Source organism: Pseudomonas segetis (assembly GCF_900188155.1).
In the GTDB taxonomy this organism is placed as follows: domain Bacteria; phylum Pseudomonadota; class Gammaproteobacteria; order Pseudomonadales; family Pseudomonadaceae; genus Aquipseudomonas; species Aquipseudomonas segetis.
Map to the genome: position 1 here is coordinate 1 of NZ_FZOG01000004.1, position 57,332 is coordinate 57,332.

General features: G+C 56.3%; 54 protein-coding genes (1 of these 54 running past the window's edge). 21 read left to right on the plus strand and 33 right to left on the minus strand.

Annotated features, from left to right (window positions below; translation table 11 throughout):
- On the plus strand, window positions 1-244 hold a 244-nt coding region (locus CHB79_RS22120; RefSeq protein ID WP_217898869.1), incomplete at its 5' end, for a hypothetical protein.
- An 84-nt stretch (window positions 245-328) separates the two neighbouring features.
- Here CHB79_RS22120 and msrQ read toward each other — a convergent pair.
- The 4 genes from msrQ to ilvC all read right to left on the minus strand — a co-directional run bounded on the left by msrQ (window position 329) and on the right by ilvC (window position 4,015).
- Window positions 329-952 (minus strand): protein-methionine-sulfoxide reductase heme-binding subunit MsrQ, encoded by a 624-nt coding sequence (msrQ, locus tag CHB79_RS13930; RefSeq protein WP_089360381.1) that lies wholly within the window; start codon window positions 950-952, stop codon window positions 329-331.
- Window positions 952-1,965 (minus strand): protein-methionine-sulfoxide reductase catalytic subunit MsrP, encoded by a 1,014-nt coding sequence (gene msrP / locus CHB79_RS13935; protein WP_089360382.1) that lies wholly within the window; start codon window positions 1,963-1,965, stop codon window positions 952-954. Before msrP ends, msrQ begins: the two co-directional genes overlap by 1 nt.
- A 62-nt stretch (window positions 1,966-2,027) precedes the next feature.
- Window positions 2,028-2,843 carry a CDP-diacylglycerol--serine O-phosphatidyltransferase gene (gene pssA / locus CHB79_RS13940; RefSeq protein WP_089360383.1) on the minus strand — a complete coding sequence of 272 codons (816 nt, stop codon included), beginning with the start codon at window positions 2,841-2,843 and terminating at the stop codon, window positions 2,028-2,030.
- 155 nt (window positions 2,844-2,998) lie between these two features.
- A complete protein-coding gene (gene ilvC, locus CHB79_RS13945) occupies window positions 2,999-4,015 on the minus strand; it encodes a ketol-acid reductoisomerase (RefSeq protein WP_010487682.1) in 1,017 nt (338 codons plus the stop codon).
- A gap of 125 nt (window positions 4,016-4,140) precedes the next feature.
- On the opposite strand from ilvC, the gene ilvY reads away from it, so the two are divergent.
- Window positions 4,141-5,022, plus strand: coding sequence for an HTH-type transcriptional activator IlvY (gene ilvY / locus CHB79_RS13950; protein WP_010487680.1), 882 nt, complete (start codon window positions 4,141-4,143; stop codon window positions 5,020-5,022).
- A gap of 54 nt (window positions 5,023-5,076) precedes the next feature.
- Here the strand turns inward: ilvY and ilvN are convergent, their stop codons facing one another.
- A complete protein-coding gene (gene ilvN, locus CHB79_RS13955; protein ID WP_010487678.1) occupies window positions 5,077-5,568 on the minus strand; it encodes an acetolactate synthase small subunit in 492 nt (163 codons plus the stop codon).
- A gap of 2 nt (window positions 5,569-5,570) precedes the next feature.
- A complete protein-coding gene (locus tag CHB79_RS13960) occupies window positions 5,571-7,295 on the minus strand; it encodes an acetolactate synthase 3 large subunit (protein ID WP_089360596.1) in 1,725 nt (574 codons plus the stop codon).
- Window positions 7,296-7,701: 406 nt separating this feature from the next.
- Here CHB79_RS13960 and CHB79_RS13965 point away from each other — a divergent pair, with 406 nt between their 5' ends.
- On the plus strand, window positions 7,702-8,142 hold the full coding sequence (locus CHB79_RS13965; protein ID WP_010487674.1) for a DUF4124 domain-containing protein: 441 nt from the start codon (window positions 7,702-7,704) through the stop codon (window positions 8,140-8,142).
- A gap of 40 nt (window positions 8,143-8,182) precedes the next feature.
- Here the strand turns inward: CHB79_RS13965 and CHB79_RS13970 are convergent, their stop codons facing one another.
- From CHB79_RS13970 to mrcB, 3 genes are read right to left on the minus strand one after another with little or no spacing between them, the layout of a single operon-like run.
- Window positions 8,183-8,512, minus strand: a complete 330-nt coding sequence (locus CHB79_RS13970) for a YqcC family protein (protein ID WP_010487672.1) — start codon at window positions 8,510-8,512, stop codon at window positions 8,183-8,185.
- The gene (locus CHB79_RS13975) at window positions 8,512-9,222 is read right to left on the minus strand and encodes a tetratricopeptide repeat protein (RefSeq protein WP_089360384.1); all 711 of its coding nucleotides are present in this window, start codon (window positions 9,220-9,222) and stop codon (window positions 8,512-8,514) included. Before CHB79_RS13975 ends, CHB79_RS13970 begins: the two co-directional genes overlap by 1 nt.
- A gap of 16 nt (window positions 9,223-9,238) precedes the next feature.
- A complete protein-coding gene (gene mrcB, locus CHB79_RS13980) occupies window positions 9,239-11,557 on the minus strand; it encodes a penicillin-binding protein 1B (protein WP_089360385.1) in 2,319 nt (772 codons plus the stop codon).
- 118 nt (window positions 11,558-11,675) lie between these two features.
- Here mrcB and CHB79_RS13985 point away from each other — a divergent pair, with 118 nt between their 5' ends.
- From CHB79_RS13985 to CHB79_RS13995, 3 genes are all read left to right on the plus strand, one after another.
- Window positions 11,676-13,238 (plus strand): bifunctional aminoglycoside phosphotransferase/ATP-binding protein, encoded by a 1,563-nt coding sequence (locus tag CHB79_RS13985; protein ID WP_089360386.1) that lies wholly within the window; start codon window positions 11,676-11,678, stop codon window positions 13,236-13,238.
- Between the two features lie 249 nt (window positions 13,239-13,487).
- Entirely contained in the window at window positions 13,488-13,760 is a 273-nt protein-coding gene (locus CHB79_RS13990; protein ID WP_010487664.1) for a TfoX/Sxy family protein, read from the plus strand.
- Window positions 13,761-13,865: 105 nt separating this feature from the next.
- Window positions 13,866-14,663, plus strand: coding sequence for a Crp/Fnr family transcriptional regulator (locus tag CHB79_RS13995; protein ID WP_010487662.1), 798 nt, complete (start codon window positions 13,866-13,868; stop codon window positions 14,661-14,663).
- Between the two features lie 549 nt (window positions 14,664-15,212).
- Here CHB79_RS13995 and CHB79_RS14000 read toward each other — a convergent pair.
- From CHB79_RS14000 to CHB79_RS14020, 5 genes are all read right to left on the minus strand, one after another.
- Window positions 15,213-16,097 carry a ChaN family lipoprotein gene (locus CHB79_RS14000; RefSeq protein WP_089360387.1) on the minus strand — a complete coding sequence of 295 codons (885 nt, stop codon included), beginning with the start codon at window positions 16,095-16,097 and terminating at the stop codon, window positions 15,213-15,215.
- Between the two features lie 9 nt (window positions 16,098-16,106).
- Window positions 16,107-16,829 (minus strand): heme ABC transporter ATP-binding protein, encoded by a 723-nt coding sequence (locus CHB79_RS14005; RefSeq protein ID WP_425439607.1) that lies wholly within the window; start codon window positions 16,827-16,829, stop codon window positions 16,107-16,109.
- A gap of 44 nt (window positions 16,830-16,873) precedes the next feature.
- Window positions 16,874-17,905, minus strand: coding sequence for a FecCD family ABC transporter permease (locus CHB79_RS14010; RefSeq protein ID WP_089360388.1), 1,032 nt, complete (start codon window positions 17,903-17,905; stop codon window positions 16,874-16,876).
- Window positions 17,902-18,756: a heme/hemin ABC transporter substrate-binding protein gene (locus tag CHB79_RS14015; RefSeq protein ID WP_425439608.1), complete on the minus strand. Its 855-nt coding sequence runs from the start codon at window positions 18,754-18,756 to the stop codon at window positions 17,902-17,904. Before CHB79_RS14015 ends, CHB79_RS14010 begins: the two co-directional genes overlap by 4 nt.
- A 111-nt stretch (window positions 18,757-18,867) precedes the next feature.
- Entirely contained in the window at window positions 18,868-19,932 is a 1,065-nt protein-coding gene (locus CHB79_RS14020; protein ID WP_089360389.1) for a hemin-degrading factor, read from the minus strand.
- A 194-nt stretch (window positions 19,933-20,126) separates the two neighbouring features.
- Here CHB79_RS14020 and CHB79_RS14025 point away from each other — a divergent pair, with 194 nt between their 5' ends.
- Together CHB79_RS14025 and CHB79_RS14030 are read left to right on the plus strand one after the other, a co-directional pair.
- Entirely contained in the window at window positions 20,127-22,436 is a 2,310-nt protein-coding gene (locus CHB79_RS14025) for a TonB-dependent hemoglobin/transferrin/lactoferrin family receptor (protein ID WP_089360390.1), read from the plus strand.
- A 190-nt stretch (window positions 22,437-22,626) separates the two neighbouring features.
- Window positions 22,627-22,944 (plus strand): Rieske (2Fe-2S) protein, encoded by a 318-nt coding sequence (locus tag CHB79_RS14030; protein ID WP_089360391.1) that lies wholly within the window; start codon window positions 22,627-22,629, stop codon window positions 22,942-22,944.
- Window positions 22,945-22,962: 18 nt separating this feature from the next.
- On the opposite strand, the gene sfsA is transcribed toward CHB79_RS14030, so the two are convergent.
- Window positions 22,963-23,673, minus strand: coding sequence for a DNA/RNA nuclease SfsA (gene sfsA, locus CHB79_RS14035; RefSeq protein ID WP_089360392.1), 711 nt, complete (start codon window positions 23,671-23,673; stop codon window positions 22,963-22,965).
- On the minus strand, window positions 23,663-24,844 hold the full coding sequence (locus CHB79_RS14040) for a pyridoxal phosphate-dependent aminotransferase (protein WP_089360393.1): 1,182 nt from the start codon (window positions 24,842-24,844) through the stop codon (window positions 23,663-23,665). Before CHB79_RS14040 ends, sfsA begins: the two co-directional genes overlap by 11 nt.
- 383 nt (window positions 24,845-25,227) lie before the next feature.
- On the opposite strand from CHB79_RS14040, the gene dksA reads away from it, so the two are divergent.
- The 3 genes from dksA (at window position 25,228) to CHB79_RS14055 (ending at window position 27,235) form a co-directional block, all read left to right on the plus strand.
- Window positions 25,228-25,671 carry an RNA polymerase-binding protein DksA gene (gene dksA, locus CHB79_RS14045; RefSeq protein WP_010487649.1) on the plus strand — a complete coding sequence of 148 codons (444 nt, stop codon included), beginning with the start codon at window positions 25,228-25,230 and terminating at the stop codon, window positions 25,669-25,671.
- 92 nt (window positions 25,672-25,763) lie between these two features.
- A complete protein-coding gene (gene gluQRS / locus CHB79_RS14050; RefSeq protein ID WP_089360394.1) occupies window positions 25,764-26,651 on the plus strand; it encodes a tRNA glutamyl-Q(34) synthetase GluQRS in 888 nt (295 codons plus the stop codon).
- Between the two features lie 50 nt (window positions 26,652-26,701).
- Window positions 26,702-27,235, plus strand: coding sequence for a hypothetical protein (locus tag CHB79_RS14055; RefSeq protein WP_010487646.1), 534 nt, complete (start codon window positions 26,702-26,704; stop codon window positions 27,233-27,235).
- A gap of 48 nt (window positions 27,236-27,283) precedes the next feature.
- On the opposite strand, the gene CHB79_RS14060 is transcribed toward CHB79_RS14055, so the two are convergent.
- The 7 genes from CHB79_RS14060 to CHB79_RS14090 all read right to left on the minus strand — a co-directional run bounded on the left by CHB79_RS14060 (window position 27,284) and on the right by CHB79_RS14090 (window position 35,702).
- Window positions 27,284-28,453, minus strand: a complete 1,170-nt coding sequence (locus CHB79_RS14060; RefSeq protein ID WP_089360395.1) for an iron-containing alcohol dehydrogenase — start codon at window positions 28,451-28,453, stop codon at window positions 27,284-27,286.
- A 7-nt stretch (window positions 28,454-28,460) separates the two neighbouring features.
- On the minus strand, window positions 28,461-29,849 hold the full coding sequence (locus CHB79_RS14065) for an aldehyde dehydrogenase family protein (RefSeq protein WP_089360396.1): 1,389 nt from the start codon (window positions 29,847-29,849) through the stop codon (window positions 28,461-28,463).
- Between the two features lie 51 nt (window positions 29,850-29,900).
- On the minus strand, window positions 29,901-31,274 hold the full coding sequence (locus CHB79_RS14070) for a glutamine synthetase family protein (protein WP_089360397.1): 1,374 nt from the start codon (window positions 31,272-31,274) through the stop codon (window positions 29,901-29,903).
- Window positions 31,275-31,493: 219 nt separating this feature from the next.
- A complete protein-coding gene (gene dctP, locus CHB79_RS14075; protein WP_010487638.1) occupies window positions 31,494-32,543 on the minus strand; it encodes a TRAP transporter substrate-binding protein DctP in 1,050 nt (349 codons plus the stop codon).
- A 238-nt stretch (window positions 32,544-32,781) separates the two neighbouring features.
- Window positions 32,782-34,107, minus strand: a complete 1,326-nt coding sequence (locus CHB79_RS14080; protein WP_010487637.1) for a TRAP transporter large permease — start codon at window positions 34,105-34,107, stop codon at window positions 32,782-32,784.
- Window positions 34,107-34,613 (minus strand): TRAP transporter small permease subunit, encoded by a 507-nt coding sequence (locus tag CHB79_RS14085; protein WP_010487634.1) that lies wholly within the window; start codon window positions 34,611-34,613, stop codon window positions 34,107-34,109. Before CHB79_RS14085 ends, CHB79_RS14080 begins: the two co-directional genes overlap by 1 nt.
- Window positions 34,614-34,811: 198 nt before the next feature.
- A complete protein-coding gene (locus tag CHB79_RS14090) occupies window positions 34,812-35,702 on the minus strand; it encodes an esterase/lipase family protein (protein WP_010487632.1) in 891 nt (296 codons plus the stop codon).
- 303 nt (window positions 35,703-36,005) lie between these two features.
- Here CHB79_RS14090 and CHB79_RS14095 point away from each other — a divergent pair, with 303 nt between their 5' ends.
- Window positions 36,006-36,236 carry a hypothetical protein gene (locus tag CHB79_RS14095; RefSeq protein ID WP_010487631.1) on the plus strand — a complete coding sequence of 77 codons (231 nt, stop codon included), beginning with the start codon at window positions 36,006-36,008 and terminating at the stop codon, window positions 36,234-36,236.
- 22 nt (window positions 36,237-36,258) lie between these two features.
- On the opposite strand, the gene CHB79_RS14100 is transcribed toward CHB79_RS14095, so the two are convergent.
- Window positions 36,259-37,155 (minus strand): AEC family transporter, encoded by an 897-nt coding sequence (locus tag CHB79_RS14100; protein ID WP_010487628.1) that lies wholly within the window; start codon window positions 37,153-37,155, stop codon window positions 36,259-36,261.
- Between the two features lie 192 nt (window positions 37,156-37,347).
- On the opposite strand from CHB79_RS14100, the gene osmE reads away from it, so the two are divergent.
- The 8 genes from osmE (at window position 37,348) to CHB79_RS14140 (ending at window position 44,298) form a co-directional block, all read left to right on the plus strand.
- Window positions 37,348-37,713, plus strand: a complete 366-nt coding sequence (osmE, locus tag CHB79_RS14105) for an osmotically-inducible lipoprotein OsmE (RefSeq protein WP_089360597.1) — start codon at window positions 37,348-37,350, stop codon at window positions 37,711-37,713.
- A gap of 129 nt (window positions 37,714-37,842) precedes the next feature.
- On the plus strand, window positions 37,843-38,511 hold the full coding sequence (locus CHB79_RS14110; RefSeq protein ID WP_010487625.1) for a TetR family transcriptional regulator: 669 nt from the start codon (window positions 37,843-37,845) through the stop codon (window positions 38,509-38,511).
- A 142-nt stretch (window positions 38,512-38,653) separates the two neighbouring features.
- The gene (ureE, locus tag CHB79_RS14115; RefSeq protein WP_089360398.1) at window positions 38,654-39,154 is read left to right on the plus strand and encodes an urease accessory protein UreE; all 501 of its coding nucleotides are present in this window, start codon (window positions 38,654-38,656) and stop codon (window positions 39,152-39,154) included.
- A complete protein-coding gene (locus CHB79_RS14120) occupies window positions 39,151-39,825 on the plus strand; it encodes an urease accessory protein UreF (RefSeq protein ID WP_010487622.1) in 675 nt (224 codons plus the stop codon). The genes ureE and CHB79_RS14120 overlap by 4 nt, the downstream gene beginning before the upstream one ends.
- Window positions 39,826-39,839: 14 nt before the next feature.
- Window positions 39,840-40,454, plus strand: a complete 615-nt coding sequence (gene ureG, locus CHB79_RS14125; RefSeq protein WP_010487621.1) for an urease accessory protein UreG — start codon at window positions 39,840-39,842, stop codon at window positions 40,452-40,454.
- 27 nt (window positions 40,455-40,481) lie between these two features.
- On the plus strand, window positions 40,482-41,054 hold the full coding sequence (locus CHB79_RS14130) for a HupE/UreJ family protein (RefSeq protein WP_089360399.1): 573 nt from the start codon (window positions 40,482-40,484) through the stop codon (window positions 41,052-41,054).
- 141 nt (window positions 41,055-41,195) lie between these two features.
- Window positions 41,196-42,107 carry a glycerophosphodiester phosphodiesterase family protein gene (locus CHB79_RS14135; protein WP_089360400.1) on the plus strand — a complete coding sequence of 304 codons (912 nt, stop codon included), beginning with the start codon at window positions 41,196-41,198 and terminating at the stop codon, window positions 42,105-42,107.
- Between the two features lie 1,603 nt (window positions 42,108-43,710).
- On the plus strand, window positions 43,711-44,298 hold the full coding sequence (locus tag CHB79_RS14140; RefSeq protein WP_089360401.1) for a cytokinin riboside 5'-monophosphate phosphoribohydrolase: 588 nt from the start codon (window positions 43,711-43,713) through the stop codon (window positions 44,296-44,298).
- 36 nt (window positions 44,299-44,334) lie between these two features.
- Here CHB79_RS14140 and CHB79_RS14145 read toward each other — a convergent pair whose 3' ends face one another.
- The 6 genes from CHB79_RS14145 to CHB79_RS14170 form a co-directional block, all read right to left on the minus strand.
- Complete coding sequence (locus CHB79_RS14145; protein WP_089360402.1) at window positions 44,335-45,108, minus strand: type IV pili methyl-accepting chemotaxis transducer N-terminal domain-containing protein; 774 nt, start codon at window positions 45,106-45,108, stop codon at window positions 44,335-44,337.
- 430 nt (window positions 45,109-45,538) lie between these two features.
- A complete protein-coding gene (locus tag CHB79_RS14150) occupies window positions 45,539-45,970 on the minus strand; it encodes a hypothetical protein (RefSeq protein ID WP_141133427.1) in 432 nt (143 codons plus the stop codon).
- A gap of 205 nt (window positions 45,971-46,175) precedes the next feature.
- Window positions 46,176-46,916: a hypothetical protein gene (locus CHB79_RS14155; protein ID WP_089360404.1), complete on the minus strand. Its 741-nt coding sequence runs from the start codon at window positions 46,914-46,916 to the stop codon at window positions 46,176-46,178.
- A gap of 15 nt (window positions 46,917-46,931) precedes the next feature.
- Window positions 46,932-50,453 carry a T6SS effector BTH_I2691 family protein gene (locus CHB79_RS14160; protein WP_089360405.1) on the minus strand — a complete coding sequence of 1,174 codons (3,522 nt, stop codon included), beginning with the start codon at window positions 50,451-50,453 and terminating at the stop codon, window positions 46,932-46,934.
- Window positions 50,450-51,331, minus strand: a complete 882-nt coding sequence (locus tag CHB79_RS14165) for a DUF4123 domain-containing protein (protein WP_089360406.1) — start codon at window positions 51,329-51,331, stop codon at window positions 50,450-50,452. Before CHB79_RS14165 ends, CHB79_RS14160 begins: the two co-directional genes overlap by 4 nt.
- Window positions 51,328-53,358, minus strand: coding sequence for a type VI secretion system Vgr family protein (locus CHB79_RS14170; RefSeq protein ID WP_089360407.1), 2,031 nt, complete (start codon window positions 53,356-53,358; stop codon window positions 51,328-51,330). The genes CHB79_RS14165 and CHB79_RS14170 overlap by 4 nt, the downstream gene beginning before the upstream one ends.
- Before the next feature lie 261 nt (window positions 53,359-53,619).
- Between CHB79_RS14170 and CHB79_RS14175 the strand changes: the two genes are divergently transcribed.
- The gene (locus CHB79_RS14175; RefSeq protein ID WP_010487611.1) at window positions 53,620-54,570 is read left to right on the plus strand and encodes a DUF808 domain-containing protein; all 951 of its coding nucleotides are present in this window, start codon (window positions 53,620-53,622) and stop codon (window positions 54,568-54,570) included.
- 101 nt (window positions 54,571-54,671) lie between these two features.
- On the opposite strand, the gene CHB79_RS14180 is transcribed toward CHB79_RS14175, so the two are convergent.
- The 3 genes from CHB79_RS14180 to CHB79_RS14190 all read right to left on the minus strand — a co-directional run.
- On the minus strand, window positions 54,672-55,520 hold the full coding sequence (locus CHB79_RS14180; protein ID WP_089360408.1) for a mechanosensitive ion channel family protein: 849 nt from the start codon (window positions 55,518-55,520) through the stop codon (window positions 54,672-54,674).
- Window positions 55,521-55,600: 80 nt separating this feature from the next.
- Window positions 55,601-56,554 carry a transglutaminase family protein gene (locus CHB79_RS14185; protein WP_089360409.1) on the minus strand — a complete coding sequence of 318 codons (954 nt, stop codon included), beginning with the start codon at window positions 56,552-56,554 and terminating at the stop codon, window positions 55,601-55,603.
- Window positions 56,551-57,332, minus strand: partial view of a circularly permuted type 2 ATP-grasp protein gene (locus CHB79_RS14190; protein ID WP_089360410.1) — the 3' end only. It continues 1,714 nt past the right edge of the window; only the last 782 of its 2,496 coding nucleotides appear in the window; its start codon lies off the right edge, out of view — the gene reads right to left on this strand; it ends in the stop codon at window positions 56,551-56,553. The genes CHB79_RS14185 and CHB79_RS14190 overlap by 4 nt, the downstream gene beginning before the upstream one ends.

Sequence of the window (57,332 nt, forward strand, 5' to 3'; positions counted from 1 at the left end):
AGCTGTTTTTCGAAGTTCTTTTCCGAAGAAAACCGTTTCTACTCAACCACTTGCGCTTCCGATCAAACCAGCTTCTCGTCAGCGGGAGGCGCATTCTACAGCGTTCAAACTCGCTGTCAACACCTCTTTTTCTACCGCTTCCGATCACCTGGGCGATCACTCCAAAGGCCATTCAAAACACCCTTCAGAGCCCGGCGCATTCTACACAGCTTTCGCTGCTTTGCAACCCCTCTTTTTAAGCTAACTTCTTGTTTTCCAAGAAGTTTTCCGAGAGGTCTGCGCCGGAAGAGGTGCGCATTATAGGCACCTCAGATTTGCCGTCAAGGGTTTATTGCGCATTTATTACTGTATTGGCACTTTTAGTTCGAATGCGCGGTAACACCGCAGCGACAACAGGGATGCGCAAACACATCAAGACGGCACCGATCAAGGCATACAGGCTCCACTCCTTGAGATCGGCACGCACCACCCAGAGCATATGCAGCAATCCCAACGCCAGGATGCCGTAAACAGCACGGTGCAGTTTTTTCCAACGCCGCCCTAAACGCCGCTGGCTGTAGCGGTTGGATGTCAACGCCAGCGCCAGCAAACCGATGAAGCCAAGTGCCCCCACTATAATGTAGGGCCGCTTGCTTAACTCCACGCCAAGCTGCGCCCAATCAAGCCCCAGGATAAACACGCAGTAGGCTGTCAAATGTAGCGCTACGAAGGCAAAACACCAGAGACCAAGCTGGCGACGAGTAACTATCCAGCCAGACCACCCCGTTAGCTTCTGCATCGGCGTCATTGCCAAGGTAATAAACAGCAACACCAGTGCACCCAGCCCAAGCCGGTCAACCAGGGTTTTGCCCGGGTCGGGCCCAAGAGCAAAAGCCCAGGCTTCATACAGCCAGTAAAGCGGCACGGCTGCGACCACAATAAAGACCATCAAGCGAAATAAGGGGAAGCGCATCAGTAGTTAACCCTCAGATCCATACCCGCGTATAGCGATGCAACCTCATCCCCATAACCGTTGAACATCAATGTATCGCGCACATTTGGGCTGAAAAGGCCACTGGGCAGTCGGCGCTCGCGCGCTTGCGACCAACGAGGATGATCAACATTGGGATTAACATTGGCATAGAAGCCGTATTCATCTGCTGCAATCGACTGCCATGTGGTTTTTGGCTGTTCCTCGACCAGGCTGATGCGCACAATCGACTTAATGCTTTTAAAGCCGTACTTCCAGGGCACGACCAGACGCAGCGGCGCACCATTCTGATTGGGCAGCACCCGGCCGTACATACCAACGGCAAATATCGCCAGCGGGTTCATCGCTTCATCAAGACGCAGACCTTCGACATAGGGCCAGTTGATCAAGCCAAAGCTCGACTGCTGCCCCGGGAGATCCTTGCGATCAACCAGTGTTTCAAAGCGAATGTACTTAGCCTTGCTGGTCGGCTGCACTTGTTTAAGAAGCGCCGAGAGCGGAAAGCCCATCCACGGAATAACCATCGACCAAGCCTCGACACAGCGCAGGCGATAGATCCGCTCTTCAAGCTCATAGGGCTTGATGAAGTCTTCTAGCGCGTAGCGTCCAGGCTTTGCCACTTCACCATCGATAACAACACTCCAGGGCTCGGTCTTCAGCGCCGATGCATTGGCTGAAGGGTCGCCCTTGTCGGCGCCCAGTTCATAAAAGTTGTTGTAGTGAGTTGCATCCTTGAACGGGGTGATTGCTTCCCCCTTGACGGTAACGGCCTGCCACTGGGTCGTCGGCAACTTTTGCTGGAACCAAGCAGGCCCCTCAACCGCCTGGACATCGGGGTAACGCGAAGCATCTTGGGCAAATGCAGCACCTGGCGCCGCAGCCAGCGCCAAACCCGCGATAGAACCCCCAATAAAGGCACGGCGGGAAAGGTAAAATTCTTCCGGGGTTACATCCGACTCTTTGCAAGCGGATGCAGATGGGACCTTGATCAACATGAGGACTCCGCAGCTACAGGTTAGCGATGACCAGTAGACCACGAAGCCCCCATGAAATTACATCACGCAGTTCTATTGCGGCGACGTAACTGCAACAAATATTGAATGGGGCCCGAGAAGGCATAAGCGAGGAAGATAATCAGCAGGATACGTGGCGGATCACTGAAGACCACGGCAAACCCCAGCACCACGGCCAAGATAGCTACAAAAGGTACGCGCCCCTTTAAATCCAGATCCTTGAAGCTGTGATACTTGATATTGCTGACCATCAACATGCCTGCGGCAGCAACCAGGACAGCGACCACAAAGGCCATCTTGGAACCCTGTATGCCAAAATCGCTAAACGCCCAGACCGTACCAGCGACTACACCAGCCGCAGCAGGACTGGCCAGGCCGATGAAGTAGCGCTTATCGGTGCTCCCTATCTGGGTATTGAAACGCGCCAAACGCAGCGCAGCACCTGCCACATAGATAAAGGCAACCATCCAACCGACCTTGCCCAGGCTGCCCAGCGCCCATTCAAACGCCAGCAACGCAGGTGCAACACCAAAGGCAACCATATCGGACAGCGAGTCATACTCGGCACCGAATGCACTCTGGGTATTGGTCATGCGCGCAACTCGGCCATCGAGGCCGTCCAGCACCATGGCCACAAACACCGCCGCAGCCGCAACATAGTAATTGCCGTTCATGGCATTGATGATCGCGTAGAACCCCGCGAACAGATTTGCCGTGGTGAACAGGTTTGGCAACAAATACACACCACGGTGACGGACCTTGCGGCCCTGGTCGTCGTGGCCTTCTTCTTCGTGCTCATCAACCGGCAAAAGACTTTCTGCGTCGGGAGCCGCACTCGGCTCTTCTGGGCGTTCGCTCATGGATGTACCTTAGAACTGGGTTAAAAATTCAGCACCTATGTTACAGCGCTGCGCAGATTATATAAGCCTAATCGTGACGCGCTTTATACCAGATGGATACTTGCAGCATAAAAAAACGCGGCCATTAGCCGCGTTTTTATGTAAGTCGCCAGGACTTAGTTTTTAGTTTTGTCGACGATCTTGTTCGCGGAAATCCACGGCATCATCGAGCGCAACTGCTCACCCACAACTTCGATGCCATGGGCAGCGTTGTTGCGACGATAAGCGGTCATCGAAGGATAGTTTGCAGCACCTTCCTGGATGAACATCTTGGCGTATTCGCCGTCCTGGATGCGCTTCAGAGCGTTGCGCATGGCTTGGCGCGATTCGGCGTTGATCACTTCCGGACCAGTGACATATTCACCGTACTCGGCGTTGTTCGAGATCGAGTAGTTCATGTTGGCGATACCGCCTTCGTACATGAGGTCAACGATCAGCTTCAGTTCGTGCAAGCACTCGAAGTAAGCCATTTCCGGAGCGTAGCCCGCTTCCACCAGCGTTTCGAAGCCCGCTTTAACCAGCTCAACGCAACCGCCACACAGAACAGCCTGCTCACCAAACAGGTCGGTTTCAGTTTCGTCCTTGAACGTGGTTTCGATAATACCGGTACGGCCGCCGCCCACGCCCGAAGCATAAGACAGCGCGACGTTCTTGGCGTTGCCCGAAGCATCTTGGTAGACCGCGATCAGGTCTGGAATACCACCACCTTTGACGAACTCGGAACGTACGGTGTGACCAGGCGCTTTTGGCGCGATCATGATCACGTCCAGATCGCTACGTGGCACGACCTGATTGTAGTGAATCGCGAAGCCGTGGGAGAACGCCAGGGTAGCGCCCTGCTTGATGTTCGGTTCGATTTCATTCTTGTACAGCTGCGACTGGAACTCGTCTGGAGTCAGGATCATGACCAGGTCGGCACCGGCAACAGCGGTCGCGACATCAGCAACTTTCAAGCCGTGGGCTTCAGCCTTGGCGACAGTTGCAGAACCTTTACGCAGGCCAACAGTGACATCAACACCAGAATCTTTCAGGTTGCACGCCTGGGCGTGACCCTGGGAACCGTAGCCGATAACGGCAACTTTTTTACCTTGGATGATGGAGAGGTCACAGTCTTTATCGTAGAAAACTTTCATGTTCTTGGCTCTTTTAGGCGAAAAGGATGGGTGCATAAGCACCGCGACGAACACACTTTAAGTGATCGTCTCCGTTGCGTAAAATGATATATTTGCAACACAACATGCCGATATATGAAATAACCATGGATAGCCACGCGCTTATGCTTTTCCTGTCTCTGGCGGACAATCTGCACTTTGGCAAAACCAGCCGCGAGCAGCACGTCAGCCCCTCCGCCCTCAGTCGCAGCATCAAGCAACTTGAGGACGAACTCGGCGCCCCGCTATTTCTTCGCGACAACCGCTCCGTGCGCCTGACCCGTGAGGGCCAGCAGTTTCGCGAATACGCCAAGGATGTAATCGGCGGCTTGCAAGCCATGCGTCAAGCCTTCAAGCAAGACCAACTGATCCTGCAGGGCGAGCTTTCTCTGTATTGCTCGGTAACCGCCAGCTACAGCTTTCTCTACGACATTCTCAGCAGCTTTCGCCAGGACTATCCGCGCATTGAAATGAAACTGCACACAGGTGATGCCGCAAAAGCGGTGGAGCGCATCCAGCAAGGCCTTGAGGATCTTGCCATCGGCGCCCGCCCCGACAACCTGGCCAGTGGAATTGCATTCCAGTCCATTGCGCGCTCGGAGTTGTGCTTTATTGGCCCGCAATCCCCTCAATTACTCACTGACGAGCAACTTAAAAGCCCAAGCGCAGCCACCTGGCGCGATGTGCCTATGATTCTCTCCGAAGAGGGGTTGGCGCGCACTCGCACAGACCGCTGGCTTAAAAGCCATAACATCAAACCGCGAATCTACGCTCAGGTCAGCGGTAACGAGGCCATCGTCAGCATGGTCAGCCTGGGTTTTGGCATCGGCGTGGTGCCGCAAATCGTGCTCGACAACAGCCCACTGACAGCCAGCATCCGCACCTACGATATCCAGCCGCCGCTGACCGCTTACGACATTGGCCTGTTTGCCCTGGAAAAACGCCTGAAAGAACCGTTGATCAATGCTTTCTGGAATCGCCAGCGTTAAATAATGGCGAAAAAAAACCTCGCAGGAATGCGAGGTTTTTTAAATCCAGCACACTCAGATGCTGAGTACTTTGTCGCCACGGGCAATGCCGGTAACGCCGCTGCGTACAGTTTCCAGGATCGAGGCGGTGCCTATGGCCTGGATGAAGCTATCGAGCTTGTCGCTGGTACCGGTCAACTGAATGGTGTAGACACTGGTGGTCACATCGACGATCTGGCCACGGAAGATATCCGTTGTGCGCTTGACCTCGGCGCGCTGTGCGCCTGTTGCCTTGACCTTGACCAGCATCAACTCACGCTCGATGTGCGAGCTCTCAGACAAGTCAACCAACTTGACCACCTCGACCAGCTTGTTGAGGTTTTTGGTGATCTGCTCGATGACATCATCGTGGCCAACAGTGGTCAACGTCAGGCGCGACAGCGTCGGGTCTTCGGTTGGCGCAACGGTCAGGCTTTCGATGTTGTAGTTACGCTGGGAAAACAGCCCCACTACACGGGACAGTGCACCCGGCTCGTTTTCCAGCAACAGGGAAATAATGTGTCGCATGATTAAGTCCGCTCCGTCTTGCTCAGCCACATGTCGCGCATAGCACCGTCTTTGATATGCATCGGATAGACGTGCTCACTGGTATCAACCTGAATATCGAGGAAAACCAGGCGATCTTTCATCGCAAAGGCTTTCTCCATCATTGGCTTCAGGTCTTTGAGGTCAGTAATGCGCATGCCAACGTGGCCATAGGCCTCGACCAACTTAACGAAGTCCGGCAAGGACTCCATATAAGAGTGCGAGTGACGGCTGTTGTAGTTCATGTCCTGCCATTGGCGCACCATACCCAGCGCACCGTTGTTCAGGTTGATGATTTTCACTGGCAAGTCGTACTGCAAGCAGGTCGACAGCTCCTGGATATTCATCTGGATGCTGCCTTCACCGGTGACGCAGGCAACATCGTCATCCGGAAAGCTCAGCTTAACGCCCATGGCGGCCGGGAAGCCAAAACCCATGGTGCCCAGGCCGCCGGAGTTAATCCAACGGTTAGGCTTGTTGAACCGATAGTACTGCGCAGCAAACATCTGGTGCTGGCCCACATCGGAGGTGACATAGGCATTGCCATCGGTCACTTCACACAGGGTTTCGATTACGGTCTGCGGCTTGATAATGCTGCCGTCGCCCTTCTCATAAGGGAACACGCCACGATCACCACGCCACTCTTCAATTTGCTTCCACCAACTGGCAAGCGCCTCTTTACTTGGCTTCTCGCCAATTTCCTTGAGGATTGCAACCATCTCGGTCAGCACGCTTTCAACCGGACCAACGATAGGCACATCGGCCTTGATGGTCTTGGAGATCGAAGCCGGGTCGATGTCGATGTGGATGATCTTTGCGTTAGGACAGAACTTGGCCGGACCATTGATAACCCGGTCATCGAAACGCGCGCCAACGGCAAAGATTACATCGGCATGGTGCATGGCCAGGTTTGCCGTGTAGCTACCGTGCATACCAAGCATGCCAAGGAACTGGCGATCAGTGCCAGGGTAGCCGCCAAGGCCCATCAAGGTGTTGGTCACCGGGATATTGAGCATCTGCGCCAACTCGGTCAGCGGCTCGGCTGCGTGCCCCAGGATTACGCCACCACCGGAATAGATTACCGGACGCTTGGCCGCGAGCAGGACTTCAGCCGCCTTGCGAATCTGGCCCGAATGGCCGCGCAATGCGGGGCTGTATGAGCGTAGCTTGACCTTCTTCGGGAAGACGTATTCGAACTTCTCCGCTGGATTGGTCATGTCTTTCGGGATATCGACGACAACAGGACCAGGACGCCCGGACTCGGCCAGGTAGAAGGCTTTCTTGAGCACTTCAGGAATTTCAGAGGCGTGCTTGATCATAAAGCTGTGCTTCACGATAGGACGCGAGATACCGATCATGTCGGTTTCCTGGAAGGCATCGGTACCGACCATGCTGCTCGGCACCTGACCAGACAGGACCACCATAGGAATGGAGTCCATGTAGGCAGTGGCGATACCGGTAATGGCGTTGGTCGCACCAGGACCCGAAGTCACCAGCACAACACCAGCCTTGCCTGTAGCACGTGCGTAGCCATCGGCCATGTGTGTTGCAGCTTGTTCGTGGCGCACCAGGATGTGGTTCACCTCTGGTTCCTTGAACAGCGCATCATAGATATGTAGCAAGGCACCGCCTGGGTACCCATAGATATTTTTAACGCCTTCGTCACGCAAAAAGCGCACGACCATTTCAGCGCCGGATAAAAGCTCCACGTTGATCACCTCTAAACGCCAGAAATCGCCCAAGAGGGGGCGATCTAAAATAGGTTTTACTGCTAAGCAGAGCATGAGCGACGGTGGTCGCCGACTACGTCAGCTACAACTGAGCAAGTATTGGGAATGCCCCAAAGTGTTGCGGGGTCTTCCCACCCAGCGCGAGGTAACGCGTTGCGGGTGTTGCTAGGTCGGCGCGGGTGTGCACCTCATCTCTACTGAGCTAAAGCCTGCTTGCGGCTGACTCCACTACAGCGAATGTTGGATTGTTGGGATTGGAAGCCTTTAAGTCAAGCAATCTGTGCATGAATCGACAATCTTCTGCTCCGATCTGGCGCAGGATGACGCCCGGGCATAATTGGTTATAGTAATCTTAGCTTTCGCAGTACTTCACTAAGGAAACAGCATGCGCCGTATGATTCTCGCCACCAGCCTGCTACTCGCTATCAGCTCGACAGCGATGGCCAGCCAGGTCTATAAGTGGGTTGACGCCCAGGGTGTGACCCATTTTGGCGCGCAACCGCCACAAGGCCAGCAAAGCACAACAATCAATACCGCAGTGCCTACCCCATCGGGCAAGCCCGCGGTAGAAGACCCTGCCCCAACCTTTAACGACATCGCCGACCCCGAGCAGGCCGAAATCGATAAAAAGGTCAAGCAGGAAGTAGCCGCCAAGGAAGCCGAGCGTAAACAGTACTGCACGGACGTGCGAACCAGCCTCGCGCAAATTGAGAACAATCCGCGGGTACGCATTGAAATTGATGGTGAAGTTCGACGCATCACCGAAGAAGAGCGCCAGCAGCGCATTGCTGAAACCAAGAAAGCCATCAGCGAAAACTGCCAATAAGCTTGGCAGTTTTCTTGGTTAACCCAGCGCCCGGCGCGACTCAGTTCGTGCCGGTCAGGATTTCGTCAAACTCGCCGAGTAGCTTGATCAGCACGCGCGCCTGAGCATTTCCGACGCCATACACCTGCTCTGCCATCGGCTGAATGCCAGAGACGGCTGGCAATGGCGCACCTTGCTCAAGCATGATTTTCATACGCGGCAAGAAGATCCATTGCAGCCACTGCTCAAGCGGCATGCTGTCTACGCAAAATGGCTCTGGACTGGCCATTGCCTTATCGCTTGGTGGCAACTCGGTCCACCAACCTTGCGTGCGCAACTCACGCTCAATCAACAGCAACTGTTCGGCAATTTCAACTGTGCGCGCGTCCATTACAGCGCGACCTTGGCGCGCTCACGGGCTTGCGCGGCGCCAGCAGGATCGCCCTGCTTTTCGCGGGCCTGGGCGACCAGATCCCACAGACTCGCCTGCAACTGAGGACGACCGCCGGCATAGCTCAGGCCGCGACGCGCGAACTGTTCCGCTTGTGCAGCATCACCTTGAGCCAGGCGAACCTCGGCCAGGCGATAAAGCACCTGCGGTTCTCGCGGCGCGATGCGCTGGGCACGCTCCAGGCTTGAGGCTGCGCCATCCAGATCACCACCGCCCTGCTGCTGCTGGGCCGTTGTGAGCAAGGCCAGCACCGGGCCATCCAGCTGCTCGTCTGCCGATAAACCGCCCGCCGCACCTGATGGGGTAGCGCTATTGCCGGTTGGCGCTTGTGGCGCGCTGGGCTGCGAATAGATGTTGCTGCCTGCGGAGTCGTTGGTAATGGGGCCGGTGGTGATTGGCCCCGTGGTAATTGGCGAAGTCGTCAATGGCTGGTTGCCACCCACGGCACCGGGCACCATCACCACTACGCCAGAGTCCTGCGGCTGAGCTTGCGGGGCATTAGCTGGTGCAGCGCCACCGCCGACACGATCCATACGGTTGGCGGAGGCTGGAGCGCCGGCGTCGACCACTGGAATCGAGCCATTGGGAACACTGGCGCAACCTGCCAATACTGCCGAAGCTGTTATTACTGGAATCAACCACTTAATCACGTTACGCCCTCTTGCCTTAATTCATCCAGCCACGAACCCAGTCCATGACTGAGTCAACCGGCGCCTGAATACCACATCCAGGCCCTGGTGCTGGCTCGCTGCCACGAATATACGGCATCTGCACGGCATTCGGGCAGCTGGAATCAGAACCTTGGCCGGTCTTTGCATCTATCCATGCCTGCACTACGTTATCAGGCTGCGGCATGTCCAATGGCAAGGGATCTGCTTTAGCCATAAAGCTGGTCCACACCTGCAACGCCCCGGTCGCGCCGGTGAGCGGCGTTGGGCCGTTATCGTCACGGCCCAGCCAAACAACGGCCAGAACATCCTGGCTGAAACCGGCAAACCAACTGTCACGGGAGTCGTTACTGGTACCAGTCTTGCCCGCCAGGTTCAGCGAACGTGGCAGCCTGCTGTAAACCGAGCGTCCGGTCCCTTCACGCATCACGCGCTGCATTGCGCTTTGCAGCAAGTAAATCGAACCGGCATCAAAGCGCTGCTGAATCTGGAACGGGTAGCGCTTGAGTGGCTCACCTTCAGCAGTCAACACGCTTCGAATAGCACGCAATGGCGTATTGAAGCCGCCATTGGCGATGGTCTGGTACATGCCGGCAACTTCCATCGGGCTCAATGAACCTGCCCCAAGCAACATCGAGGGGTAAGCCGGCCACTCACGCTCGACACCAAGGCGCGCTAATGTTTTGAGCACATTGGGCACACCCAGTTCCAACCCCAGCTTGGAAGTCGACAAGTTGTATGAGTTGACCAGACCCTGATACAGATAAATGGTGCCATGGGATTTGCGGTCATAGTTCTGCGGACGCCACACCTGCCCATCCTGGCCCTTGACCGAGAACGCCTGATCCTTGATGAAGCTGGTCAAGGTGTACTGGCTTGGACGCTCCAGAGCAGTCAGGTAGACAGCGGGCTTGACCAGCGAACCGATGGGACGCACTGCATCAATCGCACGATTGAATCCGGCAAAGTTACGCTGGCGTCCACCCAGCAAAGCCTGGACTTCACCAGTTTCCGGGTTGGTTACGACCATGCCCGCTTCAACCTTGTCGACCCCTTTGCGTCCAGACAGGCGCTTGAGTGTTTCACTGAGTGAATCCTCGGCCTTGACCTGCATGATCGGATCGAAACTGGTAAAGATGCGCAGGCCTTCTTCGGTCAAATCCTCATCGCGATAGTCCTGGCGCAACTGGCGCTTAACCAGATCAAGGAATGCCGGGAACGAGCCATTAGACATGTTGCCGCGCGTGGTCACACCCAAAGGCCGGGCCTTGGCTGCGGCTGCCTGTTCAGGGGTTACCACACCTTGGGCGGCGAGCAGGTCAAGAATCATGTCGCGACGCGTCTTGGCACGCTCGGGATGGCGACGCGGGTTGTAGTAAGTGGGGCCCTTGACCATGCCGACCAGCAACGCGACCTGTTCCAGGTGCAGCTCGGACAATGGCTGGCTGAAAAAGTACTGGCTGGCCAGACCAAAGCCATGGACGGCGCGATTGCCATCCTGGCCGAGGAAGACTTCGTTGAGGTACGCCTCGAGGATGTCTTTCTTGTCGTAATGCAGCTCAAGCAGCACGGCCATCATCGCCTCTATGACTTTACGCGTGAGGCTGCGCTCGTTGGTCAGGTAGAAGTTTTTCACCAACTGCTGGGTCAGCGTACTGCCGCCCTGACGCAACTGGCCTGAGGAAGCATTGACCCAGATCGCTCGGGCAATGGACTTCGGCGATACACCAAAGTGATTGAAGAACTCACGATCCTCAACCGCCACCAGGGTTTCCACCAGATAAGGCGGAACCTGATCCAGCTTGATCAACACACGGTCTTCCTGATGCGCCGGATACAAGCCGCCGATCAGCATCGGCTCCAAGCGTGCAACCGCCAGCTTGCCACCATTGGCCTTGGACAGGCCGGCCACATAGTCACCCGAGAAGCGCACCCGCACGTGCTGCGCAGGCTCGGCACCTTCATAGAACTGGAAGCCGCGTGAATACAGTTCGATATTGTTACCCGCGACGGACACGCCACCCGGCCCATCAACGGATTTTTCACGCCGATAGCCCAGCGCGTCCAACTCCTTGAGGAAATCGGTTTTCGCCAGTTTCTCACCGACGAACAACTCCAAAGGCCTGGCATAGACCTTGGCGGGCACGGTCCAGCGCTTGCCGGAGAATTTCTCCTGCACCACTGCATCAAGGTAAACCGCAAAGCCTGCAAACACTACCAAGCCAACCAAACCGAGCTTTACAGCCCAGCCAAGCCAGGGACGAGTGCCGCGAGAGCGACGTTTAGAACGGGAACGGGAAGATTTAGGTCGAGTCATGGCGCGGCATTATACGCATTTTGCCTGCCACAAGCAGGCGCTACCCAGCGGTTTGCAGACTGGCATTCAAAGGCCATAATGAGTGCCACTATTTGTCGTTTAAAACCAAGGACCCTCCGTGAGCCAAGCCCTGATTGAAGCCCTGCAGAACCCGGCCTTGTACCCGCACCCGGTCGGCAGTTTCCAAGTAATAGAGACGCATATTTCCTGGGTTTTGCTCACTGGCGAGTACGCCTACAAGATCAAGAAGCCGGTTAACTTTGGCTTTCTCGACTTCACGCAACTGAGCGACCGCGAGCACTTCTGCGGCGAAGAACTACGCCTCAACCAACGTCTAACCGAAGATTTGTATCTCGAAGTGATACCGGTTTGCGGCAGTGTCGAGGCGCCCAACCTGGCAAATGACGGCCCTGTTATTGAATACGCGCTGAAAATGCGCCAGTTCCCGCAAGACCAGTTGCTCAGCGAAGTACAGGCTCGTGGCGAGCTCAGCGAGGCGCACATTGACGAACTGGCCGAAAAAATAGCTCAATTTCACCTGAGCGCCCCACAGGTTGCACAGGATCATGGCCTGGGAACGCCGGAAGCGGTGATGACCCCGGTGTTACAGAATTTCGAGCAGGCACGCCCAATGCTCTCGGAAAAAGCCGACCTGGAACAACTCGACGCGTTACAGGCCTGGGCTGAAACCAGCTATGAACGACTCAAGCCTTTGCTGGCCAAGCGCAAAGCCGATGGTTTTATTCGTGAATGCCATGGCGATATCCACCTTGGCAACATCGCCATTCTTGATGGTCATGTCACCCTGTTTGATTGCATTGAGTTCAACCAACCCTTTCGCATGACTGATGTCATGGCGGACGTTGGCTTTCTGGTCATGGACCTCGAAGACCGTGGCCTCAAGTGCCTTGCGCGCCGATTTGTCAGCAAATGGCTTGAATACACCGGCGATTACGCATCGCTCGAACTGCTCAACTTCTACAAGGCCTACAGGGCGATGGTCCGCGGCAAAGTCAGCCTGTTCCGCCTGGGGCAAGAGCAAAGCGCGGTGCAACGCAAGGTCATTTTGCGCCAGTACCGCAAATACGCTGCGCTGGCTGAAAGCTACAGCTCGATTCCTTCGCGTTTCCTGGCCATCACCCATGGCGTCTCGGCGGTTGGCAAAAGCCAGGTTGCCATGCGCATGGTCGAAGCGCTTGGCGCCATTCGCCTGCGCTCCGATGTCGAACGCAAACGACTGTTTGGCGAACAAAGCGAGGCCCAAAAAGGCCAGCAGGATCAGGGTATCTACGATCAAGACTCCAGCATTGCCACTTACCGACGCCTGCACGAGATTGCCGATGCGGCTCTGCATGCAGGCTTCCCTGTCGTCATTGATGCGACCTACCTCAAGCTGGAACAACGCCAGGCGGCGATGCAGGTTGCAGAACAAACCGGCGTGCCGTTTTTGATTCTCAGCTGCAACGCCCCCACCGAGGTGATTGCCGGCTGGCTCAAGCATCGCCAGCAGGAAGCCAAGGACCCTTCCGATGCGACTATGCAGGTCATCGAAGTCCAGCTGGCCAACCGCGAAGCGCTAACCGCCACGGAACGGGTCAACGAGCAATGCATTGAAACCAATGACAGTGCCAGCCTGGACAGCTTGGTTGCACGCATCCGCCAGCGCTTGCCTGGCCTGTAACAAGCAGTCGATTACCGGGGCAAGATGCCCCGGTAAGCAGCAACCAGAACCGCCCCTGCCCCTGACACCGGTTACCTCTTCCGCCCCCTCGCCTGCATGGCATCCAATACAGGACAGATGTCGCCGCGCGCCCGCACAAGCCCCAAGATGTCAATTCGCCACACATTTCTCAGTGTGCCGCTACACTTTCGTTCAAGTACACAAAGGCGATAGCTGCTAATCGCACATGGGCGGCGCCATGGAGGCTCAATGAACGACGAGCTGCAACACTTGAAAAACTTGGGGAAAACGTCTGCCCAATGGCTACATGCCTCGGGTATCCACAGCGCCAATGACTTGCGCAGGCTCGGTGCAGTCAGTGCATACCGGGCGGTAAAGGCACGGGGTTTCAGGGCGTCCAAAGTGTTGCTTTACTCAATCGAGGGTGCACTGCTGGACGTCTACTGGAACGAACTGCCAGAGGACCACAAAGCCAAATTAAATGGCCAACTAGACGCAGGAAGCTCGCGCAATAAGAGCTAGCTCACAACCTCCGCCAAGAGTGATTTACCAAAACGGCTGCCCAGCATATTGTCGGAGGGATGTTCGTGCGTTTATGCCTGCCAAGCCAGTTCAAGGAATCACATTATGTATCTACTCGGGGAGCAACCCGCTTACGCCGACCAGTTGATCAACCGACTGCAGAGTATTCCCAGTCAATTGCTCGAAGGTTTGGCCCCCTCAGGCGAGATCATCCATGTGGAACAAAGCGATGACTTGAGTGAGCATCTACCCGACAACACACTATTTGTCATTGAAAATGGCTTGCTTCACGCACTGGTAGATGAACGCCCCCTGTTCTACCTGCAAGAAGGCGATCTCCTCGGCCTGCGCCAAGGCCTAGACCTGCCAAGCTGCCGCTATAGCTGCGATGAACCCCTGAGCCTGATCCCCTATTCACGCAGCGAAGCCTTCAAGCACATCCATGCCGACCCGAGTCGCCAGGACTTGCTGATCCAATACCTGATCGGCCACACCGCACTGCTGTCAGATGCCCTGGCGCGCTTGAAGCAGCCGGAAATTCGCCCCTCTACCGGCTTCCAGCATTTTGCCGCCGGCGAAGAACTGATTCACCAGGGCGACGAAGCCGAACATGTATTCGTGATTATCGAAGGCCATGCCGAGGCCTTTGTTGACGGGCAAAAAGTGGGGGATGTGCAGAAAGACGAGATATTCGGTGCCATGGCTGTCTTCACTCACGAACCACGCAGCGCCACGGTTATTGCATCTGAAGCCTGCACCGTCATGCTGATTCCCAAAGACCAGTTCCTCAGCCTGATGCAAAGTAACCCGCGCATTGCCCACAGCCTGATAGAGAACATGGCCAGGCGCATCGACCTGCTTAATAAAGAAGTCACCCAGCTGCGCTTAAGCAACGAAGCCTAGTCTTTCAGGTTAAAGCAAAGCCGGCCAAGCGCCGGCTTTGCTGCATCTGGAACATGCAAAAACACCCACGCCCAAAAAACTGATTGTGACAGTTGACATGATAATGAGAATTGTTATTATTAACTCAACTGGTCGCGAGATCAGCCGATACGCTCTAGAGACCTTCAGTCGGACTCTCCAGCTTATCTCCTCATCAGGCTAATCACGGTTATTGACCCGGCACTTTGCCGGGTCTTTTTTTGCCTGCGCAAAGGCCTTTGAAATTAATTTGCCCAGACTGTTGACTTGATAATGAGAATTGTTATTATTCAAGCATCTGGTCGCGAGATCAGCTGATAAGCTCAGGAGTTCCTCAGTCGGACTCTTCAGATTATCTCCTCATCAGGCTAATCACGGTTATTGACCCGGCACTTTTGCCGGGTCTTTTTTTACCTGGGAAAAAGCGCCCGCATCAGGCTAGCCGCCAAGTCATCAAACGGAGCCTGACCAGGGAATGATTGCCTGGTGGGCAAGCTTCGCGTTGTCGCACCCTACATGCGGATCTCAATGCTAGCGCTTACGCATTTCAGCACAATAGTCCTTATCTTCTACCGCGGCGGTATACCAGACGTAATCCGCCTGTTCGGCGCTAACCGCTTTACCCACTTCACTGAAAATCAGTACTGCGCTGGTCGCGGTATCGCCCAAGTCACGCAAATGCACAGGCACGCCCAGGTCGCGGCGAGCATGGAAGGCTCCGGCCAGCAAGATCGCCGGTTTATCTGCCTGTTGCAGGCCCACGGCCATGCGCCGGTCACGCTGCTGTTGCACCGCCAGCATGGCTGGCAACTGGCTGTCGGGAAGCAAGCCACAATGGGACTCGCGGATTTGCTCAAGCAATGGCTCCCGCACTGCGGCAGAGCTTGAAGCCGAGCCACTGAGTTGCGGCTGCTTGCGGTAGATCTGCATCATCTCGTCGCGGTTCAGGTTGGCGGCTAGCACAGGCGCAGGTTGCGCCAATGCATAACGCACAATGGGCCCGTACATGGACCAGTCCCAGCCGTCCTGCCAACCCAGGGCTTTGGGCAAGTCCGCTATTGGCTGGCCCTCACCTGAAGCAGCTTGTGCTTGATCAACCGCCTGTTGCTGGCCGCTGGTGAGCATTTCCATCAGAACGCTGCCCTGCTTACGTTGACTGGCGAGAGCACGCAATAGCCACAACTCCAATGCGTGATGGTCGGGATTATCATGCTGCTCGCCAACCAGCACCTGGTCGACGGCCGAGAGCCGCTCAACCAGTTCGGTCGCGGTCAATGTCCGTCCACTGCGCAGATCCTCGATCTGCCCCAGGTTGCTGGCGTCTCGCCCTTGTGGACTTTGCCAGTCAGGCAGCGGTGCCAACGCAGCCTGACAACCGGCAAGCAGGCCGATACAGATCAATAGCCCCAATCGCATACCAGGTCCTTATCGTGCAATCACCAATGGGTGGCCCCGTTCTGGGTGCTGTTGGATCAACACCTCAAGGCCAAATACATCACGTAGCGGCCCGGCCTGGAGCACCTCTGCCGGACTGCCAAGCAAGCAGGCCTGGCCACGGTCGAGCAGTAACAGCTGATCACAATAGCGCGCTGCAAGGTTCAGGTCATGCAAGATCACCATTACCGCTGCGCCGCCTTCGGCAAAGGTGCGCGTGGCCTGCAATGTGGTGTGTTGATGCAGTGGATCAAGCATCGAAGTGGGTTCATCGAGCAGCAGGGTTTGCCCTTCAACACCGGGCCACAACTGGGCGAGCACACGCGCCAAATGCACCCGCTGGCGCTCGCCGCCGGACAACGCCAGGTAACTGCGCCCCGCCAAATGCGCAGCATCCGCAGCGGCCAGGGCCTGGCCGATAATTTCCATATCTCGTGCTGCGCCACTGGCATGTGGCAGACGGCCCATTGCCACAACCTCCTCGACCAGAAAACCAAAGCTCAACGTTGAGCTCTGCGGCAGCACGGCCAGGCGCCGAGCCCTTTCGCTACCGGACCATTGCGCCAGGCGCTGCTGGTCGAGGTAAACCTCACCCTGCGCCGCCTCAAGCTCGCCGCTCAATGCGCCGAGCAAAGTACTTTTGCCCGCCCCATTGGGGCCAAGCACACCAAGCACCTGGCCAGGTTGCAGCTGCAGGGTAATACCGGATAGCACGGTACAAGGGCCGCGCCTGACCGCTAAATTCTCGGCTCGCAACATCAGGCACGTCCTCTCAACAATAAATACAGGAAGAACGGCGCACCGATCAGCGCGGTCACTATGCCGATCGGCAACTCTGCCGGCGCCAGCACCAGGCGTGCCAACAAGTCGGCAAAGAGCAATAGACTCGCCCCCGCCAGTGCAGAGGCAGGCAACAACAGGCGATGGTCCGGCCCAGCCAACAAGCGGACCAGATGCGGAACAACCAGGCCGATAAATCCAATCATTCCAGCCGCCGCCACCGCTGCGCCGACACCAAGGGCGGTACAGAGCACCAGTTCACGCTTGACCCGCTCGACCTCAATGCCTAGATGCCGGGCCTCGGACTCTCCGAGCAACAATGCATTCAATGCACTGGCCCGGCGCGGTAGCCACAAGCCAACGCCAAGGGTGACAACCAGCAATGGCCACAGGCGCGGGTAGCTGGCGCCATTGAGGCTGCCCAGGTTCCAGAATGTCAGGGTGCGCAGCGTTGCGTCATCGGCCAGGTAGGTAAACAGGCCAATGGCTGCGCCAGCCAAGGCAGTCAGGGCAATGCCCGCCAGCAACATGGTGCCGACATGGGTAACGCCATCGCGTCGGCCCAGCCGATAGACCATGGCGGTCACCAGCAAACCGCCAGCGAATGCACAGACCGACAACAGATAGGGTGAAATTGCCGCCGGAATCCCGCCGAGCATGGCACCACCGACAATCGCCACTGCTGCCCCCAGGGCCGCACCACTCGACACACCGACTAAACCGGGGTCGGCCAGGGGGTTGCGAAACAGGCCTTGCATCGCCACCCCGCACAGCGCCAGGACACAGCCCACTGCCGCGCCCAACAGGCTGCGCGGCATGCGGATCTGCTCAATGATCAACTGCGCCTGCTCGGCACCTGCGACAGGAAACCCCAGCAGATTAAGCAAGGCTTTAGCGGTATCGGCGAGGGACAGGCTGACCGGCCCCAACGCCAGGGATAAGCTGAATGCGCACAACAGCAACACGCCCAGTGCGATAAGCAATGGACGCGGTTTGACAACTAGATTCATGGGGTCAACTTGGCGTCGGCGGTCAAAGGTTGGCTCTCAGGATAAAAGGCTGCGGACAAGGCCGCCAGTCCATCCGGCAAACGCGGCCCCAAACCACCCACCAGCAGCGTCGGGTCCAGCCCAATAAGACGCCCATGCCGTGCCGCCCGAGTCGCGGCCAATCCTGGGTTTTGCTTGAGCAAGGCTTGCTTGGCCTGCTCGCCCTCAAGGCTACGGTCGGCAATCACTATAACCTGCGGGTCCAGCCCAACCAGCGCCTCGCTGGACAGGGCCTTATATCCCTGGTGACTGGCCAGATTGATGCCACCCGCCTGCTTGATGAGCCAATCTGCCGAAGTATCGACGCCACCCGCCATTGGGCTGCCGCCGCTATGCCCCAGCAGCAACAATACGGTCGGCGCGGCTTCATGTGCCTGCGCCTGACTCACCCACTGCTGCTGGCGTTGCAGGCGCTGTTGATAAGCGTCGAATACAGACTGCGCACCTTTGGTATCGCCCAATAATTGACCAATACGTTGCAGGTTGGCTTGCAATGCCGGTAACTGCGGACTGACCGATACACGCTCGATATCAACGCCCGCAGCCTGCAACTGAGCAAGCACGGGCGGCGGCCCCATTTCATCGCTCCCGAGCAGCAAGTCCGGTTTCAGCGCGAGAATGCCTTCGGCGGCGAGTTGACGTTGATAACCAATGCTTGGCAGTTCTCGCAACGCAGCCGGATGCTGACTGGTGGTGTCGACCCCGACCAGCTTCGACTCACCGCCCAGCTCGACCACCCACTCGCTGATCGAACCACCCGCACTCACCCAGCGCTGCGGCAATGGCTCTGCCTGGGCGATCCCCCAAAACATAACGCCTGCCGCCACACTCAAAACAAACCCGCCAATACCTATGTTCATAAATCCCATGCCACCTGTCCGCTTGAGGCGCCTGCTGACACCGCTGCCAAAAATCAATGGAAACTAGTGCGTTGCCGCTGGAAGCGACTCAACCAGTTCACGCCAGGTTCTAAGTTCCGGGATGCCCGGCTTGCGTGCGCCAAATAGCTGGATGACCAACTCGCCCTCGGCATCGAAGGCTTCAAGGCTGGTGATAACACCATCGCTGCTGGGTTTACGTACACGCCACAACTCGGTGATAGCTGGCGTTTTGAGGTGCAGATTGAACTCCGGGTCCAGTACATTGAACCAGGTATCCATCCACCGTAACTTGCTGATCGGCCCGGAATGAATCTGGATGCAATGACGGTTGCCAACAAACACCATGATGCCGATGTCGCGCTCCCCCGCCAGCTCCAACGCGCGGGTCAACTCGCTCGGGTCCAGAGATTCAGCCCATTCATTGCCCGCTAGGCGCAGCGCCTGGGTCCGCGCAGCACCGTGTTTTTTCAACAAGGCAAAAAAATGGTGGGTGTCTTTAAGTGCAGACCAGCCCTGACGTAACCCTTGCTGATCAATCTCGCTGTCTGGCCTTACAACCAACGGCTCAGGTCGCGCTTGCAGCTGTAGCTCGGCACTTTGTTGCGGGGCTCGGAAACGCTCGACCAAAGGCTCCCAGGCAGCGAGTTCACTGGTATCAGTGAGAAATACCTTGTGGATCGCCATGCCTTGATGGTCGAACACCTGAATACTGCGCTGAATGCCTTTGTCAGTCTGCTCGGCGATAGCAAATACACTGTTCCATCCACCCAGAAACAAGCGCAGATCAATATCCGCCGACACCACCAGGCCCATTTGCCCGCCAGCACTCACGGTCACCTCGCGATAAAAGCCTTTGCGCTCATGCACGCAATGCTCGTTGCGGGTTAAAGCCATCACATAACCCAAGTCGCCCAGTGCCGGCAGCAACTGCGCCCAGTCAGGGCGCAATCGCACGGTATCGACAGCCAATCGGCTGGCAACCAGTTCAGCCTCACTGACACTCAAGTGCGCAGCCGCATCGCGTGCGCGCAGTCGAGGCTGAGCGCCACGTAGTTGTTGCCAGTTTCGATATAGATCACAGACCTGTGACGAGTTGAGATTGCTCATGACTGAACGGCTCCTAATGAACGGTTTTTCCACTGCCGCACGACGAATGTCTGCGCCAGCAAGGGACGGTTGGCATTTTTTCTTTACTAATTAGATTTGATAATCATTTGCATTAGCATATCAATCTCATTACTGTTTGCGCAAATTCCAACAAGCACTCACAGAAGCTGCCCAACACACCTTTAGGAGTTTTCATGTTTGCTACAGCACCCTTCCCCTTGCGTTCATACCTGGCGCTTATGTTGCTCGGCCCTTCCTTAAGCCTTGCGGCAACAGAACCGGCCAAACTCGCCGACACAGAGGTCACCGGGACACCCATACAAGCGCCTTTGCCGACCACCACACGCACCGATGCCGAAGCGCTGGACAAGCGTTTTATTCGCAGTTTTGACGACCTGGGGCGGCGCTCGGAACCGGGGGTAAATTTCAACCGCAACAATGAGAGCATCAATATTCGCGGGCTTGACCGCGATCGTGTGCTGACCACAATCGACGGGATTCGCGTGCCCTGGATGACGGATGGCGCACGCAGCCAGGGGCCAACTGGCGGTGCCCAGGGCGGCTTGGATGCAATTGATTTCAACAGTTTGTCGGCGGTGGATATCGTTCGCGGCGCCAACTCCAGCCAGGCAGGCTCAGGCGCCCTCGGTGGTGCAGTGCAACTGTTCACCCTCAACCCGGATGACCTGCTCAGCGAAGGACAAGACTTCGCAACCCTGGCCAAAACCGACTACGACAGCGCAGACAATAGCTGGGGGCTCAATGCAGCGCTGGCGGGCCGCTACAACCACACCAAATGGTTACTGCAAGCAGGCAAACGCCAAGGCGACGAGCTCGAAACCTCGGGGAACGACAACCTGCTGGGCGCCGGGCGCACCGAGGCCAACCCTGCAGATGTCGACCGGCACAATGCCTTGCTCAAGCTGCAGCAAGGCTTCGATGGTGGTCACCAGCTAGGTTTCACCGCCGAATACTTCAAGCGCGAAAATGACATCGACACCCGCACTGGCCAAGGCAGTACTTATCTGGCCGGTGAAAACAGCACCCAGGAAGACACCAAGCGCCAACGCCTGTCGCTGGACTATGACTTCAAGGCACAAGACAGTGACGGCTGGCTCGACCGTGCCCATGCAATCACCTACTGGCAGAAAATCGAGCGTGAAGACGACCAGGATGCCGTGCGCGCCCTCGACTCCCGTGCAGGTATTCCCGACTTTGTATTCCAGATGTTTGGCTTGCCAGAAAACCCCTACAAATACCCAAGCGGGGTTTTCCAGCGTAACAACCGTATCGAGAAAACCCTGTATGGCTTCACTGGTGAAGTGGGTAAAAAAAAGCAGTTGGTGGGCCTGGATCATGACTTCAGCCTGGGCGGCGAACTGTATTGGATCGAAACCCAGCAAGCCTCAAAAGGCCAGGATAACTGCCCGGCCAACCTGGTTTCACCCTCGCCGAGCTCACCCGTCTACATGGGCCCGAGCGCGTGTGATTTCCTGCACACCAACCAGGCCGACAGCCCTGAAGCCAAAGGCCGCCAATGGGCAGTGTACGCTGCAGATGAAATCAGCTTTGCCGATGGGGTATTCAAGCTGACCCCGGGCTTGCGCTACGACGCCTATAAAGTCGAACCCGACGCAGGCGGCGACTACGCCGATAACGTCAACCCCAATAACAACTCGTCCCTTACCGACAGTGATGACAGCAAGCTGTCCGCCAGCCTGTTGGCCACCTGGCAGGTGGCCGAGCAAGCGCTGCTTTATGCGCAATGGGCACAAGGTTTCAAAGCACCGGACGCCACCCAGCTGTACATGAACTACGGCGCCTCGGGTACTTATCTGCGCGTGGGCAACCCGGATCTCAAGCCAGAAGAAAGCAACGGTTACGAGGTGGGCGGTCAATTCGGCAACAACCAGTTGGGCGGTTCGCTAAGCCTGTTCGACAACCATTACAAGAACTTTATTGATGAAGGCGTGCTGCTCGACAGCCAGCAAGTTGCCGATCTTGGCCTGGATGCCGCTGATTATCCATTCGGTGTGACCCGTACTGAAAACCGCGACAAAGTGCGCATCTACGGCGCCGAAGCGACCGCACACTGGGGCTTTAGCAAGGACTGGAAACTTTGGGGGGCAGTGGCCTGGGCGCGTGGCGAAGACCGCAAGACCAATCAAGACCTGAACTCGGTTGCGCCGCTGACCACCACCCTCGGCCTGAGCTACGAGCATGAGCGCTTTGGCAGCGACTTGATGCTGACCGCAGCCAGCGCTCGCGACAAGGTCGAGACAGACGCCGACTTTAAAGCCCCGGGCTACGGTGTCGTTGACATGACCGCCTATTGGCAGCCCGCAGCGTTGGACGGCGTCAAGCTGCAAGCGGGTGTCTTCAACATCCTCGACAAGAAATACTGGAATGCACTGAACGTACCAGACGGCGCGCTCGTCCAACCCGATGACTACTACAGCGAAGTCGGGCGCAGCGTAAGGGTGTCGGCCTCCTGGCAGTACTAATGAACCGCGAGAAACGGTGGATAGAAAAGCGCCACCCTACCCGGCTCAACCCAAACGCCGTCAGTAGGCTGTTACAACGCGAAGCTTGCCCACCACGGCGCAACCCAGGCTTTCAAATTGCGCAAGGATGCGCACCCTATTCGCCTCCCCGCTAGATGCGTGATAATGCGCACTAATTGTGGAGAGCCTCATGATCTACCTATGCGCCAGCACGGCGCTTGCAGAAAGCCAGAGCCTTGGTTTTGAAGTGGCAGGGCAACAAATCCTGATCGTGCGCAAGGATGCCCAGCTGTTTGCCTATCACAACAGCTGCCCCCATCGCGGCGTCCCCCTGGAATGGCAGCCCAACCAGTTTCTCGACAGCAGCGCCAGCTTGATCCAATGCGCAACCCATGGCGCCTTGTTCCTGATCGAGTCGGGCGAATGCGTCACCGGGCCGTGCGAAGGTCAATCATTGGCGACCGTTGACTGCGGTGAAGACGCCCAGGGTATCTGGGTCAAGCTGTGACAGCAGGCTGCGCCAAGACTAAAGCCCAATGACGGGCAAGGGCCGCACCAACGTTATCCCCAAGGGGCTGATATCCACCCCATACGCCAGCACTTCGACGCCAGCCTGCCTGGCTTCAAGCAAAGCAGCGGCATAGGCCGGGTCGATTTCACTGGCGGCGCGTACTGCGGTAATACCCGACAGATTGACGCAATAAAGCTGCACCGCACGCACCCCATCCCTGGCCAGGGCGGCCAATTCACGCAGGTGCTTGGCTCCGCGCTCGGTACGCGCATCTGGAAAAGCCGCCACATCGCTATCGGCAAAGCCCAGGGTAACGCTTTTAACTTCCACGAAGGCAAAGCCTGAAGGGTATTGAAGCCGAAAATCAATCCGGCTGCGCTCCTGCCCGTAAGGCACTTCGCGCTTGAGCGCTGTAAAACCGCTCAGTTCGGCAATCCGCCCAGCCAGCAGCGCCTCTTCAACCAGGGTATTGGCCCGCGCTGTATTGATACAGGCCAGCCGCCCGTGCGGGGTCTCGCCTATTTCCCAACTACCGGGCAGCTTGCGCTTCGGATCACTGGAGCGGCTAAACCAAATCCGCGCGCCTTCGCTCATGCAATTGAGCATTGAGCCGGTGTTCGCGCAGTGGATGGTCAGCAACTCGCCGCTGCTGGTTTCGATATCAGCCAAAAAGCGCTTGTACCGGCGCAGCAAGCGCCCTTCCTCAAGCGGCGGATCAAACTGCATGGCCACTCCAGCTTTTTAGGCCACGGGCAATACGTTCGACCGCTTCCTGCAAGCGCGGCAGGCTTTGCGTATAGGCAAAGCGCACATGTTGCGTCGCTTGATGACGGCCAAAGTCCAGGCCGGGCGTAAACGCCACGTGCTCGGAATCAAGAAAGTGCTCGCAAAATGCAAAGGCATCGCCACCAAACGCCGAGATATCTGCATATAGATAGAAGGCGCCTTCGGGCTCTACCGCAATTTTAAAGCCCAGCTCCCGCAATGCCGGCAGCAAGAAATCACGCCGCTTTGCAAACTGTTCGCGGCGTTGCTCGAGAATGTCGATAGTCGCCGGCTCGAAACAGGCAAGCGCGGCATGTTGCGCCATGCTCGGCGCGCTGATGTAGAGATTTTGCGCCAGCTTCTCAAGCTCGGGCACAGCCGCTTCAGGCGCGACCATCCAGCCCAGGCGCCAGCCGGTCATACCGAAGTATTTTGAGAAGCTGTTAAGCACGAAGGCTTGATCATCGACTTCCAGCACGCTGCTGGCATCCACGCCATAAGTCAGACCGTGGTAAATCTCATCAACCACCAGGTGGCCACCCCGTTGCTTCACCGCTTGCGATAAGCCTGCCAACTCATCGCGCTGCAAGATCGTCCCGGTCGGGTTGGCCGGTGATGCAACCAGGGCCCCGACACTGGAGCTGTCCCAGTGCCGCGCAACCAGCTCGGGCGTCAGTTGATAGCGCACCTCAGGGCCCACCGGAACCAACTGCGCCGCGCCTTCGATCAAACGCAGGAAATGCCGGTTACAGGGATAACCCGGATCAGCCAACAGCCAATACTTGCCTGGATCGACCAACAAGCTGCTGGTCAATAGCAAGGCACCTGAGCCACCTGGGGTAATCAGGATTCGCTGCGGATCGATATCGAGCCCATAGCGCTGGGCATAGAAACCCGAGATTGCTTCACGCAACTGCACAATGCCCCGGGCCGGGGTATAGCGAGTGTGGCCCGCAGCCAAGGCGGCCTGTCCGGCAGCCACGATAGGCGCGGCCGTGGTGAAGTCGGGCTCGCCAATTTCAAGGTGGATGACATCATGACCCTCCGCCTGCAACTGGTTGGCGCGGGCCAACAGCGCCATCACATGGAAGGGTTCGATCGCGCGACTGCGTGCACTATAGGATTGGGCCATGAAGTTGCCTTGGCAGGTAAACAAACGCTGGAGTCTAACCAACCGACAGGAAAAACGGCAGTGACCTGCGCTGAAAAGCCCTAATACGAAATAAAAACACTTAAATCTTCGGTTTATAAGCTTCTTGTTTAAACAAACGGCGAAAACCGCTGGAAGCCATCTATTACAGGCTTCTACTGCGGATGCAAAAGCGGATTACCAATAAAAACAGAGGCATATATGCCCATCAAGCCCACAAAAGCGTGACGTGCTAGACAACCGGGAGTAGCGCGATGGGTATTGATCTGGTAAGTTCGCCCGCTTGCAGCCGCAGGGCCGACTGAAAGTCGGCAAAGGGATATCATCCTGCGCAGTAGAATTGAGAAAGTGAGAGGCGGTCATCCATGCCCACCAAAGCAAAAGCAAAAAGCGGTCAACTGATCCGTGGCTTCGAACCCTACCAAGAGAGCAAGGGTGAAGAGTACATGGGTGAGCCCATGCGTGCGCATTTTACCGGCATCCTCAACAAGTGGAAGCTGGAACTGATGCAAGAAGTCGATCGCACTGTGCATCACATGCAGGACGAGGCAGCCAACTTTCCTGATCCAGCCGATCGTGCAAGCCAGGAAGAAGAGTTCAGCCTGGAACTGCGCGCGCGTGATCGCGAGCGCAAGCTGATCAAGAAGATTGACGAGACCCTGCAGCTGATCGAAGACGAAGATTACGGCTGGTGTGAGTCCTGCGGCGTTGAAATTGGCATCCGCCGACTTGAAGCCCGCCCAACCGCTACACTTTGCATTGACTGCAAAACCCTAGCGGAAATCAAAGAAAAACAGGTCGGTTCCTGATCTGGAAAACGGGGTGCCAAGGCACCCCGTTTTGATTCTCCCCGTGCCGTTTCCGTCGCGCACACTTGCCTGCATCAGGCTGGCTCGCTCCCATGAATAATCCTGACTACATCGGACGCTTCGCTCCCACTCCAAGCGGTTACCTTCACTTCGGTTCACTGGTCGCAGCCCTGGCGTCCTATCTCGACGCGCGCGCGGTGGGTGGCCGCTGGCTGGTACGGATGGAGGATCTCGATCCGCCCCGTGAAATGCCCGGCGCTCAAGCGGCGATCATGACATCGCTGGAGAACTACGGATTCGAATGGGATGGCGAATTAGTGCGCCAGAGCGAGCGCCATGAACACTACCAGCATGTTCTAGAAAGCCTTTTCAACCAAGGCCTGGCCTACGCCTGCACCTGCTCGCGCAAAGAGTTGGAGACCTACCAGGGTGTCTACCCAGGTTTTTGCCGCAATCTCGGCAAGCCACTCGACAATGCGGCAATCCGCTTGCGCGTACCCGAGCTGAGCTATCACTTTACCGATCGCGTGCAGGGTGAGTTTCGCCAGCATTTGGGCCGGGAAGTCGGCGACATGGTGATTCGCCGCCGCGACAGCTTGTACGCCTACCAACTGGCAGTGGTGATCGATGATGCCTGGCAAGGCATTACCGATGTCGTTCGCGGCGCAGACCTGCTCGACTCAACCCCGCGCCAGTTGTATTTGCAGGAGCTGCTGGGTTTCGCCCAACCGCGTTACTTGCATGTCCCACTGATTATCCAGCCCGATGGCCACAAACTGGGTAAATCCTATCGTTCTCCGCCACTCCAGGCCGAGCAGGCAACCGCCCAGTTGCTTCGCGCCATGCGAACCCTGGGCCAGGCAACGCCGGACGATGCCACGGGCTCCAGCCCCGGCGAATTACTGAAATGGGCGACCCAACACTGGGACAGCAGCCTGATACCGCGCAAGCTAACCTTGGCTGAGGCCCACTTGCGCTAGATACGCCCTATATTCTCAACCACCGCTCTGATACATACACAGGATGCCAGATGAAAACCCAGCTCGAAGAATTGATCAGTAAAATTAGCTCGGGTTGCATGCTCCCTGAAGAAGTGGCAAAGATCGCTGATGAAGCGGCGCAAGCCTATGCCGACCCGCAAGCGTTCCTGGCGGCCAACCCGGACATCAACTATGACGAGAGCTTTCCCATTCCACTGGGCGAATGGGTGGTGATCGGTAGCCTGCCGGAAACCGTGCTGTTTCAGGCCGACAGCTACGACGCGCTGTTCCAGCAGATTGTCGACTCGTTCGGGCCACAGGTCAGCTTTGTACTCAAGCCCAAGCAACTGGTGAAAGTCGAACCGCTGAAAGCGCTTAACCGTATCCAGGTGCAACTCGGCAGCCTCAGCCCGGAAACCAAGGGTTATGTGCTGGTTGACTTGAGCGAGCCGCTGGATGACGAGTTACAGGCAGTACTGGTTTACAGCACTGACCTTGAGCGTGTCATGGCCCTGGCGGTTGAAGTTGGGATCTACGCCGCGCCGTCCTATGAAGCACTGAAAGCGGCGCAAGCCGAACAATAGGCAGCACTGCGCCGATCATTGGTCGGCGCAGCGGTATTGCTAGAAAAGCTATAACTTGCCGTCCAGCGCCCGCAAGAACAATTGACTGTATTGCGCCGCGCTGAATGCAATGGGATTGGTGCCTGCCGAAGCATCAGCCTGGGCCATGCTGCCGACACGCTCGATCTGGGTATCGTCGATACCAATCTCGACCAGGCTGTGCGGAATGCCCAGTTCCTCACGCAGCGCCAGCACCCAGTCAAGCACACCGTTGAACCCCTGCCCCGGCAAATCCAGGTAGCGTGCCAGCTTCTCCATCTGCGGCGCGATCTGGGCCTTGTTCGCCTGCAGCACATAGGGCATCAGCACCGCGTTTAGCAAGCCATGGTGGGCGTCATACAGGGCGCCAAGCGGATGCGCCAGCGCATGCATGGCGCCAAGCCCACGTTGAAATGCCGTCGCGCCCATGCTCGAGGCCACCAGCATCTGCAAACGCGCCTCGACATCATCGCCATGGGCAACCGCTCGCGGCAAAAACTGCTGCACCAGGCGCATGCCTTCGAGCGCAATACCTTCAGCCATTGGGTGAAACAAGGGTGAGCAATAGGCTTCAAGGTTGTGTGACAGCGCATCCATGCCCGTTGCGGCAGTGATCCTGGCGGGCAAGCCCAAGGTCAATTCCGGGTCGAGTATCACCACAGCCGGGAGCATTCGTGCGTGGAAAATGATCCGCTTGATATGAGCCTCGGCATCAGTGATCACCGAGGCACGCCCGACTTCGCTGCCCGTGCCGGCGGTGGTCGGTACCGCAACCACCGGCGCCATGCCGGCGACATTCACCCGGTTGCAGTTGTCGCCGATGTCTTCAAAGTCCCACAGCGGTCGGTCTTGCCCAACCATCAGTGCAATGGCTTTACCGGCATCCAAGGCCGAGCCACCGCCAAAGGCAATTACCCCGTCGTGCCCGCCGGCCTTGAACGCTGCAACACCAGCCATGACATTGTCCCCGGTAGGGTTGCCTTTAATGGCCGAGAACACGCCGACATTGAGACCGCTGTCACGACACTGCGCCCTTGCGGCTTCAATCATCGGCAATGCGGCGAGACCAGGGTCGGTCACTATCAGCGGTGCCTGCATCCCCAGGCTGCTGCAGGCCTGCGCCAATTCGGCGATACGCCCGACACCCACTCGCATGGCAGTCGGATAGTTCCAGTTCATCCGGTACTGATCATGACTCATATCAACCTCACAATTCGGTTTTGAAGTGGAAGGATTTTGCCCGGGTCAGGTGCTCGAAGCCGACACTGGACAAGGTGCAGCCACGCCCTGAGTTTTTCACTCCGGTCCAGGCCAGCGCGGGGTCCAGATAATCACAGCGATTGAGAAACACAGTGCCCGCCTGGACTTGATCGGCCAACGCCATTGCCCCGTCTATATCGCGACTGAAAATTGCCGCAGTCAAGCCAAACTCGCTGTCGTTCATCAGGGCCAGGGCTTCTTCATCATCCTTGACCTTCTGCACCCCCACCACCGGGCCAAAAGATTCCTCGGTCATCACCCGCATGCGGTGGTCGACATCGGTCAGCAGTTGCGGCGCCAGGTAAGCGGTGCCGCGTTTATCCATGGCAAAATCTGCCGGATCAATATGTGCAGTGGCGCCCTGACGCGTTGCCTCCTCGATTTGCCCACGAACAAAATCAGCGGCCTGGGGCTTTACCAAGGGGCCCAAGGTGGTTTCCGGGTCATCGGAACGGCCCAGCTTGTAGGTTTTGACCAACGCCACCGCCTGTTTGACGAAGTCCTCATACAGCGACTCATGCACATAAATGCGCTCGATCGCGCAACAGGATTGCCCTGAATTGAAAAAGGCCCCGTCGATGGTGGTTTCAACGGCATGGCTCAAGTCTGCATCGGCGCGCACATAAGCCGGGTCTTTCCCGCCCAGTTCCAGCCCGGTGCTGATAAAGCGCCCGGCTGCGGCACGCTCGACCATCTTCCCGCCCGGCACCGAACCGGTAAACGCCACGTGCTGCACGGCGGGAGCCTGTATCAACTTTTCTGTGTCTGCATGGCTCAGGTGCAAATACTGGAAGACCCCTTTCGGCAGCCCGGCCTCATGGAATGCCGCCACCATGCGCTCAGAACACAGTGGCGTCTGCGCGGAATGTTTAAGCAATACCGTGTTACCGGCCAACAATGCCGGGAGCACCGCATTTACAGAAGTGAGGTAAGGGTAATTCCAGGGTGCAATGACCAGCGCGACACCCAGCGGCTCACGACGGATAAACCGAATGAAACCGGCTTTGTCGGGAAGCTGGATATCCGCCAATGCCTGCTCGGCGATATCGGCCATATAACTGGCGCGCTCGACAAAACCTTTGATTTCGCCAGCGGCGTAGCGAATTGGGCGGCCCATCATCCAGCACAACTCTTGCGCCAGCAGGCCTTCTTTAGCGCTAAAGATATCGATCGCCTTGCGGGCAATGGCGATTCGCTCGCTCAAGGGCGTCTGCTTCCAGTGCAGCTGGGCTTTGTCAGCCTGTGCCAAAGCCGCCTCTATTTCATGGGCTGTCGCCAGTTCCCGCTCGACATAGACCGAGCCATCAATCGGTGAAATACATTTCAAGCTAGCCATAAAACACTCCAAAAAGAGGATTCTTAGCGACGGGACGTTGACCCAACGGCCCTAGATAATTTCAAAGTAGCGCTCCAGCTCCCAATCACTGACATGGCGGCGGTATTCACGCTCTTCCCACTCGCGACTCGCCGCAAAGTGCTCGACAAAAGCATCGCCAAACATCTCCCGGGCGGCGCTTGAAGCTCTTAACCGCTGAGCGGCGTCCCACAAGGTGCGTGGCAGGGCCAAATGCTCGGGATGCTTCTGTTCGTAGGCGTTACCCACGATGGGCTCGGTCGGCTGCCACTTTTGCATCACACCATACAGGCCCGATGCCAATGCCACGGATAACGCCAGATAAGGATTGGCGTCCGCCGCGCCGAGGCGGTACTCCTGGCGCTGCGACTTGTCGCTGCCGGGAATGACCCGCAGCGCAGCCGTACGATTCTCGACCCCCCAGGTCGCATCGGTCGGCGCCCAGAAACCCGGGATCATGCGCCGATAGCTATTGAGCGTAGGCGCGACCATGCACAAGAACTCCGGCATCAAGCGCTGTTGGCCTGCCAGGAAGTGGCGTTGCACTTCGCTCATGTTGTGCGCTTGGCTCGGGTCGAAAAAGGCCGACTTGCCATTGCTGCGATTACGCAGCGAAACATGGATATGCCCACTCTGCCCTGGATATTTCCCCGACCACTTGGCCATGAAAGTCGCCATCAAGCCATTACGCTGGGCCAACACTTTCATAAAGGTCTTGAACAGCGCGCCCTTGTCGGCAGCGTCGGCGGCGTGGTCATAGGCAATTGCGGCCTCAAGCACGCCGGGCCCGGTTTCTGTGTGCAGGCCTTCGATGGGGAAATCCATGATTTCCGACATTTCGAGAATCTGATGGTAAAGCTCGGCGTGCACCGAATTGCGAACCATCGAATAGCCAAACCAGTCCGGGGTGAAGGGTTTGAGGTTGCGGTAGCCCTTTTCGCGCACCGACTCGGGTGTTTCATCAAACATGAAAAACTCGTATTCCAGTGCTGCAAATGGGTCATAGCCCATGTCCTGGCAACGCTGGATAACCTTGCGCAAAGTACCGCGCGGGCAGACCGCTTCAGCTTGCTGGTCAAACTCGGCAAGGAACAACAGCATGCCGTTCTCGAACGGAATATCGCGGCAGGTCTGCGGCAGGATCCGCACCGGCGCATCGGGGTAACCCGTATGCCAGCCGGTGTAGCTGGCATTGTCGTAGAGCTGGTCTTTGACATCCCAGCCGAGCACCACATCGCAGAATGCAAAACCATGCTCCAGCGATGAGTAGAATTTGCTGCGGCTCATGTATTTACCGCGCATGACGCCGTCGTTATCGAACAGACCGACTTTGATATGACTCAGGTTTCGCTCCTCGATAATGCGCTTGGCATCCTCGATGGTTTTCACATCCCGCGGATTGAGCATGATGCCCCCTGTCTAATTGTTATGACCGACATCCCTGTCGATTTAGCGAACACATGAACTGGATGGATGATGGATTGCTTTGCCTGGAATCGCTGAAAAGGAGTATTCCAAGCAGCGCGTCAACACACTGATAGCTGGTGCAGTGGTTTTTCAGCGCTTCCCTGAACGCACAACGCCCGAGCCCGCTCGATCTCAGGCTCAGGCGTACCGGCCAAACGGTTATCGATACGGCGAACCGGCCTTGGCCATCAGTGCGTTGTATTTTTTGAATATCTCGACCACCTTGGCGCAGCGCGGGCTGGTCTTGGCAATTTCATCCCAGAACACTTGGGCTTCGTCTTCGACCTTTTTCCACTGTTCAGGTGGAATGCTGGTCAATTGCAACTTGCTGCCCTCGACACGCAACTGCGCCTCGCCGCCCCAATACCAGTGCTGGCGGTAGTAGTTTGAGCTGTCCATGCACAGTTTGAACAAGGTCTGCAGATGCTCCGGCACCTCGGCCCATTTTTCTGAATTAGCAAAGTAGGAACCGCACCAGGCGCCCGAAATATTATTGGTCAGGAAGTACTTGGTGACGTTGGCCCAGCCGACGGTGTAGTCCTCGGTGATGCCTGACCAGGCGATGCCATCGAGCTCGCCGGTTTGCACTGCCACCTCGACATCCTCCCAAGGCAGCGTTACCGGAATCACGCCAAAACGTGCAAGGAACTTGCCTGCGGTTGGAAAGGTGAAAATGCGCTTGCCCTTGAGATCATCAAGGCTCTTGATCGGTTCAACAGTGGCGAAGTTGCACGGGTCCCATGCACCAGCGCCGAGCCAGGTCACGCCCTCCACCTCACCGTAGGCTTCCTCCCAGATTTCCTTGAGGCCGTACTGCTCGAACAACACCGGCACATCCAGGCTGTAGCGCGTTGCAAAGGGAAAGTAACCGCCAAACACCGCAACATCGACCGGTGCTGCAATTGAGTCATCATCGCTTTGCACCGCATCGATGGTGCCGCGCTGCATGGCGCGAAACAGCTCCCCTGTCGGGACCAGTTGATCAGCAAAATACAGCTGAATTTCCATCTGGCCATTGGCTGCTTTATTGAAGGCGTCGATGGACGGCTTGATAACGTGCTCGGCCAGTGCGGGGCCTGCGTAGGTTTGCAATCGCCAGGTGATTTTTTTCGGTTCGGCCGCGTAAATATGCGCCGAACCCAATGCCGTGGCGCCAACTGCGCCGGTAGTCACCGCAGCGGTCTTCAGAAAATCGCGTCTCGTACTCATGCTGTGCTCTCCATAGTGTCGATTCAGATGCAATACAACCGCAGATTGGCGTCCACTCTTAAACAACCTCTGACCACTGCATCAGCTAGCGCCCAACTGACGAGCCGCTTACAACAGACCCTTTGCCAGGGTTTTCAGAGATTCCCTTCGGTGGACACGCTTTATAAGGCTGGCGATCACTCGCTAACCTGGCTGTGCGCACAACTGAACAACGCGCACGGTTTATCTGACACGGTCCTCAACGCGCGTAATGCCATTGCGGCAGCCACAAGGCTATTTGCGGGAACACCATCACCAGGATCAGCGCCAGCATCATGATCAACACGAACGGAGTCACGGAGACATAGATGTCACGCAAGGTGATTTCAGGCGGCGCCATGGCCCGCATCAGAAACAGGTTGTAGCCAAAAGGTGGCGTCATATAGGCGATCTGGCAGGTGATGGTATAGAGCACGCCATACCAGACCAGATCAAAGCCCAAGGCTCCCACCAATGGCACATATAACGGCGCAACGATCACCAGCATCGCCGTGTCGTCGAGAAACATGCCCATGAGGATGAACGAGACCTGCATCATGATCAGCACTTGCCAAGGACTGAGGTCCATGCGGTCGATAAAGAAGCTCTCAATCGCCTTGACCGCGCCCAGGCCATCGAATACGGCGCCAAAGCACAGTGCGGCAAGAATGATCCACATGAACATGCAGCTAATCGCCAGGGTTTTTCGCAGCGTTTCTTCCATCACCACCCGATTCAGGCGGCGCTTGAACAGTGCCGCCAGGGTTGCAGCCGCTGCGCCCACGGCAGAGCTTTCGACCAGGCTGGTGATGCCCATCAGGAATAGACCGGTCATGCTGAAAAAGATGAAAAGCGGCACTATCCCGGCTTGCAGCAAGCGAATTTTCTGGCCCCAGGTAATCTCCTTGCGCTCCTCGGCGCTGAGCGCTGGCCCGAGGTCTGGTTGTAGGCGACAACGAATCGCGATGTACAACACAAACAACCCGGCCATCAGCAAGCCAGGAAATACGCCTGCCAGCCAGAGCTGGCCAACGGGTTGGCGGGCAATCATGCCGTAGAGCACCAGCACCACGCTTGGCGGAATCAAAATACCTAATGAACTGCCCGCCTGGATAACGCCGGTGACCATGATCTTGTCGTAGCCCCGGCGCAGCAATTCAGGCAGCGCGATGCTTGCACCAATCGCCATTCCGGCAACACTCAAGCCATTCATGGCCGAAATCGCCACCATCAGGGCGATGGTGCCAATCGCCAGGCCACCATTGAGCGGCCCCATCCACACATGGAACATGCGGTACAGGTCATCCGCCAAGCCAGACTCGGAAAGCATGTAGCCCATGAACACGAACAGCGGCAAGGTCAATAACGGGTACCACTTCATCAGCTTCATGGCAGCGCTGAACGCCACCTCCGAGCCGCCATCGCCCCACAACATCAAGGCGGCCACAACAGCGACGAAGCCAATGGCGCCAAATACGCGTTTACCGGTCAGGAGAAGCAACATCATTGAAGAAAACATCAGCAAGGCGATGAGTTCATACCCCATTACAAGGTCTCCCCACGCGCTGCAGCGACATCTTTGAAAAAGGTGGCGATTGCCTGGAGCAGCATCAGAAAGATGCCAATGCACATGACGATCTTGATCGGCGCCATATATGGCGACCAGGCCGAGTAGCTGGTCTCGCTGTATTCAAGGGCGTACTGGGTTGACGAAATGCCGCCATACAGCAAGAACACCAGATAGAAGATCAGCAAAACCACGGTGAATGCATCAACCAGCGCCCGCGTGGTGGGCGACCAGCGACTGTAGATAAGGTCCATGCGCACATGTGCATCAAGCTGCATCGAGTAGGCGCCGCCCAACAGAAAATAGGCCACCATCAAGAATTGCGCGCTCTCCAGCGTCCATATGGAGGGCTGGAAAAAGGTTTTGCTGATTGATGAGTACAACAAGACGCCCAGCATGGCGAAGATCAAGTACATTGCGAATCGGCCTACCAGCCGGTTGATCTTCTCCACTCCCCGCACAAAGCCACAGATAAGCCTACGCATGGCGATCCCTGCTTTCTGATAGTTATTTAGTCAGACTAGTCGAAGATCAAATAAAACCAACTCCGGCCGCTTTATGCCCCCAGCAGCCTGGAATATCCTCGGCACGCCTCTCGCGCCGGGCACAACTGAATAATTCACCCTAGGATTGAATATAGACGCGAATGCCGCTTGGCGGATGACTCCAGCCTGGTGGGAACTTCACAAGCCAGCGTCGCGCAGGCGCTGTGCATGCTCCACATAGAGTCGCACAGGGTCCGCCCCCTTACCGACAAGGCCGAAGGTCTGGTTGATGATGTCGAAGTGATCAAGCGGATAATCATCGCCAATCACCTTGCCCAGATGCGAGCTGTAGCGTCCGACCATGCCGTCACACTGGCCGGCTTCGCGGCGAAAGGTCCTGGCAAATATTCGACACACCAGGTTGGGCCCATCAACCCGGTTGCCACCACGATTGGTGATCCCCGGCTGCAGAGTCCCGGACCACGAATAGTAGCGAACGCCATTGACCTCGCCAGCGCCTTCGCCACCCCAATGTTCGGGCAAGCCTTGTGGGTACTTGCGATTAAACGCCGCAACCCCTTCGCTGGTGAGTGAGCCGTGTGCAGCCGAAATATCAACAGGCAAAGGCGGGCCTTTGTATCCGAGTTCAAGCCAGGCCATGACCCGCGCAAAACCAGCCAGCAGCAACCTCAGCCCTTTCTCGGCAAGACTGCCACTGGCGGCTTTGCGGGCCAGAAAATCAGCGAGTTCCGAACCATGATTGGGCCCTGCGATCGAAGTCACTGAGGCAACCCACTGTGGCTGCAATGCTGCCGCGTAGCGTGCAGTCAACGCACCTTGGCTATGCCCCAGCAGATGCACCTTCTCGGCACCGGTTTTGGCCAGCACATCACGGATATGCACCAGAAGTTGTTCACCACGTACCTCGCTGGAATTAAGCGGCGAAACCTGGATGGCAAAGACCTTGGCGCCGCTCTTGCGCAATGCCCCGACAATCCCATACCAATAGGGATATCCCAGCAGACTCACATACCCCAACATGCCAGGTACCAATATCAAGGGGTAGCGCACAGCCGCTGCATCACTCATCACCTGACGTCCTTGTTTGCACTGGGTTGAAAGACTCGCGGACCAAAGCCGCGCACTGGCTGTAACTGGGTACACTGCACAAGCACTTTTCGCTGAGAACTTAACAACGAACGTGCCCACCCAGCCTGATGCTGTAGCTTAGCCGCCCCTGGAAAAACAGCACCTCACAAGGACTTCAGGCGTTGCCAGCAGTCACCATCAGCGCAGTCGATGAATACTATTAAAGCGCTCAAGTTCTTATTTTTTGCCACATCTCTAGTATTGACTCCCGTAAGCATCACAACCCAATTCGAGGAGTCAGTCATGAAAAGCAAAGTCGCCATCAGCTTGGTCCTGAGCCTATTCGCCGCACAGGCATTCGCGCTGCCCAGCTTCAGCCCACAGCCATTGTTGAGTGAACTTAAAGGCAGCCAGGAACGAATCGAAGTTCTGGAGCCTTTGGCTGAAAATGGTTCGTCGCGCACCCCAGGCGCACAATTTCGTGTCGCCGAGGGTGGTGCCCAGCGCACCCTGGATGCCCGCACAACTGGCTAAGATCGTGCGATAAGGCGAACCACTAGATGACCAACAGAACCCAAACAGGTAGCGTCAGCGCCCCAAGAACGGTAGATAGAAACACCGTGGAGCTGACGCTACGCACATCATCCTGAGTTTTAGCAAAACCGAGAATATTTACCCCACTCGGGCATGCAGCCATCAATACCAGCACACTCCGTGCACCATCGCTCAATTGTGGCAATAACCCACTGAACCACCAGACCAGTGCAGGGAAAAGCACCAGCTTGGTCAACGTCAGCATCAGCACACTGGTGCTTGGCCGCAATCGAAAACGCGACAGGCTCGCCCCCAATACGATCAACGCGCAGGGCAATGCCGCCTGGCCCAACCAGGTGACCATTTTCCACAGCGGTTCCGGCGCAGCCCAGCCCGACAAGTTAAGCAACGCGCCCAGCAACAGGCCGATGATCATGGGATTGGCCAGGTTTTTCAGCAACGCGGCAACATTGACCCGTTCCGGGCTACCGAACGCGGCGTAGAAGCTCTGCATCGAAAACAATGTCAGGCTGTGGAACACCAGTATGGCGAACAGGTACACCAAGCCGTCATGCCCCATCAAGGTGGTGACGATGGGAATACCGACCAGCACATTATTGGAAAACGCAGCAGCCAGGCCCAGCGGTGTCGCCCCACCGCGCTGGCGATGGACAATACAGTTGACCACGCCAAACACCAGCACCACGGGGATAAAGTAAGCGAGCAACAAGGTAATGGACAAGCCATCGGCCAGCGGTGCTTTGGCGATGCCGGCAAACAGCAGCGTCGGCATAAACAGCTTGAACGTGATATTGGCCAAGCCAGCAGCGCTCTCGACACTCAACCATTGGCGCCAACCCAACAGGTAGCCGAGTACGATCAGGCCAAAGATCGGCAAAATTGCTAGAACAGCAGGCATAGTCCCAAGGCTCCTCAACTACTTCATAACGGCCTGACGCGCCCTGACGTGCCAGCTAGAGAGCCTGCAAGCATACCTGCCGCGCACTTATAATTCGACGGTATACGAGCCCAGGAACACAACTTCTAAAGCGATCTAGAGTCATAAGAGCCATACACTGAAATGATTGCTGACTTTCAACAGGAGAACACCATGAATAAGAACGTTCTGGGCGTTGCCTTTGCTCTAACCGCCCTCGCAGGATTGTCTGGCTGCGCTGGAGACAAGCCTGAGAACCCGGTTGACTACTTCACCTTCAATGACCAGCCACTGGTCAGGGATGTGGTGGATGACATGACTAAAAAGGAAGTCCTGCAGGTCGGCGGCCAACCCTCATCGGTCATTAACCGCAGTGTTGAACCTGGCACCTGTAACAACTACATCCTCAACAATGATGGCCACCAGCAGCCTTACTATGTGAGTTTCAACTCGGCAGACCGGGTCGACAGCAAAGGCTTTATGACCTGCCAGCAAATGGAAGAAAACGCCCGGGCCCGCGCCCGCGTACTGGGTTATTGATCCAGCACGCGTGGACAATGCGTCACAGATACTGCGTTTAGTGCCCGCAGCAGGTCCAGGCACGCTAGAATCGACGCCCTTGCGAGCCATTTGTTAAAGTGTGCTGCAATCTTCCGGAAGTCTTGACTGATGCAACCTCGCGCCGAACAAAAACTGCAAACCCGCCACGCCCTGATGGATGCGGCGCGCAGCCTGATGGCCGGAGGTCGTGGCTTTTGCAGCCTGAGCTTGCGTGAAGTCGCACGTTCAGCCGGCATAGTACCGACCGGTTTTTATCGGCACTTCCAGGATATGGACTCTCTGGGCTTGGCCCTTGTGGCTGAAGTCGGCGAGACTTTCCGCGGAACCATCCGCAAGGTTCGCCACAACGAGTTCGAGTTGGGCGGACTGATCGACGCCTCGGTGCGCATCTTCCTCGACGCAGTGGATGCAAACCGCCCCCAGTTCATCTTTCTCGCCCGTGAGCAATTTGGCGGTTCGCTGCCTGTGCGCCAGGCAATCGGCGCCTTGCGGGGTCGCATAATGTCCGACCTCGCAGCCGACCTGGCCCTGATGCCCAAACACCAGCACCACGATAGCGAAGAGCTGGAACTGCTCGCCGACATGATCGTGAAAACGGTGTTTGCCACATTGCCCGAGTTGATCGACACCCCGACAAAACCACTGCCGCCCCACCTGCAACCCGCCGCCAAGATGATCGAGCAGCTACGAGTCATCTTTATCGGTGCCAAGTACTGGCATGTACCCGGCACCCAGCCCCTGGCCAAGCACCTGCGGCGCACCAAAGTGGCGCAATAGACCCTGCATCGCACCAAATAAATCCCAAGCTGCGCCTCAACAACTATCACACAGACGCTACAACCCGCACCATTTCAGCGCTTCACAGCATTGGCAAGCCCCTTGCTCTGTAACGCTGCATTGTCTTGCTGGAACCTATCGCATGCTGGTGATTCATCAACGTATCAAGCCTCAGGAAAAATGGGACGCAGAGCTGCTGCTGACCTTTGAGGCCCGCAGTAAAAGCCGCCTACGCTGCTTTACAACAACCGGCGAGGACGTCGGCCTGTTTCTTGAGCGCGGCCAACCACCCCTGCACGATGGCGAGTGCCTGCAAGCTCAGGATGGACGAGTTATTCGTGTCGGCGCCCGTTCCGAGCAACTGCTGCACGTGACCTGTGACAGCCCCTTTGAGCTGATGCGCGCCGCCTATCACCTGGGCAACCGCCATGTTGCCTTGCAACTGGGCGAAGGTTGGCTGCGGCTACCCGATGACTACGTACTCAAGGCCATGCTCGAACAGCTTGGGGCCAAGGTTGAGTTGATCGAGGCACCTTACCAGCCCGAGCATGGCGCATACGGCGGCGGTCATCATCACTCACATGCCGGTGATGCCGAATTCAGCTATGCACCGCGCCTGCACCAGTTTGGTGTGCGCAAGTGAACAAAGCCTGGGCGCTGTTACGCCTGGCCAGCCCGCAACTGCCGATCGGCGGCTACAGCTACTCACAAGGCCTGGAAATGGCAGTCGAGCAAGGTATGGTCAAGGACGCGGCCAGTGCACAACGCTGGATCAGCGACCAATTGCTATGCAACCTCGCACGCTTCGAAGCGCCCCTATTGCTTGCCCACTGCCAGGCGGCAGAACGCGACGACTGGGAAACACTGAAACTGCTCGCCGAGCAACATAGTGCCAGCCGCGAGACCCGCGAGTTACGTCTCGAAAGCCGGCAGATGGGTTATTCAATCCAGCAACTATTGCAGGGCCTTCCCGAACTGGACACACCCGCTCGCGAGTTCTTCGAAACGCAGCAAGAGCCAGGGTTGGCGCTCGGCTGGGCCTTGGCTGCGCGGGCCTGGCAAATCACCCCTGACGACGCATTGGCCGCATGGCTCTGGGGCTGGCTGGAAAACCAACTGGCGGTGCTGATGAAAACCCTGCCTTTGGGACAACAGGCGGCACAACGCCTGACATCAACCCTATTGCCGGTCCTGCAACAGGCACAACAACTCTGCAATCAAGCTGAACCCGCCCACTGGGGCAGTGCCACATTTGGCCTGGCCTTGGCGAGCATGGCGCATGAGCGCCAGTACAGTCGACTATTTCGCTCCTAAAAGGAAACTCCAACATGAATAGCCAACCCTTGCGCGTCGGCATCGGCGGCCCGGTCGGTTCCGGCAAAACAGCCCTGACTCTAGCCCTGTGCCTGGCCTTGCGTGAACGCTACAACATTGCCGTCGTGACCAACGATATCTACACCCAGGAAGATGCCCAGTTCCTGGTGCGCAACGAAGCCCTGGCGCCTGAGCGAATCATCGGTGTTGAAACCGGTGGCTGCCCGCATACCGCAATTCGCGAGGATGCCTCGATCAATCTTGAGGCGGTAGATCAGTTGAACAAACGCTTTCCCGGCCTCGACATCATTCTGGTTGAGTCCGGCGGTGACAACCTGTCGGCCACCTTCAGCCCGGAACTGTCAGACCTGACCATCTACGTAATCGATGTCTCCGCCGGTGACAAATTGCCACGCAAGGGCGGCCCAGGCATATGCAAGTCTGACTTGCTGGTAATCAACAAAATCGACCTCGCCCCGCTGGTTGGCGCATCGCTTGAAATCATGGACCGCGACACCAGAAAAATGCGCGGCGAAAAACCCTTTGTTTTCAGCAACCAGAAAATTGGCCAGGGCCTCGAAGACATCATCGCCTTCATTGAACGCCACGGCATGCTCAACGCCGCCTGACTCGAATATCCACAAGGACGCTTAATCATGAACCTGCGTAAATCCCTGTTTAGCCTTGCTCTGTTCCTCACGCCTGCACTGGCATTTGCCCACCCCGGCCATCACGAATCCGGACTTATGGCCGGTCTGGCCCACCCGGTGTTTGGCCTTGACCATCTGTTGGCCATGCTCGCTGTAGGCCTCTGGGCAGCCCAACAACAAGGCGCGGCACGCTGGGCATTGCCGATAACCTTCGTCAGCAGCATGCTGTTCGGTGGCGTACTGGGCTTTAGTGGTATCGAGATGCCGTTGATGGAAACCGCCATTGCTGGCTCAGTCCTGGCGTTCGGCGTGCTGGTTGCGGTTGCCGCTCGCCTGCCAGCAGCCTTCGCCCTGACGCTAACCGCAGTCTTTGGCCTGAGCCACGGCATTGCCCACGGCCTTGAACTGCCAGCACTGGCAAGCCCTGCCAGCTACGCAATAGGTTTTATTGTGGCCACGGCGGCGTTGCATGCCAGCGGCTATGCGTTGGTGCGCTTTGTGCCACAAGCAGCCGCGCCACTGATACGTATCGCGGGCGCAGCCTCGGCACTGACCGGCGCCTGGTTGCTTGCCAGCTAGCGACAACCTGCCTATCGCTCCTGAACCTACAGCCTTGCGGCTGTAGGTTCTCCCCAATGCCCGCAACTGTGCTCCAGTTCATCAGCCCGTTCGCTTCTACTCTGTCATAGTCAGTATGCCCCCGGCCCGGACAGAAAAATCATGTTGCGCCTCGCCCGCTTCCTTATTGCCCCAACCCTGCTTATCGCCGTTGCACTGGCAGTACTGGCGCTCACCAGCAAACCTGCACAAACACCCAAGGTACTCAGCTCATTTGGCCAGCAGCCCCTGGTCATTGCGCACCGTGGCGGCCGTGGGCTGTGGCCAGAAAACAGCCTGTTCGCCTTCCAGCGCGCCAGTGCACTAGGCGTGGACATGCTGGAAATGGATGTGCGCCTGACAAGCGACGGGCAAGTCGTGGTTATCCACGATGAAAGCGTTGATCGCACGACCGACGGCGAAGGCCTTGTGGATAGTTTTACCCTGGCGCAATTGCAGCAACTGGATGCCGGATACAGATGGACTGCCGATGGCGGGCAGAGCTATCCATATCGCGCCCAGGGCATCGACATCCCGCTATTGGATACAGTGCTGCAGGCTGAACCGCAAATGGCCAAGATCATCGAGTTGAAGCTGGCAGACAATAGCCTTGTGGACAAAGTCTGCCAGAGCCTGGACCGCAACAAGCAGCGCGATCGAGTGATCATTGCCAGCTACTACGAATCCAACCTGGTCCGCCTGCGCCACAACTGCCCCGGGGTCGCAACCTCAGCCAGCCCAAGTTCGATACGCCTCTGGCTCGCGATGGAGTGGCTGGGCCTGGGCCGGGTGCTTTCGCCCTCCTACCAGGTATTGCAGATTCCCCCGCGCCACAGTGGCGTTGAGCTTGCCAGCCGAGCATTGATTGAGTCAGCTAAAGCGCGCGGCCTCAACGTACAGCTGTGGACAATCAACGAACAGCCCGCCATGCGCAAGCTGATTGACCTTGGCGCCCAAGGCTTGATCACAGACTACCCTGACCGCGCACTCCAGCTACTGGGCCGCTCTACCCGCATTAGCGCCTTGAGCCAATAACCAAGCGAAGCCCAGAAAACTGGTCAAAAAACGTACAACATCGGCAACACTTAGTCTTGCGTGGCTCACAGGGCTTAACACGCAGGTTATCCACAGAAGCTTGCACAGAGAACTGGGATAACTGAGCCCTCGAAAATAGTAAGCCACTGAAATGGCTGAATAATTTCTTGACTCTTTAGCTTTGCCACAGGCTTTTTTTGAACTGGCAAAGGCTGTACAAAAAACAACCACCTCGCGTGAAGCCTTGATTTCATTGGGCTGTAACAATGCATACCCTAGTTATCAACAAGGCTGCCCACAGTAGACGGGGACAACTTCAGAGCCTGTCAAAAACCCCAAACAAAACAGCTAAGCCACTGATTTAACAGTTTAATCTTTACTGATCAAAAAACGTACAGCAGCGCACAAGCCTAGTCTCCCGGGGCATTGCCAACTTAGCACGCAGCTTATCCACAGAGCCCTGCACAGAGAAACTGGATAACTCCTCATAACGCCTCGACCAGATTGTAAATAGTTGATTCTTGGCTTGACGAATGGCTGTTTCCCTCGGGGATTTGTCCTCTGAGAACGACTGTTCAAAAAACAATCAATTCTCTATAACCCCCGGTTCAAAAGGCTTTGCTCAATACATACCCCAGTTATCAACAAGACTGCCCACAATTGCCGTGGACAACTTTCATGACGAGATCGAATAGTTCTAAGTGTGGGACTAACTCATTGATTTAACGGCTAATTAATATTGATCAAAAAACAAACAGAAGGCTAAACACCTAGTGTTTAAAGGCTTTGCTGGCTTAGCACTCAGGTTATACACAGAGCGCTCCACAGAGAAGTTGGATAACTGTGCATAGACCGCTTTCCAGGTGCATAAATAATTAACTTATTGCTTGACTAATCCTCTTGAGAACCCTGCTTTTTACACCTCAAGCGGGCTGATCAAAATTCAACCAATAGCCTGCAAGCCTTTGTTTATATGGCCTTCAGCGATACATCCCCTAGTTATCTACAACCCTACCCACAGTAGTCGTGGACAACTCTATTGCGCTGAAAAAAGCAGGTGGATAACTTCTTAATACACAGCAAGCTGCTTTTGATCAAAAAACGTACAAACATCTGTAAGCCCCGGATGACTAGCCACGCAGACTGATACGCCCACCTTACCCACAGCTCACTCCACAGTCTTTGTGTGCAACTGCTGGTGAATACTATTAAGTCGATCAATTCAATCAACAAGCCAGTGCCAACCCGCAAGGCTAACCTGACTTCATCAATCAGGAGCCACTTTTATGAACAGCCAACAGAATCATCTAAACCAACTCTTACAAAGCCTGCTGGCAGCCTACGCAGGCGGCAACAGCGGTGTTAGCCCATAGAGCCTGGACAGGCCCAGACGCCGCATAGTCGATTTGAATCTCCCAGCAAGGCCGACCTGCGCAGGCAACAAACCCTCGATAAAGCATTGCGCTTGGTATTGTGCGGCAGCCGTTGCTGCGGCATCTGTTCTGCGACAGCCTTCGGCTGTTACTCACCTTGGATGTTGCACCTTATACTCTGGTCGCTCGCTAGCTTTTCAGCGATTCCCAAATTGTCCAGGAGCAAATCCATGAGTTTGCGTTCGATCTGCGTGTTCTGTGGTGCCAGTAGCGGCGCTAACCCCATCTATCAAGAAGCGGCCGTAAAACTTGGCCAGCACCTTGCCCAACAGAATATCCGCCTGGTGTACGGTGGCGGTGCTGTTGGCTTGATGGGCGTTGTTGCAGATGCCGCGTTGGCGGCAGGCGGTGAAGTGATCGGCATCATTCCACAGAGCCTCAAGCGCGCTGAAGTTGGCCACCAGGGCCTTACCCGGCTCGAAGTGGTCGACGGCATGCACGCGCGCAAAGCACGCATGGCTGAGCTTAGCGATGCCTTTATCGCACTACCCGGCGGGCTTGGCACCCTTGAGGAACTCTTCGAAGTCTGGACCTGGGCGCAGCTTGGCTACCACAACAAGCCCTTGGGCTTGCTCGACGTAAAGGGTTTCTACAGCAAGCTTGGCGCCTTTCTCGACCAGTTGGTGGAGGAGCAGTTCGTGCGCGCCAATCACCGGGCCATGCTGCAACTCAGCGAAACACCAGATGAACTGCTCGCATTGTTGCAAAACTGGCAGCCCCTGGAAGCGCCGCGCTGGCAGGGCAGTAAGCCGGACTAGGCCCGCGCCGCCCCGTACTCAAACGGGGCACGAGGTTTACAGGCTATCGGTAGTTAGCCCTGCATACAGCCGAGTCATCTCATTGAGCTGACGAAACATCGAGTCGGCATTGATCGCAACAATGGTCGGAACGAAGTCCTTGGAGGAAAGCGCCTTGCTTGCGAACTGCCACTTAGCGTCGGTCTTGCGAAGCGCTTCTGCGATTTCCGGATTAGGCGCTTTGCTGGCCTGAAGCTCCTGCATGATGCTGCCGAATTCCTTTACCGACGCCTGAAATTCGGCATCCAGGTTCGGTGCAGTTACGCCCCAGGCACGGGCCATGTAGAACATTGCCGTACGTTGGGTCAGCACGCGGTTCCAGCCACTGCGATTGATTGCGTGCGAAGCCGCATCACCATTTTGCTTCTCCAACAGATCAACCGTTTGCTGGCATTCCTTGACCAGCTTTTCGGCCGTGGCCAACACAAGCGGGGCCTGGGCTTTATCAGGCTGGGCGGTGATCAGTGGCTTGTACTCTGCCCAGATTGCCTCGACCTTCGCCAGTGACGCTCGGCTCTGTTCATCAGTGGCGTAGTCTTTCAGCTGCTGGTGATGCTTCTCGAACAGCGCGATACTCTCGTCTCGCTGGCGTATGGCAGAAGCCACCTTCACATCGGAGCCGATCATCATGTAGTCCTTGGCGATAATCTGCCCAAGGCTGCGCTGCAGGCCAGCCATGTTCATTGCTTCCAGGGTCGCCATCTGCGCCCAACTGGTAGAACTGATCAATAGACTGCAACCGAGCAGCAACGCACGCATAAAACCTTTCATAAACAGAAAATTCCTTACATCGCCTTCAAGGCGAACATCAAAAGAACATCGATCACAGCGCAAGCGAGGGCGTGGTGAGGACAGAGGGACGCTGTATTGTTCTTATGAATGGGCGTGCGTGAATGAACGGGGAAAGCATTCCGACGCTAGCAGCGGGCGGGCATTCTAATTCATCAAGGTGCCAGCAGTTTGCTACTGTTCACAAAGTTTGAAAGCACTGGTGAGATTTCAGCACAGGCTTAGTGAAAGCATCGCCCAGTGGAGGCAAGCGATGGCGAGCCCGTTCGCATCGATATTTCCCGAAGGATTCCCAGAAAAACAGCGAACGGCGATAGACCAAGGTGCAGCTACCAACGCAAGCAACCGCCAAAGGTTGCCGCAATAATACCGAGCGAGGTTACCTGGGGGTTAGCGAGTACCGGCCTGCCAGCTACACGCTTTTTTTGCTGGGAACATACTTGAAAAGGGTAAAAACCTTTAGAGCCTCCGATAACAGCAGCAAGCCAAGCGTAATAGCAATGCTACGGGAACCTTGAGGGCCTAGCACGCCTAAGGTTATCAGTGAAACCGAAGGCACATAATAAATAAGCCTTAATGGAATTTGGCAATAATAAAACCATTTGAACCCGGGCTTGCGCGCCAGCAATAAAAGCGCACTGACGACAATCGATGCCTGCAACACCCACATAAACATCACATAAATATTAACAACAGCACCCTGCTCCGACAGCACCCGAAGTGTTTCAGTAAAGTCAGTCACATAAGGTATGCGATGTTCAGAAAGGCTAGTCACGACAAAGCGAGCCACATAAAAAGCATCAAATGCGCCCCACACCAACAGAACTCGATCTTGCCTGGCCAACAAAAAACACGCTCCTTATCAATCAGTATTGCAGAGCGATCTCAATTTATATTCGTAGCGGTTAAAATGAACCAATTATTCAACCGGGGTAACGCGCGAAAATGCCATAGAGCGCAGCCTGAAAACAAGAATCAGTAGAATGGCCAAACCAAGCCTTTCCATTGCAGGAATTATACCCAGTCAACACAGCAACTGACTGGATTCCTTATGTTTGCAGCACATCAATTTTACCAACCGTATACGGCACTTCAGGTCGCAGCCGTTGCTGGATAAGATCATTAACTTCTTGCTTTATTTTTTTATCGAAGAAAACATACATCCGCCCTCTTCCTAGTTCTTTCTGCCCTTCCCTAACCGCCAGATACAATAGCTCTATCATTGTTCTATTTGTACCCAATGTCATCTCTGTTATCTCAGAGAACTTGAAAAACCTATGGTAATAATCAGACTGCATTTCCTGGTAGTTTTTAGAATTCAACATCATCCAAGACATCAGCCCTATCGCCCCTGGCCCCAGTATCCCAGCGAGCAGTGCCGAAGGGTTATCACCGGCCAGACAGATCACCACCAGTGCAGCTATACCCATAAACCAGTTAAGCCCCACCAGCATCCAGCGAGGAAAGTCTTTCCAATTGCAGCACTCGATGCCTGACTCTGACAATCGATAGGCGAAATTTATTCGTTGATGGGTCATGGAAGCAGTTGCAAGCACAACCGCCAAAAATGTCAATACCGCCCCGACGATTCTAATTGTTTGGTCAATAAATTCCGGGCTATACATAAAATATGCAAGACATAAAGCCACTGTAAAAAAAAACCAAAAAATCAGATTCGCCACAAACGTATTATAGCTTCTTGCTCTTATTGTCCAGCTGATCAGCTCAGGCTCATGTGCATATTCCCATGTAAGCCGATCAGGAATAACAGGAGGTTTAATTAAATTCATCACAACTCATTTTTATCAATTAGGGACAGGCAGCGTTAACTGTTGCGTTGAGTGCCTTGCCAATACAAGCTCTTTATTTAACGCTGCTTCAAAGGCGTTATTTTGTCGATCGGCCTGCTTAGCTGAAGTACTTATGGCCAGTTGCAATATATAGCCACGACCGCCTTTACGCTGCAAAACTTCAGGTGGATAAGTCACCTCCAGTTCTAGCACCGGGCTTCTAAGCGATGTATCGATCCAGGCTTGCCAGAGGCGATGCGTGTCTTCGTCGTTATAACGGTAGTCCGCAGGCAGTGTATTACCGCCTTCGGTTGTAGGCAGCGTTTGAAAGGTTTTAGGGTCGGCCCAGAAACCATTAAGAAACTGCTCGCTGTACCCAGCAGGAGTGGCGCGCAAGGTATCGTCAGTAAACCAATGGGTATCGACCATTGCCGGTTGCAACATGACATCATGGCCAGCAACGAGTTTGGGCAGTAATAGCTGGAGCCAAAAGCCCTTAGGAGTAGAAACCGACACGCCACCGCCATAGGGCGTACTGTATTGATGAACATCTTCAACTGCACGGCTGACCAAGGTGGGTTGTTGCAGTGTTTCAACCAGTGCGTTCATCTGCGCGGCATGCCCGGTATCGGTCTCGACCGACCACTCAGGGTTTGGTTCACGCCCCCAGTTGCAATGAAACAACCAACGCCTGACGCCTTCACGGTGGGCATTATTGATCATCATCGAAAGAATCAAATACGCCGCCCCAAGCACCGCCAAAAAAATCCCAATTGGCGTAGCCATTACCCATGAAAAACCAAAGAAAAAACCAGCTAAAGCGCCTACAAGCTGCACGCCTGCAACTGTCCCCATAACAGCGACAATACCCATTTTTGCATAGATCAGCTTCTCTTCTTGCTTACTGGTCGCATTATGAGCATCTTTGTAAAGCTGCCAGGCCTCCAAACCACAGGCGACAGCCCCTAATACGGCCCATGTTGCAGTGCGTAAAATCAGTGCCTTGGAAAAAGCCGCAAACTCTCCTGCGACAGCTGAACCACCTGCGGTACTAGCCGCAGCGGCTCTGGCCTCGCCAACCCAAGCACGGTAAGAAGCCTTGGCAACCTTGGTGACTTTTTCATCGAGCGTCGCAGCCATCCCCGCCGCCCGTTCCCACATGGGCGCCACTGCGAAAGTCATCATGGCGTTGGCGGTAAAGGCCGCGCTTGAACCCATATTGCGCCACTCATCTGCACTGAAGCTGCCGTCGTTCGCCGCTTGCTTGCTGACACTGTAGAAGTTCCAGGCGTTAAGCCCAACCAACAAGGCCGGTAGGGATTTACCCAGGTTTTGCCCAACCCAGGCTTTAGCCCGCTGGCTATAAGCGGCGGTGTTGAGTGCTTTAAGCCGCAACTGGGCAGCGACTTCAGCTTGTCCCAAGTCGCTGAGCAGGATTTGCACCTTGTCCGGCCCCAGGCTGATGCGCCCACCGCCTTGCACCTTTGCAAAGGTTTCAAGCGGACGTTGCAGGAACAAGGCATTGAGTTCCTCATCCAGTTTATTCAACTGAATACGAGCCGAGCGTTTATCGTGCGCCAGGCCGGGGCTATAGAGCACCCGCTGCAAAGCTGACTTTTGACGGTTCAAGGGTATTACCTTACGCGTCCAGGCTTGAAACTCGCTTGCATAGTTGGGGTTTTTGACCAGTTGCGTCGCACCGGATATTTCCGTGGAGATCAGTACTTGCAGGGCGCTCAGCTTGATTGCATTAACCTCTTTCATTGCAGGTATCAGCAACTGGCTCAGCCCATGCCAGGCTTCGCTGGCGATATCGTTGGCAACAAGACGCAAGGTGTCGAATGCTTGTTTGGCATCGCTGCTCAGGGCTTTGTAAACCGCTGTTTTTTGCAGAACGCCGGTATCGAGCACGCCTTTCAGCTCGGCAACCCGCGTAGAGACATTGGTGATGTCGCCCGGTGACGAAGGGTCAAGCAATGGAGAGCTGCCATCACCCTGGCCTTGATCATCCAGGGAACCTGTCGCGGCAAAGTTGGCAGACACTTGTTTGACCATGGCCTCCAACTCCGGACTGAAGTTGAACAGAGCCATGCCCAGCAGGTTATCAGGCGCTTTACCCTGCTTTAGCAGCCACTCCTTGCCTGCTTCGCAGCCCGACAAGGCCACATAAACCGCATAGGCGAGACCAAGCAGCTCGGCCGATTGCGCAGCATTGCAGCTGTCGTAATAGACCGCCTCGGCATTGGGCTTCAGCGCATTGAGCCAGGTGATCAAGTCATGTTCGCTACGCTGGCAATGTGCTTGCAGGCGCAGCAGTTGCTGGGTGGTTTCAGCATAGAAGCTGACGACATCTTCAAAAAACACATCCTCGCGCCACTTGCTCTTGGAGTTCCAATCCTTGAGGGTGGCTTGCCATTGTTGATCGCTGATATGCGCGCCCCATTTGCTGTTGAATGCAGCCTGGGCAGCTTCGGCGATTTGCTGCGCATCAATGAACCGGGTGTCCGGCATCCCATGCATGCCCTGTGCAATGGGGCTCATGCTGTTACGCAGCGCAGTGGCCTTGTCTTCGGCGCTCAGTCGCTGGTAGATATCCTTGGCACAATCTGCGCGCTGCACCGGATCTTTTACTGAAGCAGGTGTAAGCGCATCAGTGTCCACACCGCACAGTTGGATTACAGACTGTGCGCTTTGCAGTTTGTGTTGATGCTGGTTTTCATACAGGCTTTGCTCAGCCAGCCGCCCCATCAGGTTCATGTTGAGGTCTTCTACCAGCGCAAGCGGATCGTCAAGCGCAACAAACAGGGCTGTATCCTGGTCTGGCACCTTGCCTCGAACCAGTGCTTCTTCGAATGTCGCCTTGAAAGGCCCGGCGGGCTCATCATCTCCAGCTTGAGTCGGCAGCGTGGTGGTCGCGAAAGTAGGCTTTTTCGGCGTTGGCAGAATATCTGCCAGGCTTTCGCCCAGCGCCCTGATAGGGCCGCCGTTCGCCACCCGCCCACTCAGGCAAAAGGCCGGCAGGTTGACTTCACGCATCCACTGGCCTTGCTCTTTGGTGCTGCTGCGCATTAGCTCGCAGATTCGCCATGTCCATTGCACGGGTGAAAAGGCGATGCGTAAACGGCTGCGACGTGGATAAAGCAGGTAAGGCAGGCTTTCACCAGGATTGTTACGCACATCCTGGTTCAGTTGCTTGTCAGTCCACTTATGGCGGGTGAATTGTTCACCTTTGACTTCATATTCATGAAATGTCTTGTCGATGCTATCCCAGACGTAGACCCAACCATCGCGCAATTGACGCAAGGTATAGCTACGGGTCTGCAGCGATGGCAAGGCACCACCCTGCCAATCGCTTGGAAGCGGGTTGGGGCCTTGGTTGGTGCCTTTTTCTGGGGATTCATCAAGCGCATAACGCACAGGAAAGATCGCGACCTCTCCCGCCATTAATGAACATTGGCCATGAGATAAAGGCGTGTCATCAAATGCCTGGTTGCGCTGCGCCTGTTTAATCTGAGGGGTTGTCGCGGGCTGAGTCATGACACGTCCTTGTTAAATTCAATCGCCAAACAGTCGTTGTCCATCTGCTGGATCCGCATTTCAGGGGCAAGTTTGAGTGCTTCCGGAGTACGTTCCAGCCATTGCTGGTAGGGCCCATTGGCTCGCAGCGTGAAACCCTCGCCCCAACGCAGGCTGTACTCGACCCAAATGGCCAGGCTACGCTCGGTGGCCAAACCCCAGGCTTGTGCCTCGTTGAGACGCTGATCAAACCAATACGTTCGTTGTTCAGGGGAGATTTGAGCGAGCAACTGTGGATAGTGTTGCTGGAGCATCTCGTTGAGTCGCTCCATAAAACGCCAGCGCGCTGCGCTATCGAGCGCGTCCAGCTGCTCCTGGCCTAGCAGGGCATTGTGTTCCTTCCAGTTTTGCGCGGGTTCAGTGCGAGTGAAGCGCTGCCAGGCAATGGGCGCCGCCGGTTCCCAACTGTGATCAAAAACGGGGGTCGACCAGGCTTCGATTGGCCCCAGCAGGCTGTTTAGCTGCTGCTGGGGATAACTGGCGAGCCAATGCTGAGCCACCAACGGGTCGGCAAAACGCAATAAACCCTCGCCGCCCAATACGTCAGGCGGGCTGATCAAATGACGCAAATGATCGGCCAGGGTTTGAATCGGCGCTGAAGACGAAAGAAAACAGGCATCTTGTAACTCCATTGCCCGTGCAGCCCATTCGTCAATGAGGCGACGCCCTCCGTTTGCGCAGACCAAAATAGGCCCAATGTCGTGCAACTCAGCCCAACGGGTACCAATGTACAGAGGCTGGATATCCAGCGCCTCGCCACGCTGATAAAGCGTAACCAGCGCGTCAGGGTTTATCACACCATCAACTAAAAGGTAATTGGCCTCTACAAAGGTAGTCACGCAGCGCCTTCCTCAGCCGCCTTTTCACAAATCGCGCAGCGCGGGGCCTTGCGCATCAAGGCCCGACGCTGTGCAGGCACTAGCAATTCCCCCGGCACGGCCTGGTCTGCCGGCTGGCCGATGTTAGGCAGTAGCAAGGCAATCCCGGAGCCAACGCCCGGGGCGCCGCCGGAGTTGATCTTGATGGTCGCGCCGCTGAAGGTAATGCCGCTTGGGTCGACTTTGACAAAGCTGCCACCGCCTTTGGCGGTCAGCTCCATGCCTGCATCGATAACGACCTTGCTGCCCGCGTAATAGTGGATTTCGGTACCGGCTTCGACGAACTGGCCCACACCTATTTTTGCATGTTGAGTCACGCCGACATTCAGGTGATCGCTGGCGTCGACCGCAGTCTTGCGGTCTAAGTGGGTCATGCGGTGTTCTTTGGCCTTGAACTCGCTGTAGCTGTTGGCTTCGACTGTGTCGTGGCGCTCGTTGCCAACATGGATTTTCTGGTCGTTTTCGACCCGCTGATCCCAATCGCGCTGGGCGTGGACGAAGATTTGCTCCTGACCGGCCTTATCCTCGATGCGCAGTTCATTGAACCCGGCGCCACCAAGGCTGCTGTTGGTTTTGAAGGTGCTTCGGGTTTTGTTTTCAGGCAGTGCATAAGGTACGGCGTGTTCCTTGTGATACAGGCAACCGCTGACAATGGGTTGATCGGGATCGCCCTCGAAGAAGCTCACCAACACTTCCATGCCGATGCGCGGGATGGTCACCGCGCCATAAGCATTGCCTGCCCAACTGTTACTCACGCGCAACCAGCAACTGGTTTGCTCATCGGCCTGACCGACGCGGTCCCAGAAGAACTGAACCTTGACCCGGCCGTATTCGTCGCAATGAATCTCTTCGCCCTGGGGGCCGGTGACAATCGCCCGCTGCGCGCCTTGGACCTTGGCTTTGCGGTGTTTGAGCGGCGGACGGAAGGTGATGTCCCAGGGCGTGGCGACAAAGCTGTTGCGATAGCCCTGGGTGAAGCCGTCTTCTGCCTTTACATCGCTGCTGACCGACTCCTCAAGCACCTGTGGCTGGCGCCCTTGGTGCTCGACGCTGTGGATCAGCCACAAATCGTTGTATTGCGCACGCGGATGGTTGCTCAAGCTCAGGAAACTGCCGCTGAGCAGGCTTGCATCACTGCGTCCAGCCGCTATTTCATAACCGGTACGCAAGCGCTCCAATGCGCGTTTGGCCAGGTGCTTGCCGCGCGCACGCTCGGTAAAGCGCCCCGGATATTCATAGACTTCCAACTCGGGCAGGAACTCGGCCTTGTATTCACCATCGAGGGTCAGCTTGGGCTTTTCGAAGTTGTAGTCACGAAAGCTGGCCGCGCTGCTGCGGGTTTCCAAGGTGACCAACAGCGACTTGACCACCGCATTGGCCGCCGCCATACCACTGTCGGGGTGATAGGCCAGCGGCGCCAATGTGGGAAATACGGTTTGGTCATCGCCAAACACCAGCACATGGCTGTCGGCGCTGTGCTGGAAGTGGAAACTGATGCCTTCTTCTTCGCACAGGCGCTGAATAAAGTGCAGGTCGGTTTCATTGTATTGCACGCGATACTCGCGCTCAGGGTAGACGTACGAGCCAAGCTGGAAGCGATAGGCATCCGCTTGAATCCCGTTTTTGTTGAGCACGTCGCTGATGATTTGCTGCACGGTCATGTGCTGGAAAATGCGTTGGTCGACGCTGTGCATCAAATAGGCGAGTTGCGGCATGAGGCTGATGCGATAACGGGTCAGGCGCTTGCCGGAATCCCCTTGCTGCGCTGAATAAACAACCCCATGAACGCCCTTCTGCTCAGGCCCAAAGCTCAGGTAGGCGGGCTGATTGATCAGGCTGTCGAGGTCAAGATCAGGCGTTTCGCTCACCAGTTCTATATCAAACTGATACAGTTCGTTAAGTGCTTCCGAGCCATCGAACTTGAGTACTTGCAAGTCTGAGTTAAAACCTGAAACCGTCAGCGAAATATGCGCCTGATTGGCATCCATCGTGCCTAGCCTCCGTCCATGGGTTGTCTGAGAGGCTCAAGAGTGCCGCACCCAGCGCTGTAGGACAATGCTTAGGTGCAATTAGCTTGCGACAGATCACCAATATCCATGAAAAACACATCCAACGGACACTAGATCTCCAAGGAACCGCTGGGAACGGTAGCCAGCGCAGTCGTTTCCAGAGGTTCGCTAAATGCTTGATTGTTGGGCTAAGGTACTGCTCAGATACTTCAAGCTTCGTAAACCAAAGGAATTCCCTAGATGGCAGGCAGTAGCCTTTTAACCCTTTTAGATGACATCGCAACCGTGCTCGACGATGTGTCGTTGATGACCAAGGTTGCAGCCAAGAAAACCGCTGGCGTCCTGGGCGACGACCTGGCGCTCAATGCCCAGCAGGTTACTGGCGTGCGAGCCGACCGGGAACTGCCGGTGGTGTGGGCGGTTGCCAAGGGCTCACTGCGCAACAAGTTGATTCTGGTGCCTGCAGCCCTGGTCATCAGCGCCCTCGCGCCCTGGGCGGTTACACCGCTGTTGATGCTCGGTGGCGCCTTCCTGTGTTTTGAAGGCTTCGAGAAACTGGCCCACAAGTTTTTGCACTCCAAGGAAGAGGACCAGCAAGAAAAAGCCGAATTGCTTGAAGCGGCGAGCAAATCGCCTGAGCAAGTCAAAGCATTCGAGCGAGAAAAAATCGGCGGGGCCATTCGCACAGACTTTATTCTTTCAGCAGAAATTATTGCGATTACCCTGGGCACAGTCACCGGGGCGCCAATGACGCAACAAATCATAGTGGTCTCGGGCATTGCGTTGGTGATGACTATTGGCGTTTATGGGTTGGTCGCAGGCATCGTCAAACTGGATGACGCCGGGCTCTATTTGAACGAACGCCAAGGCGAAGGTTTGTTCACACGTGCTACGCGCAGTTTTGGCCGGGGTATCTTGTTCACAGCCCCTTACCTGATGAAGAGCCTGTCGGTGATAGGCACCGCCGCAATGTTCCTGGTCGGCGGCGGCATCCTTACCCACGGCGTGCCTGCGGTGCATCACTGGATAGAGCAGGCATCCGAGCACCTGGCCACCAGCTCTGGCTTGGAGTTGATGGGCAGTGCAGCGCCTGTGCTGCTAAACGGCGTAGCGGGCATTATCGCGGGTGCGATCGCGCTCGTGGTTGTGACGCTGGGGAGCAAGCTCTGGAAGGCGGTCAAAGGCTCATAAGTTGTATCGCCTACTGACATTTGTAGGGCGGGCAACGCGAAGCTTGCCCGCCCTTGTTCAACCGGCTGAAAGGCCAATAGGCCGCTACACCCAGGCTGGATTCAACCGGCCTGCTGCATGATCACCGTTTGCGCGGGCATTGGTGCCGGGAAGCCCGCCTCGCCCAGCGCATCCTTGATCATCTTGTTGGTGTCGAAATACACCTGCCAATAGTGATCGGTGTGGCAATAAGGACGCACCGCCATCACCGGCCCGACCAGGTTGAATTCAAGGATTTCAACATCCACGGCGGGTTCGGCCAGCACGTTATCAATCCCGGCAATCCGCTCTCGAAGCAGCGCAGCCGCCGCCTTGTAGTCGGTGGCACCTGAAAGCTGGGCCTTGAGGTCCACCCGGCGGAATGCGTTGTGCGAGAAATTCTGGATGTTGTCACTGAAGATCTTGTTGTTGCCCACCAGCGTCAGCACATTATCAGGGGTGTTGATGGCGGTGACGAACAAGCCAATCTCGGTAACAGTCCCCGTTACACCGCCGGCACAGATGAAGTCACCAACCTTGAACGGACGCAAGATGATGATAAAGCCGCCTGCCGCCAGGTTTGACAGCAAGCCCGACCAAGCCATGCCGATGGCCAGGCCAATCGCGGCGATCAAGGCAGCAAAGGTTGTGGTCTGCACCCCGAAGAAGCCGAGGATGCCAATGACCAGAAGAATATTCAGGGTAACGGTGATGAAGTTGCCAACGTAGCGCAGAACAGTCGGATCAACATGCTGGCGCCCCAGGCCTTTTTGCACCAAGCCCACTGCAAAGCCAATCAGCCAGCGTCCAATCACCCAGAAGGCGACAGCTGATAGGATCTTTATGGCAAATGCGGCGCCGTACTGCGTCACCAGGTTGTACAGCGCGTTCATTTTTTCCGTGCCAACATTAACGATGGTTGTATCGTCCATGGTCGTGCTCCACTAAGGAATAGGTACAGCGGTCCTTAAAAAAGCTAGCACGGGGAAAAAAACTTGCTGGAATATTGCATTCAGGCCTGTGCGATCGCCCCGTCTTCCGTGAGCGGCAGCACTGTCACCTGCACATCCGGGTCATGGCTTCCGCCCCCCAGGATGACACCATGCAATGGCGAGACATCCGCGAAATCACGGCCCCAGGCCAAGGTAATGTGTTCAAGCGCTGGACGAATATTATTGGTCGGATCAAAGTCGACCCAGCCCTGGCGCGGGCAATATACCGAAACCCAGGCATGGGAAGCATCGGCCCCAATCAGACGCGGCTGTCCCGGCGGTGGCTGCGTCAGCAAATAACCACTGACATAGCGGGCTGCCACGCCCTGCGAGCGCAAACAGGCCAGCATCAGGTGGGCAAAGTCCTGGCATACGCCCCGGCGCTCTTGCAACACCTGCAACAAAGGCGTCGCCACCTGCGTGGCCACTGCATCAAAGGTGAACTCGGTAAAGATCTTGTTCATAAGCGCCTGAACCGCAAGCAACAGCGGCCTGCGTGGCACAAAGCAATCCGCCGAGTACTTGGCGAAATTGTGCTTTACCTGAACATAAGGCGACTGAAAGCGAAACCTGCTGGCATCCAGCAAATCAGCAGGCAACGCCGTTCCGCTATAACTCAGCGCAGCGCATGCATCTTCCCAGGCTGGAGAGTCTTGCAACACCGCAGCCGGGCGCGCCAGCACGTCCAGGCGCATTTGGGCGCTGACTTTCAATGTGTCGTGCGGACGCTCAAACACCAAACGCGTCAGCGGATTGCCAAACACGTCCAAACCGTCATGGCGCATGCAGGGTTTGGGGCTGACTTCAAGCTGGCATTGATGCTTGACCTGCCAGGCACAATCTCGCGGCACCAAATGCGCCAATTGTTGCGCAAGTGATACAGGGGCCGAGTAACGGTAATGGGTGTCGTGAATCACCTGGTAGCGCGCCAGCTTTACCTCGGCCTCGTCATTGATAACCTGTGGCTTGCTCATGATGATTGCGTCCGCTGGCTGGCATCAACATGGACGAAGAAACGCAACGCCAGTTGATCAGATATCTCGGCACTGGCCTGGGCAATGCTCTCAAGCAACTGCGCCAACCCATTCAAGACGGCACGCACGCTGCTGGGGCCGAACAAGGAGTTTTCCAGGGTTGCAAGGCTAAAACCGCTGAGCTGACGCTCCAGGCTGGCCAGTTTCGACGAAGCAGGCAGGTCAAAGCGCTCGACCAGTCGGGCTTGGGAATTCAGTAGGGTTCGCAATTGGAACAACACCGCGTGTGGGTTCTGGTCATCGAGCAATAGCAGGTCGAGAACCGGAATGAGTTGGGCAGTCGCAAGGTAACGGGTACGGTAGGTGATGCTACTGTTACCCAACTCCAGCAACCACTCCAAAGCCGACTGATCATCGACCATCGGGCTGCGAATAAAACTGGCAATACTCTCGCTCATGAACTGAAGACGCTCAATGCAGCGACCTATCACCAGAAAGCGCCAGCCGTCGTCACGCGTCATGTCGTCCAGGGCAAACCCTGAAAGTGCCGCGAGCGACATCACCAAGCCATTGAGGAAATCCAGCGCCTCGCCAAAGTCCGTCTGCTGAACTTCAAGCTCCTGCGCCTCGATCTGCAACTCCAGCAAGGCCTGCCAGTTAGCTTGAGACAGCTTGCCGCGCACGCTGCCCGCGGTCCAGATCAGATGCTGCAGGTTAGTTCGCAGGCTGACCGGCCATTCATCGCCGAGCAATGCCTGCTCCAGGCGCTGCTCCAATG

What these genes read in the sequence shown, in the direction of transcription:
- CHB79_RS14070 (WP_089360397.1), bottom strand. Translation starts at nt 31,274, where the DNA reads ATGCTCAATCCGCGGGATGTGAAAACCATCGAGGATGCCAAGCGCATT.
- sfsA (WP_089360392.1), bottom strand. Translation starts at nt 23,673, where the DNA reads ATGCAGTTTGATCCGCCGCTTGAGGAAGGGCGCTTGCTGCGCCGGTAC.
- ilvC (WP_010487682.1), bottom strand. Translation starts at nt 4,015, where the DNA reads ATGAAAGTTTTCTACGATAAAGACTGTGACCTCTCCATCATCCAAGGT.
- CHB79_RS14080 (WP_010487637.1), bottom strand. Translation starts at nt 34,107, where the DNA reads ATGGGGTATGAACTCATCGCCTTGCTGATGTTTTCTTCAATGATGTTG.
- dksA (WP_010487649.1), top strand. Translation starts at nt 25,228, where the DNA reads ATGCCCACCAAAGCAAAAGCAAAAAGCGGTCAACTGATCCGTGGCTTC.
- CHB79_RS14055 (WP_010487646.1), top strand. Translation starts at nt 26,702, where the DNA reads ATGAAAACCCAGCTCGAAGAATTGATCAGTAAAATTAGCTCGGGTTGC.
- ureE (WP_089360398.1), top strand. Translation starts at nt 38,654, where the DNA reads ATGCTGGTGATTCATCAACGTATCAAGCCTCAGGAAAAATGGGACGCA.
- CHB79_RS14175 (WP_010487611.1), top strand. Translation starts at nt 53,620, where the DNA reads ATGGCAGGCAGTAGCCTTTTAACCCTTTTAGATGACATCGCAACCGTG.
- CHB79_RS14170 (WP_089360407.1), bottom strand. Translation starts at nt 53,358, where the DNA reads ATGGATGCCAATCAGGCGCATATTTCGCTGACGGTTTCAGGTTTTAAC.
- CHB79_RS13970 (WP_010487672.1), bottom strand. Translation starts at nt 8,512, where the DNA reads ATGGACGCGCGCACAGTTGAAATTGCCGAACAGTTGCTGTTGATTGAG.
- CHB79_RS14030 (WP_089360391.1), top strand. Translation starts at nt 22,627, where the DNA reads ATGATCTACCTATGCGCCAGCACGGCGCTTGCAGAAAGCCAGAGCCTT.
- CHB79_RS14090 (WP_010487632.1), bottom strand. Translation starts at nt 35,702, where the DNA reads ATGAGTGATGCAGCGGCTGTGCGCTACCCCTTGATATTGGTACCTGGC.
- pssA (WP_089360383.1), bottom strand. Translation starts at nt 2,843, where the DNA reads ATGAGCGAACGCCCAGAAGAGCCGAGTGCGGCTCCCGACGCAGAAAGT.
- CHB79_RS14110 (WP_010487625.1), top strand. Translation starts at nt 37,843, where the DNA reads ATGCAACCTCGCGCCGAACAAAAACTGCAAACCCGCCACGCCCTGATG.
- CHB79_RS14015 (WP_425439608.1), bottom strand. Translation starts at nt 18,756, where the DNA reads ATGTTTTGGGGGATCGCCCAGGCAGAGCCATTGCCGCAGCGCTGGGTG.
- ureG (WP_010487621.1), top strand. Translation starts at nt 39,840, where the DNA reads ATGAATAGCCAACCCTTGCGCGTCGGCATCGGCGGCCCGGTCGGTTCC.
- CHB79_RS14065 (WP_089360396.1), bottom strand. Translation starts at nt 29,849, where the DNA reads ATGGCTAGCTTGAAATGTATTTCACCGATTGATGGCTCGGTCTATGTC.
- CHB79_RS14130 (WP_089360399.1), top strand. Translation starts at nt 40,482, where the DNA reads ATGAACCTGCGTAAATCCCTGTTTAGCCTTGCTCTGTTCCTCACGCCT.
- CHB79_RS14100 (WP_010487628.1), bottom strand. Translation starts at nt 37,155, where the DNA reads ATGCCTGCTGTTCTAGCAATTTTGCCGATCTTTGGCCTGATCGTACTC.
- CHB79_RS13995 (WP_010487662.1), top strand. Translation starts at nt 13,866, where the DNA reads ATGTATCTACTCGGGGAGCAACCCGCTTACGCCGACCAGTTGATCAAC.
- CHB79_RS14095 (WP_010487631.1), top strand. Translation starts at nt 36,006, where the DNA reads ATGAAAAGCAAAGTCGCCATCAGCTTGGTCCTGAGCCTATTCGCCGCA.
- ilvN (WP_010487678.1), bottom strand. Translation starts at nt 5,568, where the DNA reads ATGCGACACATTATTTCCCTGTTGCTGGAAAACGAGCCGGGTGCACTG.
- CHB79_RS14185 (WP_089360409.1), bottom strand. Translation starts at nt 56,554, where the DNA reads ATGAGCAAGCCACAGGTTATCAATGACGAGGCCGAGGTAAAGCTGGCG.
- CHB79_RS14020 (WP_089360389.1), bottom strand. Translation starts at nt 19,932, where the DNA reads ATGAGCAATCTCAACTCGTCACAGGTCTGTGATCTATATCGAAACTGG.
- CHB79_RS14040 (WP_089360393.1), bottom strand. Translation starts at nt 24,844, where the DNA reads ATGGCCCAATCCTATAGTGCACGCAGTCGCGCGATCGAACCCTTCCAT.
- CHB79_RS14155 (WP_089360404.1), bottom strand. Translation starts at nt 46,916, where the DNA reads ATGAATTTAATTAAACCTCCTGTTATTCCTGATCGGCTTACATGGGAA.
- CHB79_RS14140 (WP_089360401.1), top strand. Translation starts at nt 43,711, where the DNA reads ATGAGTTTGCGTTCGATCTGCGTGTTCTGTGGTGCCAGTAGCGGCGCT.
- CHB79_RS14060 (WP_089360395.1), bottom strand. Translation starts at nt 28,453, where the DNA reads ATGAGTCATGATCAGTACCGGATGAACTGGAACTATCCGACTGCCATG.
- ilvY (WP_010487680.1), top strand. Translation starts at nt 4,141, where the DNA reads ATGGATAGCCACGCGCTTATGCTTTTCCTGTCTCTGGCGGACAATCTG.
- CHB79_RS14000 (WP_089360387.1), bottom strand. Translation starts at nt 16,097, where the DNA reads ATGCGATTGGGGCTATTGATCTGTATCGGCCTGCTTGCCGGTTGTCAG.
- msrQ (WP_089360381.1), bottom strand. Translation starts at nt 952, where the DNA reads ATGCGCTTCCCCTTATTTCGCTTGATGGTCTTTATTGTGGTCGCAGCC.
- CHB79_RS14145 (WP_089360402.1), bottom strand. Translation starts at nt 45,108, where the DNA reads ATGAAAGGTTTTATGCGTGCGTTGCTGCTCGGTTGCAGTCTATTGATC.
- CHB79_RS14085 (WP_010487634.1), bottom strand. Translation starts at nt 34,613, where the DNA reads ATGCGTAGGCTTATCTGTGGCTTTGTGCGGGGAGTGGAGAAGATCAAC.
- CHB79_RS13990 (WP_010487664.1), top strand. Translation starts at nt 13,488, where the DNA reads ATGAACGACGAGCTGCAACACTTGAAAAACTTGGGGAAAACGTCTGCC.
- CHB79_RS14135 (WP_089360400.1), top strand. Translation starts at nt 41,196, where the DNA reads ATGTTGCGCCTCGCCCGCTTCCTTATTGCCCCAACCCTGCTTATCGCC.
- CHB79_RS14010 (WP_089360388.1), bottom strand. Translation starts at nt 17,905, where the DNA reads ATGAATCTAGTTGTCAAACCGCGTCCATTGCTTATCGCACTGGGCGTG.
- CHB79_RS14180 (WP_089360408.1), bottom strand. Translation starts at nt 55,520, where the DNA reads ATGGACGATACAACCATCGTTAATGTTGGCACGGAAAAAATGAACGCG.
- gluQRS (WP_089360394.1), top strand. Translation starts at nt 25,764, where the DNA reads ATGAATAATCCTGACTACATCGGACGCTTCGCTCCCACTCCAAGCGGT.
- dctP (WP_010487638.1), bottom strand. Translation starts at nt 32,543, where the DNA reads ATGAGTACGAGACGCGATTTTCTGAAGACCGCTGCGGTGACTACCGGC.
- CHB79_RS14025 (WP_089360390.1), top strand. Translation starts at nt 20,127, where the DNA reads ATGTTTGCTACAGCACCCTTCCCCTTGCGTTCATACCTGGCGCTTATG.
- CHB79_RS14160 (WP_089360405.1), bottom strand. Translation starts at nt 50,453, where the DNA reads ATGACTCAGCCCGCGACAACCCCTCAGATTAAACAGGCGCAGCGCAAC.
- osmE (WP_089360597.1), top strand. Translation starts at nt 37,348, where the DNA reads ATGAATAAGAACGTTCTGGGCGTTGCCTTTGCTCTAACCGCCCTCGCA.
- msrP (WP_089360382.1), bottom strand. Translation starts at nt 1,965, where the DNA reads ATGTTGATCAAGGTCCCATCTGCATCCGCTTGCAAAGAGTCGGATGTA.
- CHB79_RS13965 (WP_010487674.1), top strand. Translation starts at nt 7,702, where the DNA reads ATGCGCCGTATGATTCTCGCCACCAGCCTGCTACTCGCTATCAGCTCG.
- mrcB (WP_089360385.1), bottom strand. Translation starts at nt 11,557, where the DNA reads ATGACTCGACCTAAATCTTCCCGTTCCCGTTCTAAACGTCGCTCTCGC.